This is a genomic window from Campylobacter concisus, from assembly GCF_002092855.1.
In the GTDB taxonomy this organism is placed as follows: domain Bacteria; phylum Campylobacterota; class Campylobacteria; order Campylobacterales; family Campylobacteraceae; genus Campylobacter_A; species Campylobacter_A concisus_AI.
Genome location: NZ_LVLC01000001.1, coordinates 633,641 through 691,311, shown reverse-complemented (window position 1 = coordinate 691,311; position 57,671 = coordinate 633,641). Strand labels below are relative to the sequence as shown.

At 38.0% G+C, this 57,671-nt stretch carries 57 protein-coding genes and 1 tRNA gene (2 of these 58 running past the window's edge); 50 read left to right on the top strand and 8 right to left on the bottom strand.

Annotated elements, in window-relative coordinates:
• The 21 genes from A3223_RS03520 to A3223_RS03420 all read left to right on the top strand — a co-directional run.
• Positions 1-2,936, top strand: partial view of a retention module-containing protein gene (locus tag A3223_RS03520; protein ID WP_084108955.1) — the 3' portion only. Its footprint begins 2,092 nt before the window's first position; only the last 2,936 of its 5,028 coding nucleotides appear in the window; its start codon lies off the left edge, out of view; the stop codon is at positions 2,934-2,936.
• Positions 2,937-3,036: 100 nt separating this feature from the next.
• Positions 3,037-3,630, top strand: a complete 594-nt coding sequence (locus tag A3223_RS03515; RefSeq protein WP_054196173.1) for a LemA family protein — start codon at positions 3,037-3,039, stop codon at positions 3,628-3,630.
• A complete protein-coding gene (locus tag A3223_RS03510) occupies positions 3,630-4,484 on the top strand; it encodes a TPM domain-containing protein (RefSeq protein WP_180378689.1) in 855 nt (284 codons plus the stop codon). The genes A3223_RS03515 and A3223_RS03510 overlap by 1 nt, the downstream gene beginning before the upstream one ends.
• A gap of 65 nt (positions 4,485-4,549) precedes the next feature.
• Positions 4,550-5,230 (top strand): ABC transporter substrate-binding protein, encoded by a 681-nt coding sequence (locus tag A3223_RS03505; protein WP_084108950.1) that lies wholly within the window; start codon positions 4,550-4,552, stop codon positions 5,228-5,230.
• Complete coding sequence (locus tag A3223_RS03500) at positions 5,211-5,732, top strand: 4'-phosphopantetheinyl transferase family protein (RefSeq protein WP_084108947.1); 522 nt, start codon at positions 5,211-5,213, stop codon at positions 5,730-5,732. The genes A3223_RS03505 and A3223_RS03500 overlap by 20 nt, the downstream gene beginning before the upstream one ends.
• 23 nt (positions 5,733-5,755) lie before the next feature.
• Positions 5,756-6,133 carry a hypothetical protein gene (locus A3223_RS03495; protein ID WP_084108944.1) on the top strand — a complete coding sequence of 126 codons (378 nt, stop codon included), beginning with the start codon at positions 5,756-5,758 and terminating at the stop codon, positions 6,131-6,133.
• Positions 6,117-7,286 (top strand): beta-ketoacyl synthase N-terminal-like domain-containing protein, encoded by a 1,170-nt coding sequence (locus tag A3223_RS03490; RefSeq protein ID WP_257639236.1) that lies wholly within the window; start codon positions 6,117-6,119, stop codon positions 7,284-7,286. The genes A3223_RS03495 and A3223_RS03490 overlap by 17 nt, the downstream gene beginning before the upstream one ends.
• Positions 7,283-7,726, top strand: a complete 444-nt coding sequence (locus A3223_RS03485; RefSeq protein WP_084108941.1) for an ApeP family dehydratase — start codon at positions 7,283-7,285, stop codon at positions 7,724-7,726. The genes A3223_RS03490 and A3223_RS03485 overlap by 4 nt, the downstream gene beginning before the upstream one ends.
• The gene (gene fabG / locus A3223_RS03480; protein WP_084108938.1) at positions 7,719-8,438 is read left to right on the top strand and encodes a 3-oxoacyl-ACP reductase FabG; all 720 of its coding nucleotides are present in this window, start codon (positions 7,719-7,721) and stop codon (positions 8,436-8,438) included. Before A3223_RS03485 ends, fabG begins: the two co-directional genes overlap by 8 nt.
• A complete protein-coding gene (locus A3223_RS03475) occupies positions 8,438-9,691 on the top strand; it encodes a beta-ketoacyl-ACP synthase (RefSeq protein WP_084109281.1) in 1,254 nt (417 codons plus the stop codon). The genes fabG and A3223_RS03475 overlap by 1 nt, the downstream gene beginning before the upstream one ends.
• An 11-nt stretch (positions 9,692-9,702) precedes the next feature.
• A complete protein-coding gene (locus A3223_RS03470) occupies positions 9,703-10,119 on the top strand; it encodes a hypothetical protein (RefSeq protein WP_021090821.1) in 417 nt (138 codons plus the stop codon).
• Positions 10,119-10,787 carry a beta-ketoacyl synthase chain length factor gene (locus A3223_RS03465; RefSeq protein WP_084108935.1) on the top strand — a complete coding sequence of 223 codons (669 nt, stop codon included), beginning with the start codon at positions 10,119-10,121 and terminating at the stop codon, positions 10,785-10,787. The genes A3223_RS03470 and A3223_RS03465 overlap by 1 nt, the downstream gene beginning before the upstream one ends.
• Positions 10,714-11,523, top strand: a complete 810-nt coding sequence (locus A3223_RS03460; protein WP_257639235.1) for a lysophospholipid acyltransferase family protein — start codon at positions 10,714-10,716, stop codon at positions 11,521-11,523. The genes A3223_RS03465 and A3223_RS03460 overlap by 74 nt, the downstream gene beginning before the upstream one ends.
• Entirely contained in the window at positions 11,507-11,764 is a 258-nt protein-coding gene (locus A3223_RS03455) for a phosphopantetheine-binding protein (protein WP_084108930.1), read from the top strand. The genes A3223_RS03460 and A3223_RS03455 overlap by 17 nt, the downstream gene beginning before the upstream one ends.
• Before the next feature lie 2 nt (positions 11,765-11,766).
• Entirely contained in the window at positions 11,767-12,012 is a 246-nt protein-coding gene (locus A3223_RS03450; protein ID WP_021090641.1) for an acyl carrier protein, read from the top strand.
• On the top strand, positions 12,002-12,547 hold the full coding sequence (locus A3223_RS03445; RefSeq protein ID WP_084108927.1) for a hypothetical protein: 546 nt from the start codon (positions 12,002-12,004) through the stop codon (positions 12,545-12,547). Before A3223_RS03450 ends, A3223_RS03445 begins: the two co-directional genes overlap by 11 nt.
• Entirely contained in the window at positions 12,537-14,093 is a 1,557-nt protein-coding gene (locus A3223_RS03440; RefSeq protein ID WP_084108924.1) for an AMP-binding protein, read from the top strand. Before A3223_RS03445 ends, A3223_RS03440 begins: the two co-directional genes overlap by 11 nt.
• Positions 14,090-15,700 carry a glycosyltransferase family 2 protein gene (locus A3223_RS03435; RefSeq protein WP_084108921.1) on the top strand — a complete coding sequence of 537 codons (1,611 nt, stop codon included), beginning with the start codon at positions 14,090-14,092 and terminating at the stop codon, positions 15,698-15,700. Before A3223_RS03440 ends, A3223_RS03435 begins: the two co-directional genes overlap by 4 nt.
• A gap of 2 nt (positions 15,701-15,702) precedes the next feature.
• Positions 15,703-16,125, top strand: a complete 423-nt coding sequence (locus A3223_RS03430; protein ID WP_257639234.1) for an acyl-CoA thioesterase — start codon at positions 15,703-15,705, stop codon at positions 16,123-16,125.
• On the top strand, positions 16,122-16,640 hold the full coding sequence (locus tag A3223_RS03425) for a LolA family protein (RefSeq protein WP_084108915.1): 519 nt from the start codon (positions 16,122-16,124) through the stop codon (positions 16,638-16,640). The genes A3223_RS03430 and A3223_RS03425 overlap by 4 nt, the downstream gene beginning before the upstream one ends.
• On the top strand, positions 16,637-18,865 hold the full coding sequence (locus A3223_RS03420; RefSeq protein ID WP_084108912.1) for a hypothetical protein: 2,229 nt from the start codon (positions 16,637-16,639) through the stop codon (positions 18,863-18,865). Before A3223_RS03425 ends, A3223_RS03420 begins: the two co-directional genes overlap by 4 nt.
• Positions 18,866-18,915: 50 nt before the next feature.
• Here the strand turns inward: A3223_RS03420 and A3223_RS03415 are convergent, their stop codons facing one another.
• A complete protein-coding gene (locus A3223_RS03415) occupies positions 18,916-20,166 on the bottom strand; it encodes a pectate lyase family protein (protein ID WP_084108909.1) in 1,251 nt (416 codons plus the stop codon).
• 122 nt (positions 20,167-20,288) lie between these two features.
• Complete coding sequence (locus tag A3223_RS03410) at positions 20,289-21,386, bottom strand: CinA family protein (protein ID WP_084108906.1); 1,098 nt, start codon at positions 21,384-21,386, stop codon at positions 20,289-20,291.
• Between the two features lie 95 nt (positions 21,387-21,481).
• Between A3223_RS03410 and ileS the strand changes: the two genes are divergently transcribed.
• From ileS to A3223_RS03340, 14 genes are all read left to right on the top strand, one after another.
• Complete coding sequence (gene ileS / locus A3223_RS03405; protein WP_084108903.1) at positions 21,482-24,238, top strand: isoleucine--tRNA ligase; 2,757 nt, start codon at positions 21,482-21,484, stop codon at positions 24,236-24,238.
• A gap of 99 nt (positions 24,239-24,337) precedes the next feature.
• Entirely contained in the window at positions 24,338-25,696 is a 1,359-nt protein-coding gene (gene gatA / locus A3223_RS03400; RefSeq protein ID WP_084108900.1) for an Asp-tRNA(Asn)/Glu-tRNA(Gln) amidotransferase subunit GatA, read from the top strand.
• 4 nt (positions 25,697-25,700) lie between these two features.
• Positions 25,701-27,149: an IMP dehydrogenase gene (gene guaB, locus A3223_RS03395; protein WP_084108897.1), complete on the top strand. Its 1,449-nt coding sequence runs from the start codon at positions 25,701-25,703 to the stop codon at positions 27,147-27,149.
• Positions 27,149-28,255 (top strand): homoserine O-acetyltransferase MetX, encoded by a 1,107-nt coding sequence (gene metX, locus A3223_RS03390; protein ID WP_084108894.1) that lies wholly within the window; start codon positions 27,149-27,151, stop codon positions 28,253-28,255. Before guaB ends, metX begins: the two co-directional genes overlap by 1 nt.
• A gap of 3 nt (positions 28,256-28,258) precedes the next feature.
• A complete protein-coding gene (xseB, locus tag A3223_RS03385) occupies positions 28,259-28,450 on the top strand; it encodes an exodeoxyribonuclease VII small subunit (protein WP_004317712.1) in 192 nt (63 codons plus the stop codon).
• Complete coding sequence (locus A3223_RS03380; protein ID WP_084109280.1) at positions 28,443-29,237, top strand: carbon-nitrogen hydrolase family protein; 795 nt, start codon at positions 28,443-28,445, stop codon at positions 29,235-29,237. Before xseB ends, A3223_RS03380 begins: the two co-directional genes overlap by 8 nt.
• A 74-nt stretch (positions 29,238-29,311) precedes the next feature.
• Positions 29,312-29,665 carry an MmcQ/YjbR family DNA-binding protein gene (locus A3223_RS03375; RefSeq protein ID WP_084108891.1) on the top strand — a complete coding sequence of 118 codons (354 nt, stop codon included), beginning with the start codon at positions 29,312-29,314 and terminating at the stop codon, positions 29,663-29,665.
• Positions 29,666-29,750: 85 nt separating this feature from the next.
• Positions 29,751-31,058, top strand: coding sequence for a UDP-N-acetylmuramate--L-alanine ligase (murC, locus tag A3223_RS03370; protein WP_084109279.1), 1,308 nt, complete (start codon positions 29,751-29,753; stop codon positions 31,056-31,058).
• The gene (locus A3223_RS03365; RefSeq protein ID WP_084108888.1) at positions 31,058-31,375 is read left to right on the top strand and encodes a hypothetical protein; all 318 of its coding nucleotides are present in this window, start codon (positions 31,058-31,060) and stop codon (positions 31,373-31,375) included. The genes murC and A3223_RS03365 overlap by 1 nt, the downstream gene beginning before the upstream one ends.
• Entirely contained in the window at positions 31,369-31,713 is a 345-nt protein-coding gene (locus tag A3223_RS03360) for a hypothetical protein (RefSeq protein ID WP_084108885.1), read from the top strand. Before A3223_RS03365 ends, A3223_RS03360 begins: the two co-directional genes overlap by 7 nt.
• On the top strand, positions 31,710-33,914 hold the full coding sequence (locus tag A3223_RS03355; protein WP_084108882.1) for an endonuclease MutS2: 2,205 nt from the start codon (positions 31,710-31,712) through the stop codon (positions 33,912-33,914). Before A3223_RS03360 ends, A3223_RS03355 begins: the two co-directional genes overlap by 4 nt.
• A 249-nt stretch (positions 33,915-34,163) precedes the next feature.
• Complete coding sequence (locus tag A3223_RS03350; protein WP_257639233.1) at positions 34,164-35,903, top strand: EAL domain-containing protein; 1,740 nt, start codon at positions 34,164-34,166, stop codon at positions 35,901-35,903.
• 8 nt (positions 35,904-35,911) lie between these two features.
• On the top strand, positions 35,912-37,000 hold the full coding sequence (gene dapE / locus A3223_RS03345; protein ID WP_084108876.1) for a succinyl-diaminopimelate desuccinylase: 1,089 nt from the start codon (positions 35,912-35,914) through the stop codon (positions 36,998-37,000).
• 379 nt (positions 37,001-37,379) lie between these two features.
• Complete coding sequence (locus A3223_RS03340) at positions 37,380-37,778, top strand: ribosomal maturation YjgA family protein (protein ID WP_084109278.1); 399 nt, start codon at positions 37,380-37,382, stop codon at positions 37,776-37,778.
• A 75-nt stretch (positions 37,779-37,853) separates the two neighbouring features.
• Here the strand turns inward: A3223_RS03340 and polA are convergent, their stop codons facing one another.
• Positions 37,854-40,490, bottom strand: coding sequence for a DNA polymerase I (gene polA / locus A3223_RS03335; protein WP_084108873.1), 2,637 nt, complete (start codon positions 40,488-40,490; stop codon positions 37,854-37,856).
• A gap of 119 nt (positions 40,491-40,609) precedes the next feature.
• Between polA and A3223_RS03330 the strand changes: the two genes are divergently transcribed.
• The 7 genes from A3223_RS03330 (at position 40,610) to A3223_RS03300 (ending at position 46,533) form a co-directional block, all read left to right on the top strand.
• Positions 40,610-41,647: a glycosyltransferase family 4 protein gene (locus A3223_RS03330; RefSeq protein ID WP_084108871.1), complete on the top strand. Its 1,038-nt coding sequence runs from the start codon at positions 40,610-40,612 to the stop codon at positions 41,645-41,647.
• Positions 41,648-41,649: 2 nt separating this feature from the next.
• A complete protein-coding gene (gene waaF, locus A3223_RS03325; RefSeq protein WP_084108869.1) occupies positions 41,650-42,594 on the top strand; it encodes a lipopolysaccharide heptosyltransferase II in 945 nt (314 codons plus the stop codon).
• A gap of 135 nt (positions 42,595-42,729) precedes the next feature.
• Positions 42,730-43,158, top strand: a complete 429-nt coding sequence (gene exbB / locus A3223_RS03320) for a TonB-system energizer ExbB (RefSeq protein WP_084041708.1) — start codon at positions 42,730-42,732, stop codon at positions 43,156-43,158.
• A complete protein-coding gene (exbD, locus tag A3223_RS03315; RefSeq protein ID WP_084108866.1) occupies positions 43,145-43,528 on the top strand; it encodes a TonB system transport protein ExbD in 384 nt (127 codons plus the stop codon). The genes exbB and exbD overlap by 14 nt, the downstream gene beginning before the upstream one ends.
• Positions 43,503-44,279 carry an energy transducer TonB gene (locus tag A3223_RS03310; RefSeq protein WP_084108863.1) on the top strand — a complete coding sequence of 259 codons (777 nt, stop codon included), beginning with the start codon at positions 43,503-43,505 and terminating at the stop codon, positions 44,277-44,279. The genes exbD and A3223_RS03310 overlap by 26 nt, the downstream gene beginning before the upstream one ends.
• Before the next feature lie 162 nt (positions 44,280-44,441).
• Positions 44,442-44,517: transfer RNA gene (locus A3223_RS03305), tRNA-Phe, on the top strand.
• Between the two features lie 348 nt (positions 44,518-44,865).
• The gene (locus A3223_RS03300) at positions 44,866-46,533 is read left to right on the top strand and encodes an anaerobic C4-dicarboxylate transporter (RefSeq protein ID WP_084108861.1); all 1,668 of its coding nucleotides are present in this window, start codon (positions 44,866-44,868) and stop codon (positions 46,531-46,533) included.
• A 51-nt stretch (positions 46,534-46,584) separates the two neighbouring features.
• On the opposite strand, the gene flhB is transcribed toward A3223_RS03300, so the two are convergent.
• Positions 46,585-47,658: a flagellar biosynthesis protein FlhB gene (gene flhB, locus A3223_RS03295; RefSeq protein WP_084108858.1), complete on the bottom strand. Its 1,074-nt coding sequence runs from the start codon at positions 47,656-47,658 to the stop codon at positions 46,585-46,587.
• Between the two features lie 263 nt (positions 47,659-47,921).
• Between flhB and A3223_RS03290 the strand changes: the two genes are divergently transcribed.
• From A3223_RS03290 to rpmA, 3 genes are all read left to right on the top strand, one after another.
• The gene (locus A3223_RS03290; RefSeq protein ID WP_084108855.1) at positions 47,922-48,956 is read left to right on the top strand and encodes a cytochrome-c peroxidase; all 1,035 of its coding nucleotides are present in this window, start codon (positions 47,922-47,924) and stop codon (positions 48,954-48,956) included.
• A gap of 151 nt (positions 48,957-49,107) precedes the next feature.
• A complete protein-coding gene (rplU, locus tag A3223_RS03285) occupies positions 49,108-49,422 on the top strand; it encodes a 50S ribosomal protein L21 (RefSeq protein ID WP_021090648.1) in 315 nt (104 codons plus the stop codon).
• Positions 49,423-49,433: 11 nt separating this feature from the next.
• Complete coding sequence (rpmA, locus tag A3223_RS03280) at positions 49,434-49,691, top strand: 50S ribosomal protein L27 (protein WP_002942569.1); 258 nt, start codon at positions 49,434-49,436, stop codon at positions 49,689-49,691.
• Positions 49,692-49,736: 45 nt separating this feature from the next.
• On the opposite strand, the gene A3223_RS03275 is transcribed toward rpmA, so the two are convergent.
• The 4 genes from A3223_RS03275 to A3223_RS03260 are packed head-to-tail and all read right to left on the bottom strand — an operon-like array spanning position 49,737 to position 54,301.
• Complete coding sequence (locus A3223_RS03275) at positions 49,737-50,843, bottom strand: glycosyltransferase (RefSeq protein WP_084108853.1); 1,107 nt, start codon at positions 50,841-50,843, stop codon at positions 49,737-49,739.
• Positions 50,840-52,114, bottom strand: coding sequence for an O-antigen ligase family protein (locus A3223_RS03270; RefSeq protein ID WP_084108850.1), 1,275 nt, complete (start codon positions 52,112-52,114; stop codon positions 50,840-50,842). The genes A3223_RS03275 and A3223_RS03270 overlap by 4 nt, the downstream gene beginning before the upstream one ends.
• The gene (locus A3223_RS03265) at positions 52,098-53,222 is read right to left on the bottom strand and encodes a glycosyltransferase (RefSeq protein ID WP_084108848.1); all 1,125 of its coding nucleotides are present in this window, start codon (positions 53,220-53,222) and stop codon (positions 52,098-52,100) included. The genes A3223_RS03270 and A3223_RS03265 overlap by 17 nt, the downstream gene beginning before the upstream one ends.
• On the bottom strand, positions 53,219-54,301 hold the full coding sequence (locus tag A3223_RS03260) for a glycosyltransferase family 4 protein (RefSeq protein ID WP_084108846.1): 1,083 nt from the start codon (positions 54,299-54,301) through the stop codon (positions 53,219-53,221). The genes A3223_RS03265 and A3223_RS03260 overlap by 4 nt, the downstream gene beginning before the upstream one ends.
• 152 nt (positions 54,302-54,453) lie before the next feature.
• Between A3223_RS03260 and obgE the strand changes: the two genes are divergently transcribed.
• The 5 genes in view from obgE to A3223_RS03235 are tightly spaced (at most 46 nt apart) and all read left to right on the top strand, a layout consistent with a single transcriptional unit that may run on beyond the window.
• On the top strand, positions 54,454-55,512 hold the full coding sequence (gene obgE / locus A3223_RS03255; RefSeq protein WP_084108843.1) for a GTPase ObgE: 1,059 nt from the start codon (positions 54,454-54,456) through the stop codon (positions 55,510-55,512).
• A 46-nt stretch (positions 55,513-55,558) separates the two neighbouring features.
• On the top strand, positions 55,559-55,894 hold the full coding sequence (locus tag A3223_RS03250) for a GDP-mannose dehydrogenase (protein WP_084108840.1): 336 nt from the start codon (positions 55,559-55,561) through the stop codon (positions 55,892-55,894).
• A gap of 16 nt (positions 55,895-55,910) precedes the next feature.
• The gene (gene fmt, locus A3223_RS03245) at positions 55,911-56,816 is read left to right on the top strand and encodes a methionyl-tRNA formyltransferase (RefSeq protein WP_084108837.1); all 906 of its coding nucleotides are present in this window, start codon (positions 55,911-55,913) and stop codon (positions 56,814-56,816) included.
• Between the two features lie 16 nt (positions 56,817-56,832).
• Positions 56,833-57,621 carry a bifunctional hydroxymethylpyrimidine kinase/phosphomethylpyrimidine kinase gene (gene thiD, locus A3223_RS03240; RefSeq protein WP_084108834.1) on the top strand — a complete coding sequence of 263 codons (789 nt, stop codon included), beginning with the start codon at positions 56,833-56,835 and terminating at the stop codon, positions 57,619-57,621.
• A 1-nt stretch (position 57,622) separates the two neighbouring features.
• Positions 57,623-57,671, top strand: partial view of a biotin--[acetyl-CoA-carboxylase] ligase gene (locus tag A3223_RS03235; protein WP_084108831.1) — the 5' end (the start) only. The gene runs 587 nt beyond the window's last position; 49 of the gene's 636 nt are visible here — the first part of the coding sequence; it begins with the start codon at positions 57,623-57,625; the stop codon falls past the right edge of the window.

The following is a 57,671-nucleotide window of genomic DNA, read 5'->3' as shown; positions in this document are numbered from 1 at the left end:
TAACTATAAAAGAGCCAAATGAAGCTACTGCTAGAGAAATAAAATATACTATTGGAAAAGATAATAATGGTAAGTTTTATGTAGAAGATAGTGGCGGCAAAAAAATAGATACAGAAACAGATGGTAGAAGCTTTAAAATTTCTGGCATTAAAACAGCGACTGGTCTAGAAACTAAAGTAACAGCTGAGATAAAAGATAAAGATGATATTCAGCATACAGAAGATACAAGCACGGTTACTATCTCAAATATAAACGATATGGCAGTATATTTCAAAGAGGATGCTGACCGTAACGTATCTTTAATGAGAGCAGAGAGCAAGGACTCAGATGGTGACCTACATAAAACGACAGTAGTAGTAAAAGTGCCAAATAACGTTATAACTGGTGATATGGTAACTGTAAAAATAGATAACGGCACTTCACCTAAAACTTATAAGGTTACAGGTAGAGACCCAAGCGGTAAAATCATGCTAGAAGATACTTCTACTCATACTTCTATAACTGCAAGTGATAAAAATGAGATAGAAATTCCTGGCGTAGAGATCATTGCTGGTAAGACCATCAATGTAACTACTGAGACCACCGATGCAAGTGGCGGCAAGAAAGCCGAAGCTCAAAATCATAATACTCTTGAAAAGCTTCATGAAGATATGGAGATAACTTTTGAAAAAGATACCGATAATGATGGCATTTTGGGTAGTGCAGAGGCAACTGGAGCGACTACTATAGCAACTATCAAGCTTCCTTCAAATTTTGTTTTAGGTGATAAATTAATAGTAGAGTCACATAACGAAGACACACCAAATAATAAAACAACTAAGACATACGAGATAGTAAAAGATAATAACGGCAAATTAATAGCCAAAAATGGTAGTGAAGAGCTTGATATTACAGATGATGCTGATAGCAATAAAGTGGTCAAATATACACTTGGTTTAACAGAAGATCATAAGACTATCATTAATGCCAAGGTTACTGATAATACCAGTGCTGATAAGGTTGAGACAAATAGCGATATTACGCTTGATGCTCAAGGTAGCGGTTCTGGAACAGGCTTTAGGCTATTTATTGATGAGGATAAAGATAGAAACGGAGTTCTAAGTAGAGATGAAGCTATGAAGGATGGAAATTTAAATACCACTTCGGCAACACTTCAAATCCCAACCACTGTAAATAGCGGTGATATTATAAAAGTTAAGGTGAATGGTGGAGCAGAACAAGAATATACTGTTGTTTCAAATGTCAGCAATCGTATTACTCTAAAATTTCCAGATAGTCACACTGAATTACTTCCAACAGATAATAAGCTAAAAATTTCTGATGTTCATATAGATAAAGATCATCCAGCAGTGGTTGAAGCTACTATAAAAGGAGTAACAAAAATAGCTAAAGCTACATTGGAGTCAGTAGATACTAAAAATTTAAAGATTGAATTTGTTGAAGATAATGCAAGTAGAGACAATGTAATAGACAGAGATGAAGCTATTTTGGACAATGATATAAAAAAGACAATTATAAGCGTTCAGGTGCCACATAATGTCACAAATGGCGATAAGATAGCAGTAACTATAAAAGAGCCTCAAACTAATGGTACAACAGGGTCTAGAACCATAACTTATACGGTTTCAAAAACTGCTAATGGTAAAATTTCATTAACAGATGATAGTGATACTACTCATACTCCACATGAACTAGAAAATAACACTATAAAAATTCCTGGCGTTGCTATGCTTCCAGGTCGCGAAACTAGTGCAGTAGCTACTATAACAAATGGTGCTGAGACTACAACTAGCAGCGAAGCAAAAGCTAAACTTGCACCTTTAAGTGAAGCGGGATTAAGTGTAAGCATAGTTGCTGATAAAAATGATAATGGCATTATCTCAAGAGATGAGTCAGGTAGTAAAATTTCAAAGGTTCATGTTTCTATCCCAGGAAGTGTTGTAGCTGGTGATAAGATAGATGTCAAGATAACAAATCCTGATGGATCTACTGCGACTAATCATTACGAAGTTATGAAAAAAGATGTAAATGGAAAAATTACACTAAAAAATTTAGATGATGGTTCTCAACAAACGCTTGATAGAGATAAGCCACTTGATCTCAATGCTACTATCGCAGTTGATAAAGAAACAAAAGCTGAAGTTACTCTAACTGACACATTTGGTGAGAGCAAAACAGTAAGCGATACGGCACATGCTGAAATCGATGCTATAAGAGGCATCATGTTTAATAAAGATATAAAAACCTCAGAAAGTGGCGAAAAGTCTACTACAGTTAAAGCTTATCTTAATGAAGATGCTAGAGAAGGGGATACGGTAGAGTTTAAATACACTGATCCAGACAACCACCATGCACTAACCAAGACTGCAACACATACTTTATCAGCTGCAGATATAACAAAAGGCACATTTGATCAAGAGCTTGATATCAATGCAAGATCAGCCTATGAACTAAATGTTAAAGCCTCACTTAAAACTTCAGATGGCCTAGAGTCTAAATCTTATGAGCCTTATAAACCACTTCATATAGGCGTTGAAAACTATACGGTTAAATATGATGCAACAAAAGATATGAAAGGTGGTGAAGGCAATGATACTTTGGTGTTTGATAAGCAAATAGTTGATCTTAGAGGCATTGCTAATCTTAATTCAAAAGTGGAAAGCTTTGAAAATCTTGAGCTTAAAGGAGAAACAAAGATCAAATTTAATGCACAAAATATCCTTGATATCACTGATAATCATGACACGGTGCTTAAGATAAAAGGTGGTGATGTTGATGCTAATGGCAATAAAATCACAAAAGTTGATCTAGATCACAAATGGGATCGTGACTCTAACTACGACGCTAGTGGCTTTAAGGGCTACTCAAGTAAAGATCAAGTAGATGGACATACTATCCATATACAAATAGAAGACAAGATCCAAACCGATCTTTAATCCCCAAAATGAGTGCGTAAATTCGCACTCATTCCAAACTCAAACTCACATTATTTTTTAAGTCTTGTTTTACTAATATTTGCTCCTTAAAGGAGAAAATATGAAAAATTTAATAGCCGTTATTATAGTTATCGCTGCACTTGCTTTTGGTGCTTTTAAGTATATAAATTCATTTGTTGCACTTGATGAAAATGTAAATGCAAAGTGGTCACAGGTGTTAAATCAATATAAAAGAAGAGCCGAGCTTGTGCCAAATTTAGTTGAAACTGTAAAAGGCTACGCAGCTCATGAGCAAAAAATTTTTGAAGATGTGGCAAATGCTAGAAGCAAGAGCATGCAAGTAAGCGTTGATGCAAGTGGTCTTAGTGATGAAGCTAAGATGAAAGAATTTATGACAGCACAAAGCTCATTTGGCTTGGCGCTTGGCAGGCTTATGGCAGTTAGTGAGAACTACCCAGAGCTAAAAGCAAATCAAAATTTCTTATCTCTTCAGAGTCAGCTTGAAGGTACGCAAAACCGCATAAGCGTAGCAATGCATGATTATATCGAAGCTGTAAAAGAGTATAACGTAGCCCTTAGAAGCTTTCCAAATAAATTTATAGCAAGTGCTTTTTATCCTGAGCTAAAGCCAAAACAAAATCTTGAAATAAGTAACGAAGAGAAGATAAATCCAAAAGTTTCATTTGAGAAATGATGAAGAAAATTTTTGCTCTTTTATTTTTTACATTTTGCTTTTGTTTTGCCATAAATTTTAATGAGCAGATAAATGATGAGGCTCAAATTTTCTCTAAAAATGAGAAGGCTGAGCTTTTAAACTTAGTGCAAAATTACGAGCAAAATAGTACGACGCAAATTGCTATCGTGACGCTTAAATCACTAGAAAATAAAAGCATAGAAGATATCTCTCTTGAGATAGCTAGAGGCTACAAGCTTGGACAAAAACAAAGCAGCAACGGAGTGCTTTTAATAATCGCTCCAAACGAGAGAAAAATACGTATAGAAGTTGGTTATGGGCTTGAAGGCGTACTAACCGACGCTATATCAAGCCAGATCATAAATGATGTGATAGTGCCTAAATTTAAGCAAGGCGATATGGGCGGTGGCGTGATAGAGGGCATAAGAGCCATCATAAAGGTAGCTAGTGGCGAAGAATTTGAAAGCGTGAGTGAAGATGAAGAGATACCTTTTGGAATAGTTGCCTTTTTTGCTGGCATGATCTCGTGTTTTATCTCTGGCTTTTTAGGTAAATTTTTTATGCGAGTTGGCTTTAGTGCGTGTTTTGCAGGGCTGATATCTACGGTATTTGAGCAATTTTTTGGCGTGCAAAATTACTTCATTGTCTTTGCCATTGTGTTTGTAATATTTTTTATTATTTTAAAAAATGCCTTTAAAAAAAATACTCAAAGCAAAAATACATATAGTGGCTTCAGACGAGATAGATCAGACTCAAATGGTAGTGGCAGTGGCCATTCAAGCAGTTCAAGAGGTGGTGGCTTTAGTGGCGGCGGAGGCGGTTTTGGCGGAGGTGGGGCAAGTGGCAGTTGGTAAATTCTTATCAAAGATTAGTTTGAAAAACTCAAATCCTTTAAAATATAAAAAACTTAGGAGCAAAGATGCTAGCTGGCGAGCTACTTAAAAGCCATTTTGCTAAATTTGATCTAGTGGCAGTGCTTAGTAAATTTTTAGAGCAAAGTCATTTTGATAAAGAAAAATTTGGCCTACTTAAACAAAATAACTTTAAAATTCTAGATAAAAATATAAAGCAAGAGATAGTTGGGACTGCTGGTTTTAAAGAGTTTTTTGATGAGAAATTTAGGGGCTTTTTATGCGAGCTTATGCAAAGTAGAGTTTTAATTGTTTCTGGCAAAGAGTATAAATTTAGCGAGCTTGAAATTTATACTTGTTTTGACGCAAATACTTATAAACGGCAGTGTGAGGCAGGAGAGATTTACTTTCATAACTTTGGTTTTGACATATCTTTTAAAAGTGATCTATCACTTTATGGTGGCGTTTTAGTAAGAAGCCTAAAGCCCTTAAACGGGCAAAATTTTATCTTTGGGCCAAGAAAATGTGCCTTGCATATCTTAAATAGCAAAATGAGCAATTTAAACTTTGATCTAAAAGAGGCTGATTTTAGAAAAGATGGGATTACTTTTACGCCACGTATTAGATCATTTGGCGATGAAAACCAGCAAAAAAATGATTGTCTTAGAGCATTTACTGCCGAGTTTGAAAAAGCATTAGAGTTTGATGAAAATTATAAAAAGAGATTAAATGCCTATAAAAAGGGGTGAAATTCATCTTTCTATCAGCTTTTGCGGTGAGAAATTTAGCCCAAAAATGCTAGATAAAAAAGATCGTAGAAAGCTTAAAAAATACCCAAATTTAATAAAACAAAACTCATTTAAAATATCTCGCTACTTAAAATTTAAAGCAAAGATGCGAGGCAAAATCTGTCTTTCTCATAAAGAAAATATCGCAGTTTTAGTCATTTCAAAAGAAAAGATCGGAGTCGATGTAGAAGAGCTAAAGCAGAGAAATTTTGACGCTATAGCTAGCTTTTGCTTTACAAAAGAAGAGAGCAAAATTTTGGCAAATGCAAGAGATAAAACGCAAAAATTTTATGAAATTTATACTGCAAAAGAGGCAATTTTAAAGCTTAAAAATTTATCGTTTAGCGATCTTGGTACTACCAACTACGATGAAATGGCAAAAAGATACTTAATTATTAATAATTCATTTATTATTTGCCTTGCATTTAAGCAATGCAAAGATATAATTATTAAACTTTTGTAATTTTTAACATTAAAAGGTAAAGATTGCTTATAAAAAAAATAGTCATAATCCTTGCTATTTCGCTTTTTGCTCTTGGATGTGCAAAGAAATTTGATACGCCACAGATGGTAGATTTTGACTTGAAAACATTTAAGGTAAGCTCATCAAAAGGTCTACTTTTGCTTTACGTGCAAAATAGCAAGAATGAGTATAAATTTAGCCTTGTAAATGCACTTGGCGCGCCAGAAGCTAGGCGACTTTTAAAAGATGGCAGCTTTAAAAATTTAGGTTTTTTGCCGCCAAATAGTGCCTATAATGAACTTTTTATAAAAGTACTAGAGATGATAAAAGATGAAAAAAGCGAGCAAAAATTTATGATAGATGATCAATATTATGAGGTAGAAAGTGTTGATCTACGTTAGCAAACCAGCCATTATCAGTGCCGCAGGGAGCAGCTGTGATGAGAATTTAAGCTCGCTTTTAAGCGGAAAGAGGTTTCTGAGCCTTAGCAGTGAGTTTCATCCTGAGAATAAATTTTTAGTTGCGAAATTTGATAAAGCACTGCCAGAGTTTGCCAAGAAGACAAAAGAACACTTTAAAACAAGAACCAATGCCTTGCTTTTAAACACGCTTCTTGAGCTTGATGATGAGATCAAGAGGGCTATCAAAAAATTTGGCAAAAGCCGTGTAGGTGTTATTTTAGGCACTACAACGAGTGGAATTGAAGAAAATTTTTGGACTTTTAAAGAGTATATAAAAACTGAAATTTTTGATAAAAGCAAGTTTGGTATAGATAGAAACTGTCTTGCAAATGTGACCGAATTTGTGACCGAATTTTATGGATTAGAAGGTCCAAGTTTTTGTGTTTCAACTGCCTGTACTTCTGGTGTTAAGGCGATTATTGAGGCACAAAGACTAATAAAAAGCGATATTTGCGATGCGGTTATATGCGGCGGCGTCGATAGTTTAAACACATTAACCATAAATGGCTTTAACTCACTTAGCATTTTAAGTCAAAAACCAAGCCAGCCATTTTCTAAAAACAGAGAGGGCATAAACATAGGCGAGGGGGCTGGGCTGTTTTTGCTTAGCCGTGATCAAATTTCAGACGTTATCGTCGCTGGTTCAGCCTCAAACTGCGACGCTTTTCATATGACTCAACCTGATTTTAGTGCCAAAATGGCAATTTGTTGTATAGAAGAAGCTTTAAAAAAAGCTGACATGAGAGGCGTAGACTATGTAAATTTGCATGGTACCGGCACGCAAGCAAATGACAAAATGGAGGTAAAAGCTGTAAATTTAACGCTTGGCTTTGCATATGCTAGCTCGTTAAAGCCACAGATCGGACACACGCTAGGAGCTGCTGGAGCAATAGAAAGCGCCATTTGCTCCATGCTTTGCATGGAGGAAAATAGCACCTTGCCACCACACGTTTATGACGGAGCATATGACGAGAGTTTGGAAGCTATAAATTTAGTAAAAAGCGGCACGAAATTTGACGTAAAAACGGCGATGTCGCTATCTTTTGCCTTTGGCGGAGATAACGCCGCGATAATTTTTAAAAGAGTGAGATGATGATAAGTGATTATTTGCCGCACAGTAGCGCCATAACTCTGATCGATGAAATTTTAGAATTTACCCCTTGCGAGAGCATAAAAGTAAGAAGTGTGATAAATGAGCAAACTCCATTTTTGGAAGATGGGAAATTTTACATGCAAAAAGCGATTGAGATGATGGCTCAAAGCCTTGGTGTTTATGACTCAAAGATGCGTGAGTTAAGGGGCGAAAAGGCGATATTTGGCTTTTTGCTTGGCAGTAGGAAATTTGAAATTTTTAGGCCGTATTTTAAAGTAGGTGATGAGATAGTGATCGTCTCAAAGTGCTCGATCCAAGATGAGAGTGGATTTGGCGTTTATGACAGCGAGCTTTTTGTAAATGGAGAGCTTGGCGCAAGGACGGTTTTAAACGTGATGAGCCCTGATGAAGAATTTGTAAAAAAGGCACTTAGTGAGTAAGAGAGTATTGATAACTGGATCAAGTAGAGGCATAGGAGCTAGCATAGCTAGGCACCTTGCTAACAAGTACGAAGTGGTGCTTCACGCAAGAAGTAAGAGCGATGAGCTTTTAAAGATGGCTAGTGAACTTGGGGCTAAATTTTTGACATTTGACGTGGCTGATACTGCTGCTGCTAAAGAGGCCATAGAGGCTGACATGGAGGCAAATGGCGTTTATTACGGTGTTATTTTAAACGCTGGCATAACAAGAGATAACACCTTTGTGGGGCTGAGTGACGAAGAGTGGTTTGACGTGATAGATGTAAATTTAAATGGCTTTTACAACGTGCTAAGACCAGCGCTAATGCCCATGATAAGGGCTAGAAAGCCAGCTAGAATAGTAACACTAAGCTCTGTTTCGGGGGTTATCGGCAATAGAGGTCAGGTGAACTACTCAGCTAGCAAGGCAGGCATCATAGGAGCTAGCAAAGCCCTTGCAGTAGAGCTTGCAAGTAGAGGCATAACAGTAAACTGCGTAGCGCCCGGGCTTATAAAGACAGATATGAGCGAGGAAATTTTAAATAGCGACTTTTTAGATGAGGTGCTAAAGGCCATACCTGCAAAAAGAGCTGGCGAGGCTAGCGAGGTGGCAGGGCTGGTTAAATTTCTACTAAGCGACGAGGCTAGCTACATCACAAGGCAGGTGATCGGCGTAAATGGAGGACTTTGCTAATGCGTGTATTTGTCACAGGCATCGGCACAGTCAGTGCTTTTGGCAACAGCTGGGAGGAGATGAGAGCTAAATTTCTTGAGGGTAAAAATGCCGTGAAATATATGAGCGAGTGGGATGGTTGTAAGGACCTAAACACGCGCCTAGCAGCACCTATCATAGACTACAAACACCCACAGGAGTGGGACAGAAAACAGCTAAGAAGCCTTGGCAAGGTCTCGTGTTATAGCGTACATGCGGCCGGACTTGCTTTAAAAGACGCTGGTTTGCTAAATGGAGAAGAGTTGCAAGCTGCAAATTTAGATCCAAGCGTGCAAGATGGCAGGATGGGCGTAGCAAGTGGCTCAAGCACTGGTAGCACGGACTCTATCCTTGATATGGCAAAGCTCGTTTTGGACATGGATAGCGATTTTAACGCAAATACCTACATAAAAATGATGCCTCACACCACAGCGGCAAATATCGCACTATTTTACTCGCTAAAAGGGCGTATCATTCCTACATCTTCTGCATGTACGAGTGGCTCGCATGCTATCGGCTATGCGTATGAGAGCATAAAAAATGGCAGCATAGATATGATGCTAGCAGGCGGTGCTGAGGAGCTTTGCGTGAGCGAGGCCTACGTCTTTGACAAACTCTACGCTACAAGTGTGAAAAACAGCACACCAAATTTGACCCCAACGCCGTTTGAAAAAGATAGAGATGGCTTGGTGCTTGGCGAGGGAGCTGGATTTTTAGTGCTTGAAAGTGAAGAGAGCGCTTTAAAAAGAGGGGCTAAAATTTATGCTGAGGTTGTTGGTTTTGGTTCAACATGTGATGGCACGCACATCACTAGGCCACAAAGTGCGACAATGAAAGCAGCAATGAGTCTAGCGCTTCGTGACGCAAATTTAGAGCCAAAAAGCATAGGATATGTAAATGCCCATGCGACTGCGACAAAACACGGCGATATAGCTGAAAGCATCGCTACAAATGAGATTTTTGGAGAGGATATCGCCATTAGCTCGCTTAAAAGTTATCTTGGTCACACGCTTGGAGCTTGCGGCGGACTGGAGGCGATAGCAACTATCATGATGATGAGAGAAGAGCTATTTTTCCCAACTATAAATTTAAACGTGATCGATCCTGAGTGTGCAAAGCTAAACTACTTAAAGGAGCCAACACCGATAAAGACGGACTTTGTGATGAGTAATAACTTTGCATTTGGTGGTGTAAATACATCTTTGATATTCAAAAGAGTTAATAACAAATTTTAAAAAGGATAAACATGAAAAAATTAGTTTCATTAGTTGCCATTTTGGCATTTGCTACAAGTCTTAATGCAAGAGATGATGTGAAATATCACTCACTTGATTTCCTAAATGGCCCAAAAGCTAAAAATTTCTTACTTCCAAATGTAAGTATCAGCTTTGGCACAGGCTATAGCGGTCAGGTAATTGTAAAAGACCTGACATCAAATAAAAAGACAAATGGTTTTAATAAAAGTGATGAAGAGGCATGCCAAATCGCACTTCTTTCGGCCTTAAAGACTTTCCAAGAAAGAGCATTAAAAGAAGGCGGCACTAAGGTTGTAAATTTAACTGGCTACTACAAAAAACAGCCATTTAACTCAAAAACTCAGTTTCAGTGCGGAAGCGGTGCTTTGATGTCTGGTGTTACTCTAAAAGGTGATATCGCGAAATAATGAAATTTCAAGTTGATTTTTTTGACGCGATAGCTTATGGCGATGTCGGCGAGGATCTGGCTAGATACAAAAAAGAATTTGATCTAGCAAAAATTCCACCAATTCAAAGAAGAAGGCTAAGTAGTGCTGCAAAGTGCGCTTTTAGCCTACTTAGTGGCTTTGATAAGCTTGATATGCCAGTTATTTTTAGCTCGTATGAAGGAGAGATAAATCGCTGCTTTGAGCTAGAGACTACACTGGCAAAAGCTGAGCCAGTTTCGCCTACTTCGTTTTCACTTTCTGTGCATAACGCTATCTCGTCGCTTCTTAGTATAGAAGCTAAAAATCACAATGAAATTCTTGCCATTTCATCATTTAGCCCAGTCGAAGATGCGCTGCAAGCGGCATTTTTAAGACTAAATGACGGATATGAAAAGGTGCTAATACTTGCCTATCACGAGTCGATAAAGCAGAGTTATTTTGATGAGAAAAAGCCGTCATTTATGCTCGCTCTTGTTGTCTCAAAGGCAAAAAATGAGAGGATTTTAACTCTAAAAAGAGCCAAAAAAGAAAAAGAAATTTGCGGGAATTTATTAAAAAGCTTTATTGTAAATTTTGATCCAAAAATATCTAAAAGCTGGCAAAGTTGTAGTTATCCTTCATCTTGGGATTTTAGCTATGAGCCTTAAAATTTTAAGAACTGGATCTTTCTTTTTCTTTTTTGCGATCATTTGCATAAGCGGAGATTTGCTACTTGTGCCAGTAGTACTTTTGGGGCTAAATAAATTTAAATTTGTACAAAATTTATGCCGTGATCTAGTTAGAATTTCTTGGGGATTTTTTATAAAAGTTGCTAAAAATTGTGGGCGTTTGGACTATAAATTTGAGCTTAGCGAGCTAAATGGCGGATCAAATTTGGTCATAGCAAATCACCCTTCGCTTCTTGATGTGGTCTTTTTGGTTTCAAAATTTAAAAGGATAAACTGTATCGTAAAGGGCGAGCTTGGCAAAAATATATTTTTATTTGCAGCTATTAGGGCTTGCAACTACATACCAAACACAAATAACGAGGAATTTTTACAAAAAAGCGTAGAGGTTTTAAAAGGTGGTGAAAATTTATTGATTTTCCCAGAGGGCACACGTACGAAAGATGAAATTATTTTTCATAAGGCAGCAGCTTACATAGGTGTAAAAGGCGCTAAAAATATTGTTTGCATCGGTATCAATATGCACCCAAGAAGCCTTAGAAAAAATGAACCATGGTACAAAATATCAGATGAAAAGATAAAATATCATTTTAAAGAGATAAAAATTTTTGATGTTGATATGTTTTTAAAGGATAGGCCAAGCCCCGTGAGGGCCAGGGCAATGCATGATGAGATAAGTAAAATTTATAAGGAGGAATTTGGTGAAAGAGCTAGTTAATGAGATAAAAGAGTTGATCATCACAAGCTTAAATTTAGAGGATATGAAGCCAAGCGATATTGATGAGAATGCGCCACTTTTTAATGATGGTCTTGGACTTGATAGCGTTGATGCCTTAGAGCTTGGGCTTGCGGTGCAGAAAAAATATGGCCTCGTGCTTGACTCAAAGAGCTCAAATCTAAAAGAGATATTTTTTAGTGTATCTTCTCTTGCAAAATACATTTACGAAAATAGGAAATAACTATGAGTGAAAAAGAAATTTTTGAAATTTTAAAGAAAGCCTTGATCGATCTTTTTGAGATAGATGAGAGCAAGATAAAGCCAGAAACTAGGATATATGAGGATTTGCAGATCGATAGCATCGACGCTATTGATATGATTGATTACATCAAACGTCAAACCGGACATAGGCTGATGCCAGAGGATTTTAAAAACGTAAAAACGCTTGATGATATTGTAAAAGCCGTAGCAAAGAAATTTGAAGCATAAAATAGTAAACCTAGCACTAGTTTTAGTAAGCATTGCTTATCCTTTAGTGCTATTTTTTTGGCAAGAAAACGCCACTTTGATATTTGGTGTTTTGTGTGTGCTTTGGGGGCTTAGAGCCTATTTTGAAAGTGGTAAGAAAAGACAGGTTTGCTTAGCGGCTGGGATATTTTTTGCCATTTGCGCTATTTTTAGAAGCGTAAATCTAGCACTTTTATATCCAAGTATCGTAAGCCTTGGCTTTTTGGCGATCTTTTTTTACAGCTTAAAGGGCGAGGCTGTTATAACAAAAATCGCTAGATTAAAAGAGAAAAATATAGATGAAAAGGTCGTTAGCTACACAAGAGGGCTAACAAAAATTTGGTGCTTATTTTTTGTATTTAATGCGGTTTTAGTATTTGTTTTATCGTGCTTTGAAAATAAATTTTATTGGAGCATTTACTGCTCCTTTATCTCTTATATTTTGATGGGATTTTTGTTTTTTGGAGAAATTTTATATCGTAAAGTTTTTATTTTAAAGAGGAAAAATGGAGTTTGAAAATAGTCTAAAAGAGTTTAAATTTGTTGATATTGATAAAAATTTATACTCACAAGTTGGTATTTTTGGGGCAAATTTAAAAGAGTATAGTGTGAGTGAGATAGAGATCTATCTAAGTGAAACTTTTGACTTTTGTGTAGCCTTTTTTGGATCACTTGCGATCGGCGTGAAGCCTATTTTGCTTGCAAAGCCTATTTTTAGTAGTGATAAATTTAATATCAATGATGAAAATTTCAAGAATTTTTTGACTCCAGCTAGAAATATGGAGCCAAAATTTAATCTAAATTCTACTTTTTTTCTTCAAACTTCAGGCTCGACTGGAAATAGCAAAAATATCCCAAAAAGACTTGGTGCGATGATAGAAGAAGGGCTATTTTTAAAAGAAGAACTTGGAGTTAATGAAAGCGATACATTTTTTTCAAGCGTTTCACATCAGCATATGTTTGGCCTTACTTTTAAGGTATTTTTGCCCATCATCTCTGGTGCAAAGGTTGTTAGTAGGGAGCTAAATTACCCAGAGGCGATCTTTGAGCTAGAGCTTGAAAATTTAAGTTTCATAACAAGCCCAGTTTTGCTTCAAACGCTAATTTCTAGCCCAAGAGCAGCTGAAATTTTAGGGCTAAAAAACATCATCTGTGCCGGCTCAGCCCTAAAGAGCGAGCTAAGAGCTAGCATAGCAAAACTAAGCAGTGCGTGCATCATCGACATCTATGGCAGTACCGAAACTGGTGTAGTGGCTAGAAATTTAGGTGATGAACTTTTGCTTTTTAGCAAGGTAAAGGCAGATCTTAGCGAGGACGAGGCATTAAACGTGAGTTCGCCATGGTGTGAGTTTTTCCAAACTAGCGACTGGGCACAGATAAATGGCAACAGACTCACGCTAAAGGGCAGGATCGATAGGATAGTCAAGCTAAATGACAAAAGGGTCAATCTAATAAGCATCGAAAATAAGATGCTTGAAAGTGGCCTTTTAAAAGATTGCTACTGTGATACGCATCCAAAATTTAAGCGCCTAGCCGCACTTTTAGAGCTTAGCGAAGAGGGTGTGAAGCTCTTTAGAGATAGCGGCAAAAAGGGCGTTGTAGCAAGGCTAAATGAGCTTTTAAGGCCTGAGTTTAAAAATAGTGTTAGGTATTTTAAAATCGTTAGCTCACTTTGTAAAAACGCACAAGGTAAATTTATAAAAGCAAATTTTAAAGAGCTTTTAGAAAAGATTGGGGAGCCTAGTTGGGATAAAAGTAGTGAAAATGGCATCTACAAATTTAAAACAAAGCTTAGCCCAGCACTTGGTATTTTTACCGAGCATTTTCCAAATTTACCGTTGCTACCTGGCTTTGTGCAGCTTGATTTTGTATTTAAATTTGCAAGAGAGCTTGGCGCAGAAATAGGCGATCAGTGCGTGGTAGAGAATCTGAAATTTTTAAAATTTGTAAGGCCAAATGACGAGCTTCGCATAGAAATTTCGCAAAAAGATGAGAAGGTTTATTTTGAGATATTTTGTAACGGTGCTAGAAGTGCTGCTGGTAGGATAAAGCTGGGCTTATGAAGACGCTCTTTCTCATACCATTTTACAACCATCCAGAGAAGATCAAAGCCCTTTGTGAGGCGCTTGCTAGCTATGATCTACCTATTTTAATAGTTGATGATGGCTCAAATGAGACTTCAAAAAAAGCTTTGCAAAATTTGAGCGAATTTGGTGTAGAAATTTTTACAAGAGCACAAAACGGCGGTAAGGGAGCTGCACTAAAAGATGGCTTTAGGCACGCTGTGCAAAATGGCTACACGCATGCATTTCAGATCGACGCTGACTTTCAGCACGACATAAGCGAAGTGACTGAGTTTTTAGAGCTTAGCAGAAAGTATCCATACGATATGATAATGGCTGATCCTATCTATGGCGAGGATGCGCCAAAGTCTAGATTTTATGGTAGAAAGATCACAAATTTTTGGGTTAAGGTAAACACCCTAAGCACCAACATAAAAGATGCGATGTGCGGCTTTAGAATTTATCCGCTAAAAGAGCTTGAGAGCGCGACCTTTCAAAGTAGCTCAAATAGGATGGAATTTGACATGGAGATCCTAGTAAATGCTGTGAGAGCAGGCATTAGACTAAAGTGGATACCATTAAAGGTAAGATATGAAAAAGGTGGAATTTCTCACTTTAAAATGCTAGAAGATAACGTATTAATAAGCCTTATGCATGCAAAATATTTTTTTAGTTTGGTTCCATTTTTGCTAGGTAAAGCCTTTAAAGGGCAAAAATACGTATGGTGGCAAAAAGGCGAAAGATCAAATGAATTTTTCTTAAGGGTGAGTTTATTTTTAACCAAGAATTTGCCTATTTTTCTTATAAAGCCTATCGTTATGATCGTCGTTTGTTTTTATTATATTTTTTCAAAAATAGAGAGAAAAAATATAAGAGAATTTTTACAAAATGTAGAGAAATTTAGTGGTAAAAAGCCGACTACTGGTGTTTTTAGAAATTTTTATGAATTTGGTATTGCTATTTGCGATAAATTTCGTATTTGGCAAAATGGTGTGCTCGAAAATGAACTAGATATTGACGAACTTATGTGGATAAAAGAAGAGTTTGAGGCATCAAAGCGTGGCAGGATTTTGCTAACAAGCCATCTAGGAAATGTAGAAATTTGCAAGACACTTTCGCTTAGATCGCCAAGTTTTCGTATGATCATCTTGGTTTATAGTAAGGGAAATGAAAATTTTTATAAAATTTTAGAGCAGATAAGTAAGGGGCAGATCAAACTAATAAGCGTAGAAAATCTCGATGCAGCAGCTATGCTTGATCTAAAAGAGGCGGTAGAAGGTGGCGTAAATATCGGCATAATGGGCGATAGAACTCCGGTAAATGGCGATAAATTTGTTGAGGTTAGCTTTCTTGGCAAGATGGCTAAATTTAACTATGGCCCATACTTACTAGCTGGCATTTTGGGTGTAAAAATGAGCACGCTTTGGTGCGTAAAAAATGGCGATAAATTCAGTATCGAGCTAAGTGACATCGCAGATGAGATAAAACTAGGTCGCGACCGCAAGGCAAGCGTCATGCCATACGTGCAAAGCTATGTAAGACAGCTTGAGGATCACGCTTGCAAGAACCCATCGCAGTGGTTTAACTTTTTTGACTTTTGGAGATAAATTTGAAAATTTCACACGTTAGCACATTTAAAGTGGCGTTTTTTGATGTTGATAGCATGGAAGTGATGTGGCATGGTAACTATGTCAAGTACCTAGAAATGGCGCGCTGCGAGCTACTTGACAAGCTAGGGTACAACTACATTGCTATGAAAAAAGATGGTTACGCCTTTCCTATCGTAAAGCTTGACGTAAAATACGTGCGCCCAGCCTTTTTTAACGACTTCATAAAGGTCACAACGACGCTTAGCGAGTGCGAAACATTTTTAAAATTTCACTATCTTATAGAAAATGAAAAGGGCGAAAAGCTAAGTGAGGCAAATACCGCGCAAGCTGTCATCGATATGAAGAGCTTACAAACTTGCTTTGAGATGCCTGAATCCTTAAAAAAAGCGATTGAAGCTTACACGAAAAAGGAAAATTTATGAAAAAAATAACTCTTTTTTTAGCCATTTTTATATCTTGCTTTGGCTATGAGCTAAGCGAGCTTAAAAATATAGTAAAAACAGATGGTGTAGGCGGAAATTTCACGCAGACAAAGAGCCTGGCTGGCTTTAACAAAAGCATAAAAAGCACAGGTGAGTTTAGGCTAGAAAAGGACGGTCTTTACTGGGATACGCTAGAGCCCGTCGTCTCAAAGGTTTTTATAAACAAAGATGGTATTTTTAAAAACGAAAATGGCAAGCTTGAAAAGACAACTGCAAATTTTGACGAAAAGCTATTCCTTGCTATCATCAGCCTAGATGAGAGCGAGCTTAGAAAAGAATTTGACATAAAAACAAGCGGCAGCCTAAAAGAGTGGGAAATAGAGCTAAGCCCTAAAAATTTACTCTTTAAACAAATTTTTAAAAGCATAAAGATAAGTGGCGACGATGTGGTAAAAAAGATCGAGCTTGACGAGGTAAGCGGAGATAAAACAATAAATGAGTTTAGTCTAAAATGAAAAAACTAGTCACGATCTTGGCTTTTATCTTTGTTTTTTTAGCCTCGCTTGGATATTCGCTTGCGAGCCTAAAAAACGTCCAAACCGACATCTTTTCACTGATAAATTTCAAAGACGCCAAAGAGGCAAAGGTGCTAAAAGAGGTGCAAGATGAGATGGCGTCAAATTTTTTAGTGTTAGTAAATTCCAAAGAGCTAGCCAAAAATGTGCAAAGCTTAGCTTTTAAAAGTTCCCTTTTTAAGAGCTTTGAGGCGAACATTGACGTAAATTTAAATGATATAAAAAACGACATCAACCGCTCAAAGATCGCGCTTTTAAGTAGGGCTGATCTAGAGCTTTTAAAAAGCGATAAAAACGCCTTTTTCAAAAAGCGCGCAGAGGAAATTTTTAACAGTTTTAGCTTTATGCTTTTAAATGTAAAAGATGATTTTTTCTCGCTAAGTAGTGGTTTTAGTGCAAAAAACGGCAATGTTAGCTTAAATTTAGCAGATCTAATGCTTGAGGTAAAGGACAGAGAGAGGAGCTTTTTCTTGCTAAAAGGCGAGCTAAAAAGTGGCGTGGGAGGTGAGGGGCTAATAAAATTTTATAACGAGTTAAATGCGCTAAAAGTTGGACAAAACGAGCTTTTTGTGCACTCAAGTGCCCTATATCAGGCATTTTCAAAGCAAAAAAATGAGAGCGAGAGCCTTTATATGAGCGTGGTCTCGCTTAGTTTGACCGCTATATTTTTGATGCTTGCTTTTAGAAATTTGCGAATTTTTTATGTGATATTTATCGCTGCATTTGGCTTTAGCTTGGCATTTGCAGGCACTTTACTCTGCCTTGGTGAGCTAAATATCCTTACTATTTTAATAAGCACAAGCCTCATTGGCCTTATGTTTGACTACGTTTTACACTGGCTTAGTAAAAACGAGGGCGAAGCGATCAGGACAGACAGCATAAAAAACATGCTAAAAATTTTTTTGTTAGGCCTATTTATAACGCTTAGTGGCTATCTGGCTTTTACTTTTTCTGATCTTAGGCTGCTTAAAGAGGTGGCGCTATTTTCGGCGTTTGCACTTGTTGCTGCGTTTTTGGCTAGCTACTTTTTCATACCTTTGGTCTTTGAAGGGGTGAAATTTTATAGATCAAAGCTCTTTGATAGGTTTTTAACTAAATTTTGCAAGCTCTCTGCCCTAGTTGCTAGGCATTTGGGGGTTAAATTTCTAGCTTTTTCGCTTATTTTGCTAGCTATTTTTATCGGGCTTGATCTTAAAAATTTATCAAAAAGTGAAAACGTAAAAGACTACTCAAATATGCCAAAGAGCCTGCTAGCGAACTCTTCTTATATCTTAAGCCTAACTGGCAACAACCAAAATACTATGATCGTGACAAGATCTGGTGGCGACATTTTGGGTGATGAAAAGAGCCTTTTAGATGAGCTAAAAAAGAGAAATTTGATAAAAGATGAGAGCTCGCTAAGTGATATGTTTTTAAGTAAAAGTGAGCAGGGTGAGCTAAAAGAGGTGTTTAAAAAGGTGCTTGATGATGAGCAAATTTATGCGGTTTATGAGAAATTTGGCTTTAACAAAGATGAGATAAGGGATGAAATTTTAAAAATTTTGGGCGAAAAAGAGCTTGGCGTGAGTGAAATTTTGGCTCTAAAATCAATGAAGGATTTTAAGAAATTTATGCTTGATGAAAATGCAAGTGTGGCTTACGCGAGTGGCTTTGTAAAAGGAGCGGCAAGTGATGATGTGCTAGAGCGCTACAACGCTTTTAGTCTAAATTTTGCTAGCTCGCTAAATGAGAGCCTAACTCAGGCAAAAGAGCTTGCTCTAAAGCTAAAAATAGCAGCACTTGTGATCGCATTTTTACTGCTATGGTTTTACTTTAGTGCGCTTATCTCGGCACTTGTGATGGGCACCATCGTCTTTGGCGTGCTTCTTACGCTCTTTATCTTTGCCGTTTTTGGCATAAATTTAAGCATCTTTGGTGTCTTTGGGCTTATACTTGCAAGTGCTGTGGGGATTGATTACATGATATTTGCGCTAAATGAGAGCCTTAGCGAAAAAGAGCGAATTTATGGGATATTTTGCGCATTTATCACGAGTTTTATCTCGTTTTTTACCCTCTCTTTTAGTCAGACCGCCGCTCTTAGCGTCTTTGGGCTAAGCGTTAGCCTTTGCGTGCTGATATATGGGCTATGTGCTAGCGTTTTGGCTTGTAAAAATATAAAAATTTAGCTTTGTTTTCACGCCCCAAGCGTTTTGGCTAGCTTGGGGCTTTGGTGATATTATTTTATGACGGCTAGTTTGCCTGTGCCAGCGTTTTGATTTACCTCTTTTTGGACATTTGAAGCTTCGAGGAGCTTAAATTTATATGGAGGCTCAAATGGTGGTTTGTCTAGCTTTTCGCAAACGCTGCCCTTTTTAGAAAGGTCTATGTTGCCGCTTTCAAAAATGGTGCCTTTGTTACATTTGTAGCTTATCTTGACGCCATTTGTAAAGTAGTTGTTTTGAGCGTATACTAGCGAGCCAAAGCGCACTCCAATGGCGTATTTTTGGTCATAAAAGCCATCTTTTGAGTCGTAAAAGTTGTTATAGACGTGCACCTTTGCATTGCGTGCCATAGGTAGGCGTTGCGCGCAGTTGTCAAAAATGTTATGAGCGACCGTTATAGTTCTCGTTTCGCTGCTGCCGTCCGAGTCTCTTGAGCCTATTAGCATCGTTTTGTCGTGGTTTTCAAAGATGTTGTGCGAGATCGTGATAGCCGCACTATCCCCCTTGATGTTGCATAGTCCGTCATAGGTTTGCCATTTAGTAAGCTCTCCGCCTGCTAAATGCACATGGCTAAGATCCACAGTGTCCTTAAAATGGCAGTGATCTATCCAGATGTTTTTGCTTGACTCTATGCTAACGCCGTCATATTGCGCATTAAAGCCGTCATTTTTTTGTATATCTGGAAATGGATCAAAAGCATCTTCGATCAATATGTTGCGGATCGCGATATTTTGGACATTTTTTAGCAAAAGTGAGCCACCTTTTATGCCTGAGTTTTCGCCTAGGCCGATTATTGTGGTATTGCTAGCTACCGGCACTAAGATGAGCTTTTTGTACTCGTTGGCTAAATTTTTGCGAAGCGCTGCTAGCTTTGGATCTTGCGAACCGTCTAAATTTGCATGGCATGAGGCGCCGTAAGCCTGCATAAATTTGGTATAAGAGCTAAACTCGCCACCGCTAATCTCGCTTATAAATTTATCCAGCCCATCGCTATTGCCATTTTGCGGGATCTTGCCTTCGCTAAGGTCTATGAGCCCATCCACATAGATGACGTAACCACCCATTTGAGCGTATTTTACGAGTTCTTGTCTATCTTTTACGACTACTTCTTTACTCTCTTTGCCGGCGTATCCGCCAAAATTTTGCTCTGCTCCAATGCTAGCGTAACCAAAAGGCAAGTCACTTGCTTTTATCTCGCCCACCTGTGCCTCAGCGCCAAATGCAAATAACGAAGAAACGGCTAGAAACAATATCTTTTTAAACATCTTTAGCCTCCTAAATTTGGCTTTTTATTTTTGATCTTCTGCTAGAAAATCGCTGCCGAATTTTATTTTGGCTCATTAAATTTAGCGTAAGACTTTTATAAATTTTTAGTAAAAGCGAAATTTTACGCGAAAAATATCTCACTTTTTAAGCGAAGTAGGCATAGATACGCACTTAGCACGCTTTGCTCTCTAACGTAGTTGCGCTCCCCTTTTAAAAGCAGTCTCTCAACCTCGATGTTGCCGTTTCTATCGCCAGCTGCGACATATACCGTGCCAACTGGCTTGCTAGCTGTGCCCCCACCTGGTCCTGCTATACCGCTAATAGCAAGTGCAAAGTCCGCATTTGTCGTGCTTAGCGTGCCTTTTACCATTGCTTTTACGCAAGGCTCGCTCACGGCTCCGTAAGTATCTAAAATCTCATCCTCAACGCCCAGCCACTCGTGTTTTATGTGGTTTGCATAAGTCACCAATGAGCCATCAAAGCTAGCCGAGATGCCGCCATATCTTGCAAATTTAGCCGCTACAAGCCCAGCCGTGCAAGACTCAGCAAATGAAATTTTAAGCCCATTTTGCATGAGCTTTTTTGCTACAAATTTGATCACATCTTTTTGCGGGATAAATTTTTGCGAAAATAGCGTTTTTACCCCTTGTAAAAAGCTCTCGATCTGGCCAAATTTATTGCTTTTTGCCCTTACTAGTATCAAATTTGGCAGGATCTGCGCAAGAGTGATATCGACCTCATAAGTTTTAGCAAGTGGTAGCATAAGGATCTTCGCGCTATCTGCGTCGATGTCTATTAGATGAAAGTAGCTAAAATCAGGCTCATAGTCGGTTAGAAACTCGCCTAGCTCTTCATTTGGATTAGCTTTTATAAGATTTATCTGGGCGTTATTTAGACTGGCTAAAAAGCTATTTTTAGAGTAGTCTAAGCTATCTTTAAGCGCAAGTGTCGTGCTATCTTTTAGCTCGAGCGAGCCCCCAGTTAGCGTCGCTACTATCTTTGCAGCGATGGCAAAATTTTCATCCGAGCCAAAAATGCTTACAAAGTCGTAATTTTTTGATAAATTTTCGATGATAAAAGGTAGCTCTTTGCTATTTTTTGGAGCAAAACTGACCACTCCAAGCTCGCCAAAATGATCCTCGTAGCTTTGAAAAATGTAGTTTAGAAATTCTCTATTTATCTCAAGATCTTCGCCTATTATCAAGATACTTTGTCTCATTTTTAAGCTCCTTTTTTTGCCTCATTATACTATTTTTCAGTGTGATTTAACCAGCACAGGTGTAAAATTAGCAAATTTTAAAATCAAGGTAAAAAATGGACTACAAAGAGACACTTTTACTCCCAGAGACAAATTTCCCGATGCGCGGAAATCTCCCACAAAATGAACCGCAAAGACTAAAATCATGGTACGAAGAGCGCAAGGTTTATGAAAAAATGAAGAAAAATCGCCAAAATGCGGTTAAAAACTTCAACATCCACGACGGCCCTCCGTATGCAAACGGCCACCTTCACATCGGCCACGCGTTAAATAAAATTTTAAAAGATATCATCACAAAAACGCACTATTTTTACGGCGAAAACGTCCGCTATGTGCCAGGCTGGGATTGCCATGGCTTGCCTATCGAGCAACAAGTTGAAGTAAAGCTTGGCGATAAGAAAAAAGATCTTAGCAAGGTCGAGATCAGGGAGCTTTGCAGGCAGCACGCAAGAGAATTTATAGATATTCAGCGAAATGAATTTAAAAGCCTTGGCATCATCGGCGACTTTGAAAATCCATACATGACGATGAAATTTGAGTTTGAGGCTGACATCTACAAAGCACTTTGCGAGATCGCTAAAAAGGGGCTTTTGGTAGAAAGAAGCAAACCAGTTTATTGGAGCTGGGCAGCTAGATCGGCGCTAGCTGAAGCTGAGGTTGAGTACGAGGAGAAAGAGGACTACTCTATTTACGTAGCATTTGAGCTTGACAGCGACGCGCTAGAAAAGCTTGGTGTAAAAGAGGCAAGCGCTGTTATTTGGACGACCACGCCTTGGACACTTCCAGCAAATCAAGCCATAAGCCTAAAACCAGATGAAATTTACGTACTAACAGCCGAAAATTTGATCTTTGCAAAGCCACTACTTGAAAGCGTTGTACAAAGCGGCCTAAGCAAGGGCGAGATCAAAAAAGAGTTTAAATCAAGCCTGCTTGAAAACACTCACGCGATAAATCCACTAAACGGCAGAAAGTCACGATTTTTACTAGGTGATCACGTCATGATGGACGGAGGTACTGGACTTGTTCATACAGCTCCAGGACACGGCGAAGACGACTACTACGTCTGTTTGAAGTATGGCTTTAGCGAAATTTTGATGCCAGTTGATGATGGTGGCTGCTACGATGAGAGCCTAAAACATCACGGACTATTTAGAAGCGACGTGGTAGACGAGTTTGTTGGCATGCACATCTTTAAAGCAAATGAGAAAATTTTAGAGCTACTTGGCAAAAGCTTGCTTAGCGTCTCTAAATTTAGACACTCTTATCCATTCTGCTGGAGAACGCATAAGCCTGTTATTTATAGAGCCACAAAGCAGTGGTTTATAGCTATGGATGAGGCAAAACTAGGCGGAAAAACGCTTAGACAAACAGCACGCGAGGAGCTTGAAAAGGTTAAATTTTATCCAAGCGTTGGTATAAAAAGAATAGGCTCAATGATAGAAAATCGCCCAGACTGGTGCATCTCACGTCAGCGTGACTGGGGCGTGCCGATCGCGTTTTTTAGAGATAAAGCGACAAAAGAAGTTATATTTGATAGTGAAATTTTAGACCACATCGTGGCTATCTTTAAAGAAAAAGGCGCTGATGCGTGGTGGGCGCTAAGCATAGACGAGCTTTTGCCAAAGGGCACAAAATACAAGGCTGAAAATTTAGAAAAAGTGATGGACATCCTTGATGTTTGGTTTGATAGCGGCTCGACATGGCATGCGGTCTTACAAAGTGACAACTACGACGCTGGCAAATACCCTGCAAGCATGTATCTAGAGGGCTCAGATCAGCACCGTGGCTGGTTTCAAAGCTCGCTTCTAGTAAGCACAGCTATAAATTCTCACGCACCTTACGAGAGTATCCTAACTCATGGCTTTACTGTCGATGCTAAGGGCGAGAAGATGAGCAAGAGTAAGGGTAACGTCATCGCTCCACAAGACGTGGCTAAGACTCACGGAGTGGAAATTTTACGCCTTTGGGTTGGTATGAGTGATTACTCAAGCGACCTAAAAATAAGCGAAGATATATTAAAACAAATAAGCGAGCAGTACCGCAAAATTCGCAACACTATCCGCTTTTTACTAGCAAACGTAAATGACCTTGAGAGCCTAAATACAGAGTTTAACATCCTTGATAAATGGATATTAGCTCGTGCTAAAAAGGTCTTTGATGAGGCGAGCTCTTGCTTTAGAAACTACGACTTTTCAAAGGGCTTTAACATCCTTTTAAATTTCTTATCAGCCGATCTTAGCGGTGTATATCTTGACGTTTGCAAAGATAGACTTTACTGCGACGCAAAAGACGCCCCAAGAAGAAGATCAGCCCAAAGCGCAATGGCGATCATAACAAAGGCACTTTTGCCACTCATTGCTCCAACGCTTACTTACACCGTCGATGAGGTGATGGACTACGCTCCAAAGATCATCAAAGGCGAGGCAAAAGACGCGTTTGATCTAGTTTATGAGCCAATCAAATTTGACCTTAGCTTTGAAGATGAGCTACTTTTTGCCAGCAGGGAGAAATTTAACGAGATCGTGGACGTTCTTAAAAAGGACAAAAAGATAAAATCAACTCTGGAGCTAAGCCTAGAGACAACTAACCACAACATCACAGGCTACGACGAGCGCGAAGTGGCCGATCTTTACATGGTAAGCTCGGTTAAAGCTTATGATGATAGCGAGCCATTAGCCGAGTTTGAGCTAGAGGGTGATAAATTTAAGATCATAGCAAGCAACCTTCACAAATGCCCAAGGTGCTGGAAATTTAACGCTAGCAAAGAAGATGCGCTATGCCCAAGATGTGAAGAGGTCATAAGTGCTAAGTGAGCCAGTAAGCGCAACTATCATAATAGCAACGATCGCTGCGGTGGTCGTTGTTAGCTTGTTTGGCATATTTTTGGTTAATAAATTTAAAGGATAAAAATAGTGGTAACTTTAAAAGAAACTTTGAAATTTTCAGCTGAAGAGATAAAAAATTTAAGAGCCGAGCTTGAGGCGAAGATCATAAAAGAAAAAGAGCTTGGTGCTTATGTCGAGCAGCTAGCAAATTTAGAGATCGCAAAACTAGGCGAGGGCGTGCCTATCGCTATAAAAGACAACATCCAAGTAAAAGGCTGGAGCGTCACGTGCGCTTCTAAAATTTTACAAGGCTACGTAGCACCATATAATGCAACCGTTATCGAGAAGCTACTTAGTAAAAATTTAGCTCCATTTGGCCGCACAAATATGGACGAATTTGCGATGGGAAGCACGACTGAGAGCTCATTTTACGGCAAAACACTAAACCCACTAAATCACGCTCACGTCCCAGGTGGCAGTAGCGGTGGCTCAGCAGCAGCAGTCGCAGCTGGCCTTGCAGTCGCAGCACTCGGAAGTGATACTGGTGGCTCGATCCGCCAGCCAGCGGCATTTTGTGGATGCGTAGGTTTTAAGCCAACTTACGGCAGAGTGAGTAGATACGGCCTTGGCGCATACTCAAGTAGCCTTGATCAGATAGGCCCGATCGCTCAAAACGTAGAAGACGCAGCCATTTTATATGACGCGATCGCTGGACACGATCCAAAAGATAGCACGAGCGCAGATGTGCCTTTTGAGAGCATTAGCGACAAGATAGATAGCGAGAAGAAGCTAAAAATTTGCGTCATTAAAAACTATGTTGAAAATGCAAGCGAACAGACAAAAGCTGCTTTAAATTTAGCGATCGAGAAGCTAAAATCACATGGACACAGCGTAACTTACACAAATTTTGAAGACTCGAAATACGATGTCGCAACCTACTACATAATAGCAACCGCAGAAGCAAGCGCAAATTTAAGCCGCTATGATGGCGTGAGATACGGCAGACGCGCAGATGCTAGAAATTTAAAAGAGCTATATGTAAATTCACGCTCAGAAGGCTTTGGTGAAGAGGTAAAAAGAAGAATTTTGCTTGGTACGTTTGTATTAAGTAGCGGATATTACGATGCTTACTACATCAAAGCGCAAAAAGCAAGAGCACATATAAAAGCTCAATACGAGAGAATTTTAGAAGAAAACGACCTTATATTTATGCCAGTAGCTCCGAGTACAGCCTATAAATTTGGGGCCCACAGTGATCCACTACAAGCATATCTAAGCGATATTTACACTATCAGCGTAAATTTAGCAGGCCTTCCAGCTATCTCTGTGCCAGTTGGCAAAGATGATCAAAATTTAAATGTGAGCGCCCAGCTCATCGCAAAAGCGTGGGACGAACAGACCTTGATAAATGGTGCTAAGAGCCTAGAAAATTTAATAAAAGGATAAAAATATGAAGATAGTAAAGAGAGCTTTAACATTTGAGGATGTGCTTCTTGTGCCACAGTACTCTGAAATTTTGCCAAAGCAAGTTGATGTGAAAACCAGGATCAGCAAAAACGTCACGCTAAATATCCCGATCGTCTCTGCTGCGATGGATACGGTGACTGAGCATAGAACTGCTATTATGATGGCAAGGCTTGGCGGTATCGGCGTAATACATAAAAATATGGATATAGAAAGCCAAGCAAAAGAGGTCAAACGCGTTAAAAAAAGCGAAAGTGGCGTCATCATCGATCCTATCTTTATAAATCCAGAAGCGACTGTGGCTGAAGCTCTAAGCCTTATGTCAGATCTTCATATTTCAGGCGTTCCAGTCATCGACAAAGACCGCAAACTAATAGGAATTTTAACAAACCGCGATTTGAGATTTGAGACAAATATGAGCACTTTGGTAAAAGACCGCATGACAAAAGCACCACTTATCACTGCGCCAAAGGGCTGCACGCTTGATGATGCGGAGAAAATTTTCTCTCAAAACAGGGTTGAGAAGCTACCTATCGTCGATAAAGACGGCAGACTTGACGGACTTATCACCATAAAAGATCTAAAAAAACGTAAAGAGTATCCAAACGCAAACAAAGATAGCTACGGCAGACTTCGCGTGGCTGCGGCTATTGGCGTGGGTCAGATAGAGCGCGCTAAAGCGCTAGTTGATGCTGGCGTAGATGTCATCGTTATCGACTCAGCTCACGGCCACTCAAAGGGCATCATCGACACTTTAAAAGAGGTAAAAGCAAATTTTAATGTCGATGTCATAGCTGGTAATATCGCAAATCCAGCAGCCGTAAAAGACCTAGTAGAAGCAGGAGCGGACGGCATAAAGGTAGGTATCGGACCAGGTTCTATTTGTACCACAAGGATCGTTGCTGGCGTTGGCGTGCCTCAAATTTCAGCTATCGATGACTGCGCAAGCGAAGCAGCGAAATATGGCATCCCAGTTATCGCAGACGGCGGACTAAAATACTCAGGCGACGTGGCAAAAGCTCTTGCAGCAGGCGCAGCTTGCGTTATGGCTGGTAGCTTGCTAGCAGGTTGCGAGGAGAGCCCAGGCGAGCTTATAACATTCCAAGGTCGCCAGTATAAAGTATATCGCGGTATGGGCTCAATAGGCGCTATGACAAAGGGTAGCTCGGACCGCTACTTTCAAGAGGGCACCGCTCAAGACAAGCTTGTACCTGAAGGCATCGAAGGCCGTGTGCCATTTGCTGGTAGCATAAAAGATGTGATCCATCAGCTAATAGGCGGCCTAAGAAGCGCTATGGGCTATGTCGGCGCAAAAGATATCCCAACTCTTCAAGAAAGAGCTGAATTTGTCGAGATAACAAGCGCAGGACTAAAAGAGAGCCACGTCCACGATGTAGTTATCACTCACGAGGCACCAAACTACAAAGTTAATTAGTGTTAGACCTGCAGACTAGAACTATTAAATTTAACGAGCCACTCTATCTTGAGAGTGGCCGTATACTATCAAATTTTAAGCTTATTTATGAGACTTATGGCACGTTAAATGCCGATAAAAGCAACGTTATTATCATCTGCCACGCCCTAACTGGCTCGCACCACGCAGCTGGCACCTACACAGGCGATGAGAAAGCTGGCTGGTGGGACGGGCTAATAGGCAGCAAAAAGGCGGTCGATACGGATAAATTTTACGTTATTTGCGTAAATATCTTAGGCTCGTGCTTTGGCTCGACCTCGCCGCTAAGTGTTGATAGAAGTAGCGGCAAAGAGTATAGGCTAAATTTCCCAGTCCTTGCCATAAGTGACGTGGTAAAGGCGCAGATGAGGCTATTTAACGAGCTTGGTATCACAAGAGCAAGAGCTGTGATCGGCGGTAGTCTTGGCGGTATGCAAGCACTTTGCTACGCTATCGAGTTTCCAGAATTTGCGCAGGATATCATAATGCTTGCAAGTACCTATCAGACGAAGCCCTGGGCGATAGCTTTTAACAAAATCGCCATCGAAGCCATTTTAAACGATGAAAATTTCAAAAACGGCGAATACGACGTGGAATTTATAAGAAAAAATGGGCTAAAGGGTATGGCTTACGGCAGGATGGCAGGGCACATCAGCTTTTTAAGCCCTGATAGCATGGATGAGAAATTTGGACGAAACTACGTAGAAACTGACGGTCTTTATGAGCTTTCTGGGCGCTTTCAGGTGGATCGCTACATGGAGTACAACGGCTACAACTTCCCAAAGAGATTTGATCCGCTAAGCTACCTATACATCGTAAAAATGATGAATATTTTTGACTGTACTAGGCACTATGATAATTTAAAAGACGCCCTTGTGCCGATCAAAGCAAACTTGCATTTAATCGCTTTCAAAGGCGATCTGCTCTTTCCGCCGTGTTGCATGAGAGAGATTTATGATACGCTTTGTGAGATGGGGCGAGGAGAGAATACAAATTTCGTAGAGATAGATAGCAACTATGGCCACGATGCATTTTTGGTCGAGATAGAAAAATTTGATGGATATATAAAAAATATATTAAAAGGATAGAGAATGGAGCAAAAAGAGCAAAGCTTTGAAGAAAAATTAGCTCTAGCAGATAAAATTTTAAACGATCTAAACAAAGATGATGTGAGCTTAGAAAATAGCATAAAGCTGCACGAACAGGGCAAAAAGCTACTAAATGAGGCAAGAGAAATTTTAGAAAACGCAAAACTTAGCATAAAGCAGGTGGATGATGAGTAGAATTTGTGCTCTTCAGCTACCAACGCAGCCTTTAAGTGAGGCAAGGCTTGATTATTATCTAAAAATTTGTGCGGACGAAAACGCAAGACTTGTTGTGCTTGGTGAATATGTGCTAAATAGCTTTTTTAAAGAGCTCATTAGCATGCCAAAAAGCCTTATAAAAGAGCAAAGTGAGCGCAAAAAAGAGGCTCTTTTTGCAATGGCAAAAAAGTATGATCTAAATATCGTTGCACCCATTGTAAATCTAAAAGGCAAGGAAATTTTTAAAAGTCTAGCTAAATTTACCCCAACACAAGTCAAATTATATGATCAGCAAATTCTCATGCCTTACGCTCACTGGAATGAGGCGAAATTCTTTAATAACACAAGCGATGAGCTAAATTTGCCTATCTTTACCTACGATAAATTTAAGGTCGGCGTCATGTTTGGCTATGAGGCGCACTTTGATGTGTGCTGGGCGTATATGAGCGCTAAAAAGGTTGATATCGTACTCGTGCCAACGGCTTGTACATTTTTCTCGCAGGCGCGCTGGGAGGAGCTTTTAAAGGTTAGAGCCTTTACAAACAACGTCTATGTGCTGCGCGTAAACCGCGTAGGAAGCCATAAAAGTGAGGATGCGCAGTGGAGCTTTTACGGCGATTCGATGCTTATTAATCCGTTTGGTGAAGTTAAAAATAGACTCGGCAAGAACGAAGAGATGATGATCGATGAGCTTAGCAAAAAGGAGCTTAGCGAGGCTAGAAGCACTTGGGGTTTTATGCAGATAGAGGCGAAATTTAAAAGATAAAATAAGGCCGTAACTGGATGAGAAAGTGAGCTTAGCAAGAATGAGCGCTCTTTAAAGGAATTTTGGAGTGAAATTTGAAACGAAGCGAGATTGAAAAATATATAAAAGAGAAATTTGACATTTTAGGGGAGCAACTTTTTCCAAAGTATCCAAATTTTAGTGCCTTTCGTCACAAGAAAAACAAAAAGTGGTTTGCGCTACTTATGCAGTTAAGCGCTAGCAAGCTAGGTCTTAAAAGTGACGAGATGATTGAGGTTTTAAATTTAAAATGTAGTCCAGATCTAGCCATGGTGCTAGTTGATGAGAGGCAAATTTTTAAAGCATATCACATGAATAAAAAGCACTGGATAAGCGTAAATTTAAACTCAAAAATCTCACAAAAAACAGTTTTTGACCTGATAGACGAGAGCTTTAGCTTAAGCAAATAAAAGCCATTTTCAGGCTTAAATTTAGTAGTTTTTGTTAAAATCACGAAAAACTTAAGGATAAAATTTGCAAGAGCTAAACAATGAGATCAAAAAAGTCCATTTCATAGGCATCGGCGGCATCGGTATCTCAGCCATCGCTAGATTTTTACACGAAAAAGGCCACAAGATAAGTGGTAGTGACATCAAAGAGAGCAAGACGACTCTTGAGCTTCAAAATGAAGGCATCGAGGTCATCACACCGCACTGTAAAGAGGCGATAAAAGACCAAGACTTTGTGGTCTACTCAGCCGCGATAAAAGAGGATAACATCGAGCTAGTGGAGGCCAGAAACAAGGGCATAAAGTGCTTTTCAAGAAAAGAAATTTTGCCTTATGTGCTTGAGGATAAGTGTGTTTTTGCAGTAGCTGGCGCGCACGGCAAGAGTACGACTTCAGCAATGCTAGCAAGCCTAATCGAGGGCTCAGTCATCATCGGCGCCATCTCAAAGCAGTTTGGCTCAAATATGCGCTACGCTAAAAGCGATAACGTCGTATTTGAGGCGGATGAGAGCGACTCAAGCTTTCTAAACTCAAACCCATATCTAGCTATCGTCACAAACGCAGAGCCAGAGCACATGGAGCACTACGACTACGATCTAGCTAAATTTTACGCAGCCTACAAGGGCTTTTTGGAGCGCGCAAAGGTTAGAGTGATAAACGCTGAGGACGAGTTTTTAAGCACGCTTAAGCTTGACGCGATCAGGCTTTACCCAAGCAGTGATATCACTGAGCTTACGATGGTGGTAAGAGACTATCAGCCATACACTAGCTTTAACCTTAAAAATTTAGGCAAATTTGAAGCCTTTGGCATGGGCGAGCACATCGCTATAGACGCATCTTTGGCTATTCTAGCTGCGATGCACGAGACGCCGCTTAAAGATATAAGAGAAAATTTATTAAATTTTAAAGGCATCAAAAAGCGTTTTGATATCCTTAGCGCAAACAAAAATTTCGTCCTAATAGACGACTACGCGCACCATCCAACCGAGATAAAAGCAACGCTAAAATCAGTCTTTGAATACGCCAAAATTTTAGGCATAAACAGCGTCACAGCGATATTTCAGCCACACCGCTACACAAGACTTAGCACAAATTTACCTGGCTTTAAAGAGTGCTTTAAGGGTGTTGATGAGCTTGTCATCTTGCCAGTTTATGCAGCTGGAGAAAATCCGATCGAAGTTGATATGAAGAGCGAATTTAGCGAGTATAACCCGATCTTTACAGACAAGGTCGAGAGGGTTGAAGAGGGGATAGAATTTACAGATGAATTTGGCGTGAAAAACCGCCTAAGTGATGGCATCGTAGTTGGCTTTGGAGCGGGCGATATCAGCGTACAGCTAAGGGGCGGATATTAATGGATCTAAGTAACTTTAAGCCTCAAGATGAAAATGAAATTTTAAAAGAGATAAAAGAAAAAGAGCTTAGTGAAGACGAAATTTCAAGCCTTATAAATTTAGGCAAAAAAGATATCTTGATCGCGCTTGCAAGGTCGCAAAAGCTAAATAGCGCTCAGATAAAAGAGATGCTGTCAAATGCCCCCTATCTTGCCGTTTGCTTGCTGGTTGAAAAGCAAGATATCAGTGAGGTTAAGGCTGAAATTTTAGACAAGATCGAGCCTCATACTGAGCTTTACAAAGAGCTCATCGCAAAGTATAAAGGCGTAAAATGGTAAGAAATTTGATCCTAATTGCTGGCTTGATCGTACTTTTTGGAGCGATCTGGGCGATAAAAGATGAAAAGATCAGCAAAGGCATAAAAGCTCTCGTTAGCGTGGTGCTTGTAGCGATCCTTATTTGCGTCTATTTTTATGAAGAGAATTTATCAAAAAACGAGGATGCTATCTCAAAGCTAGTTAGCGATTTTAAGCAGGGCAAAATACTAAAATGTGGCGAATACAACGTGAGCGCTGAGAAATTTAACTACGAATTTGGCACGGCGTCATTTTTGGCTAAAAGAGAATTTAGCGACCTCTCAGGCGTGATAGTGCCGATAAAAAGTTGTGAGCAATGACTGAAGAGATATTTTTAAAGCTCGATTTGGGCGAGTATTTAGAGAAATTTAACTCCTTTTTGGCAAGGCAAAAACCGCTATTTTTACAAGGCGACAGCAAAATCCACTTTGAAAACATTAGTGAGCTTTCAAAGTATGATTTCAAGGCGCCTGACGAGATAAAAGAGCTTGATGATGCGCTTATGAGACTTAGCAAGCAAGCAGTGCTTCACATCAGTGAAATTTACGAGTTTGCAAAGATCATTAAGTATTTTTCATATCTAAAAAAGCAAAAATTTGAAGGCAGACTTGGCGAGTGGATCGCTAAAGTTGAAATCCCCGAAGCGATGAGCCATATGGCAAACAGCTTTGATGAAAACGGCGAGTTTAGCGACAGCGTGGATGAGAGATTTCACGCGATAAAGCAAGCATTTAACGAGAAAAAGCGCCAGATAGATGCCGAGCTTAAAAAGCTCATCTACTCAAAGCACATCACGCCCTATCTAGTCGATACCCAGACGCACTACATCAACTCGCAAGAGGCACTTTTGGTGCGTGGCGGCTTTAATCACGCCCTAAAAGGCACCGTGATCGCTAGAAGCTCAGGCGGCTACTTCTACGTCGCACCTGTAAGCACCGAGCGCCTAAAAAAGGAGCAAAGCGAGCTGCTTGACAGAAAAGAGGAGATCATTTTTGAGCACTGCAAGAAATTTAGCTTGCAGATGAGCAAGAGCCTGCTTTTTTTGAAATTTATAAATAACGCATTTGATCAGTTTGACGCATATCAGGCGCGTGTAAATTTGGCTAGATCACGTGACTATGAGTTTGTTTTGCCAAACAGCTCGCATGTTATCAAGCTTGAGAAATTTGCCCATCCAGCGCTTAAAAACCCAAAGAGCGTGAGTGTGGATTTTGGTAAAAAAGTGCTTCTCATTACCGGCGTAAATGCTGGCGGTAAGTCGATGCTTTTAAAATCTATCATCTCAGCCACGCTGCTTGCAAAATATTTACTACCTATGCGTATCGATGCAAATCGCTCAAGCATCGGCTCTTTTAAAGAATTTGACGCGATCATAGAAGATCCGCAAAGTGTGAAAAACGATATCTCGACCTTTGCTGGCAGGATGGTGCACTTTGCAAGGCTTTTTACTAAAAAATCGATCATCATAGGCATCGACGAGATCGAGCTTGGTACCGACTTTGAGGAGGCTGCGAGCTTGTATGGTGTCATGATAGAGCGCCTTATCACTCAAGATATCAAAATGATCATCACGACCCACCACAAGCGCCTTGCGATGTTGCTAGCTAAAAATAAAGAGGTTGAGCTAGTGGCGGCACTTTACGACGAGGCGGCTCAAAGGCCTAAATTTGAGTTTTTAAAAGGCACGATCGGCAAGTCTTACGCCTTTGAAACGGCGGCAAGATACGGCATATCTCAAAATTTAGTGGCGCAGGCAAAGAAAATTTACGGCGAAGATAAAGAGAATTTAAACGAGATCATCACAAAGACGCTAAATTTACAAACCAAGCTTGATGAGGGGATAAAAGAGGTTGCGGCAAAAGAGGAGCGGCTGGAGCGCTTGCTTGAAGAGCAAAAAGAGCTAAAAGAGAAAAATGAGATCAAGCTAAATGCGACTATTTCGCGCCTTGAAAAAGAGTATTATGAAGCGATAAATGCGGCAAAAGCTGTTATAAATTTCAAAGAGATAAAAGACAAGCAAAGGGCGCTAAACGTGGCAAATGAGAAAAAAGCTGCCATCGTTAAGCCTAAAAAAACTGAGCGCGAGAGCCTAAAAGTAGGCGATAGAGTGAAATATGAAAATATAAAAGGCACGGTTTTAAGCATCTCTAAAAATGACGCGATGATCGAGTCAAATGGTATAAATTTACGTGTGCCACTAGAGCTTTTAAGAAAAAATGGCAACGAAGTGGAGCTACCTAAAAAAGGTGGCGTTAGCCTAAATGTAGATAAGCCAAAAACGGCCTCGCTCTCGCTTGATCTGCATGGCATGAGAGCTGATGAGGCGATAGCAAAACTGGATAAATTTATCTCAGATAGTCTTGTTATGGGATTTGACGAGGTTAGCATATTTCACGGCATCGGCACTGGCAAGCTCGCCTTTGCTGTTAGAAATTTCTTAAAAGAGCATCCAAGTGTGAAAGAGTTTTTTGATGCACCGGCAAATCAGGGTGGATATGGAGCTAAAATAGTCAGGCTTTAACTTCTTCCTAAAAGTTAAAATTTATTTTAAGGTTGATATAATCAGGGCAATTACACAAAACAAGGGAAGTAACTTTTGAGTAACAAGGACGAGCAAACGGGTAAAAATCTAAACATCACTAAAACGATTATAGGTTTAGTGTTTGTTTTGGGAAGTATTTTTTTAGTCGAAAACCTGGCAGTTTTTTATTTTAAATTTAATAATGCTTCTGCTGAAAATGGTTTTAATCTTCGAAAGAAAGTTGATTATTTGACATATCAATATGTTGATTATTTCAAAAATGTCAGCAAATATGATGTCGCAAATTTCCAATCTTACATTAACGATAGTGCTATGGGTGATGTCCTTTTATTAAAGGATGATAATAAAAATGGATACAAGGTCGTAGCGTCTTCAGATAAAAGAATAATAAATCAAGAATTTAACGACAAAAGCTGTGGAAACATCTTTGCTCATAATTTCCAAAAAGATTATTTTTGGGCAAAAATTTTGCCAGAAAACGCTGCTCAAGTTTGTATGTTTGTACCGGTTGGAGAGTATATATTAGGCTTTAAAGGAAAGGTCGATCAGCGTATTACTGGCACGCATGATGAGTACTTTTTTGAGTGGCTTTTAAACAATATGGCTTTAACATTTATCTTAAGCTTCGTTGGCGCAATAGTTGCTTTGTCTACTTGTATATGGTACGCGGTTAAATATATAAAAGAAAAAAATAACTATAATGAATTAAAAACAGATGCTAAAAAACAGATAGAAGAGCTTGGAGAAAAGCTTTATATCGATCCAATGACTGGACTTTTAAATAAAACAGCATTGGTGCGTGATATTAATAGCTATGAAAATCCTAAAGTAGTGCTTATAGATATTGACGATTTTGGCAAGATGAATGACTTTTACGGTAAATTTGCATGTGATCAGATTTTGGTAAAGATGGCTGATTTGATCAGTGAATTTGCTAAAGATGAGAATATGAAGGCTTACTGTATAGAAGCAGATAGGTTTGCTCTGGTAGAAGATAGCGATAGCTTTATCGATAGATATGAAGATATGGTTGAAGATTTGATAGAAATTTTTAAAGGTCGTATGCTAAGTATAGTCGATGAAGATGGTAGGGAGATAGAAGATATCGAGATACATAGTACAATAGGCTTTGCTCTTGATAGTGACCAAACGCTAAGAAAAGCAACAATAGCATTAAAAACAGCAAAAGAGCAAGATAAAGACTATGTTTGCTATTTCAAAGGGCTAAATCAAAAAGAGGAATACGCAACTCAAATAGAACGCTCTAAACTGATACAATACGCCACTATAAACAACAATATAGTTCCTTATTTTCAGCCGATAGTTAATGACCAAAAGGTACCTGTAAAATACGAATGTTTGATAAGACTTTTAGATAGAGGCGACGTTATATCACCAAATATCTTTTTAGATATCTCAAAGCGTATTAAGCGTTATGCTGATCTTGAGAAACAACTCATTGTAAAGTGTTTTAAACAGCTTGTAGAGGATAAGAATTTAGTACTTTCTATAAATTTAAGCAGTAGAGATATGATCGATGGTGATGTTAGCTCACTTGTTTTAAATTTATTAAATAAGCACAATGTTGCTGGTAGAGTAGTATTTGAGATCGTTGAAGATGAAGAGCTTAAAAATTTAGAGAGAGTTTCAAATTTTATCGAGCGTGTAAAAAGCATGGGCGCAAAGATCGCTATTGATGATTTTGGCTCAGGATATTCAAATTTTTCTTACATTATAAAGATCAAGCCTGACTACGTGAAGATCGATGGCTCTATTATAAAAGATATAGACATAAATAAAGATTCACACTCTATCGCAAGTGCGATCGTGGCATTTGCAAAAGACCTTGGTATAAAAACTATTGCTGAATATGTGCATTCAAAAGAGATATTTGAAATCTGTAAAGAGATCGGCATAGATGAGTTCCAGGGCTTTTATTTTGGTGCACCAGAGCGTGCTGGCTCATAAGGCACTTAGTGGTAGTTAGCTTTTTAAAAGAGCTTTTAAGCTTTCGCTCTATCACACCTAATGATGCTGGAAGCTTAGAATTTATTGCTAAATTTTTGCCTGATTTTGAGGCGAAATTTATAGAAAAAAATGGCACAAAAAATCTCATACTTTCTAAAATTTATGGTGATGGCGAGCATCTAGCTTTTGCTGGACACGTTGATGTCGTGCCTCCAGGTGAGGGCTGGGATAGCGAGCCATTTACTCCACTAGAAAAAGATGGCTACATCTACGCAAGAGGCGCACAGGATATGAAAAGTGGCGTGGCTGCTTTTGTTTGCGCTGCTAAAGATACGAAATTTGATGGTAAGCTAAGCCTCATATTAACAAGCGACGAAGAGGGCGATGGCACATATGGCACGCCTTTAGCACTTGAATATTTGCGCGAAATAAATGATTTGCCAAAATTTTGCGTAGTGGCTGAGCCAACTTGCGATAAAGAATTTGGCGATAGCATAAAAGTTGGCAGACGTGGCTCGATAAATGGCAAGATCGTGATAAAGGGCGTTCAAGGGCATGTGGCATATCCTGAAAAGTGTGTAAATCCGGTAAATTTGATAGCTCCACTTTTAAGTAAGATAGCTGATCATGATATGGACGGCGGAAGTGAGTTTTTTAGTCCAAGCAAGATTGTGGTAACTGATATTAGAGGCGGTATGCAAGTTTGTAATGTCACTCCAAGTGAGCTTAGCATAATGTTTAACGTTAGAAACTCAAATTTAACCGATGTAAATGATGTTGAGAGCTATCTTAGAGAGGTTTTAAAAGGGCTTGATTACGAGCTTAGTATAAAGCAAAGCTCAAAGAGATTTTTAACAAACAAAGATAGCAAAATCGTAAAAAATTTAATAGCTTCTGTCACAAAGATCACCGGAGTCACGCCGGTTCTAAATACAAAGGGCGGCTCGAGCGATGCAAGACACTTTGCTGAATTTGGCGTAGATGCGATAGAATTTGGCGTCATAAACGACCGTATACACGCTAAAAACGAGCGAGTTAGTGTTGGTGAAGTAAATAAACTTTATGAAATTTTTAAAGATTTGATAGAAAAATTTTAATCCATAAATTTCATTATTTTTAAACCAAAAAGTTATTAATTGTCTAAAAAATACTTTCAAAAGCCATTTTGATTGATATTTTTGTCAAAGAATTTTAAAATTAAGAAATTTCCTTTATTTGGCAATATTGCTATTATCTATTATAATTCATGAAATAGCTGGGTTTTGGTCATTTCAAGTAAAACCTAATGGAATGCTCTTTTTGACGAGCATATGGTAGAAGTTATAAATACATTTGTGGGCGAGAAATATATCCAGCACAATCCTGGCTTTGAAGATGGTATGGATATCATTTCTAATTTGTAAAAAAGTAAAATTTCAAATAAATAAAAAAATGCAAGTAAAACGAAAAATATACAAATCTTTTCAATACGAGAAAATGAGACATAGCTTGCGAGCTAGATTGTTCTTTTTGCTCGTAGCAGTGGTGATTTTAGCAATCGAAATTTATATCGCAGTTTTTGTCAAAGGTGGCTTCGTGCGACATTATTTGGGTGATGTGCTAGTTACGGTGATGCTTTACGCATTTGGACGAGCTATATTTAAAACTGCACCAAAAATTTTAGCATTTGAAATATTTATCTTCTCGCTATTTATAGAAATTTTACAATACTTTAAAGTACTTGAAATTTTAGATATTCATAATTTAATAATACGCATAGTCTTTGGCGGAACATTTGACGTTAGCGACATCGTATGTTACGCGTTGGGCTGTTTGCTGGCTTATTTGACTGATGTCATTTGCTTTCTGCAAAAGTATAAAAGTCCAAAGATATAGTGATAAACTACAACTTTGTTTTTAAGTATAAAGCAGGAGCTAATCATCTTAAAAGCTCCAGCAAAATTTATCTATCTATTTTAGCTCGCCCCAGTTTTTGGCAATATTTAGCGATGTTTTAAGCGGCACATTTAACGTGTAAATTTCCTCCATCGTCTTTTGTGTCGCCTTGCCAAATTCCTGCGCAAATTCGTCTTTTACTTCAAAGATCAGCTCGTCGTGGATCTGAAGCAACATACTCGCTTTTTCATCTAAATTTGCTCTAACTTTTACCATAGCCATCTTGACTAGATCTGCTGCGGAGCCTTGAAAGACCGTATTTACCGCCTCGCGCTCAAACATCGCTATTTGCATAGGTGTGGCACTTTTAAAGTCAAAGTAGCGCCTTCTGCCAAGTAGCGTCTGCACAAAGCCCTCGTTTTTAGCTGAAATTTTTATGCTCTCTAAAAACTCTTTGATCGTCGCAAATGCCTTGAAATAGCGCTCTATATACTCTTTTGCCTCGGCTCTTGTGATATTTACTTGATTTGCCAGCTTGCTTGAGCCCATGCCGTAAATGAGGCCAAAATTTATACTCTTTGCCACGGCTCTATTTTGCCCGTCGCTGCTACCAAATATACTAATAGCCGTCCTTGCGTGGATATCCTCGTCATTTTTAAACGCCTCAAGTAGCGCAGGATCACGGCTAAAGTGAGCTAGCAGCCTAAGCTCGATCTGGCTGTAGTCAAGCCCCACAAAGCTATAGCCCTCGCGCGCCTCAAAGCACTCTCTGACGTCCTTTGCGAGGCTACCACGAGCTGGGATATTTTGTAAATTTGGATTTTTACTTGAAAGCCTGCCAGTGCTTGTGCCAGTTTGCAAAAAGCTCGTGTAAATTCGTGAGCCCTCATCCTTTTTCGCAAGCGCTAAAAGTGGCTCGCAGTAGGTGCTTTGCAGTTTATATAGCTCCCTGTAGGCTAAAATTTTCTCAATCACTGGATGAGTGTCTATGAGCTCAGCTAGCACGCTCTCATCGGTGCTATATCCTGTTTTTGTCTTCTTTTTGGTTGGAAGCTTTAGATGCTCAAAAAGTATAACGCCAAGCTGTTTTACGGAGTTTATGTTGAAATTTTCGCCGCTTAGCTCGTAAATTTCACTTGTTAGTGCTTTTAGTTTGGTGTCGTTTTCAAGGATGAGCTTTTGCATTTTGGCTTCATTTATCTTGATGCCGTTTTGCTCCATGTCAAAGAGCGTGAGGATAAAAGGAAACTCGTGCGTATCGGCAAGGGCTAGTAAATTTTTATCAAGCGTGTTTAAAAAAGTTTTATAAAATTTAAGCGTTATCCAAGCGTCCTCGCTTGCGTATTTGGCGGCATTTTCTAGCGGCACATCGCCAAAAGTTTGCCCCTTTTTGACCATATCTTCAAATTTTATCGTGTCGTAGTCGTAGAGCCTCTTTGCCAGTGCGTCCATGCCGACACTTGAGTTTGGATCGCTAAGCCAAGCAAGGATCATTGTGTCTTTGAAATTTGCTGGAGGATTTAGACCTAGGTTATTTTTAACTATCTCAAAGTCGTACTTTAAATTTTGCCCGATCACGCAGCCTTTGTAAATTTGTGCTACCGCCCAAGTAGCAAATTTTAGGCTAATTTGCTGTGGCACACCAAGGTAGTTGTGAGCCACTGGCACGTAGTAGGCATCCTCGTCGTTAAAGCAAAAGCTAAATCCAACGATCTTTGCGCTCCTGCTATCAACGCCTGTGGTCTCGGTGTCAAAGGCGACGATGGTCTCTGGCGTGACGTCTGATAAGAGCTTTTCAATGCTAGCCTCATCAAGGAGTAAATTTGCTCTAAAGCCAAGCTTAAATTCAGCATTTTCCTCTTTTTGCAAGCTCTTAAGAAGCCTATTTAGATCGTACTCTTTTAAAATTTCTGAGATATTTATCAAAGGATTTTGCTCTGGAAATTTAGAGTGCTCAAGATCAAATGAGCTAACTGCGTCATCAAATAAAGTGGCTAGCTTTTTGCTCAAAAATGCTTCGTCTTTTGCGGCAGCAAGCATATTTTTAGTGCGCTCGTTTCTAAGAAGGGCTAAATTTTCATAAATTCCCTCTAAGCTGCCATACTCAGCCAAAAGCTTCTTAGCTCCTACTGCGCCGATACCTTTGACGCCTGGGATGTTGTCCGAGCTATCGCCTGCGATCGCTAGAAAGTCCCTTACTTGTGCCGGATAAACTCCATACTTTTCAAAGCAGCTTGCGCTATCGTGGTCGATCTTGCTTTGCGGGCTGTAGATGCTCACTTTGCCGTCTTCTATGAGTTGATAGAGGTCTTTATCGTGGGTGACTATTCGCACAAATATATCTTTGTCTTTACAAAATTTAACCGCACTTGCGATGATATCATCGGCCTCGTAGCCCTCGCGGCTAAGGCTGTAAAGCCCCATTTTTTCTATCATATCTATGCAAACCGGAAGCTGTTCTTTTAGCTGAGCTGGTGGCTCGCTCCTGTTTGCTTTGTAATCACCTAAAATTTCGTGGCGCAGGGTCTTGCCTTTGCTATCAAGTGCGAAGATGAGATAGTCGCTTTGGTATTCATCCTTGAGGCTTGCTATAAAATTTGCAAAGCCACTTATCATACCGCTTGGCTTGCACTCGCGGTTTTTAAGTCCGCTCATGGCGTAGTAGAGCCTAAAAAAGAAACCAAAAGTGTCAATAATCGTAAGTGTTTTCATTTTTATCCTTTGTGTAATTTTATGAAATTTAGGCAAAAAATAGGCTGATTTATAAAAATTTTTGATATTATGGCGGACATTACAAATAAAAAATCACAAAAATAAAAAGCTTTGAGGTCATGAAAAAAATAGTTTTTTTACGTATCAATCCAAATGCGGTCGGTGGTGCCGAACGCTATTTAAGAAGGCTTACTAAAGCCCTAAAAGACGTAGGTATAGATACATCTATACGCTCATATCTAGGAGAGGCTAGGATCTCGTCATGGAAAAAGGCTTTGAGATTTAACGCACAGGTAAAACGCCAGAAACAAAGCGATGAAGTATATTTTAGCTTGGAGCGAGTGAGCTGCGCAGATATTTATAGAGCAGGGGACGGCGTGCATAAAATTTATCGTGCCACAAAGCCATTTTGGTGGGTTAATCCTCTAAATTTTGTCTATCCATATCTAGAAAAACGTTGCTTTAAAAATTCTAAAAAGATAATCGCAAATTCAAACTACATAAAAGAGCAAATCATCTCAGCTTACGGTGTCGATGAGTCAAAGATCGTTACCATTTACAACGGTATAAATTTGCCACAAAAGGTAGAAAAAGGAGAAGCAAAGCTTAGCGTATGCGAAGAATTTGGACTCGATTACAATTTGCCAATTGTGCTTTTTGTCGGAAATGGCTTTAAAAGAAAAGGAGCAAAGGACTTTTTGCTTCTTGTCTCAAAGCTAAAAACGCCAGTAAATGCGCTAATAGTAGGCAAAGATAAAAATTTAAATTCATATAAGAAGCTAGCAAAAAAGCTAAAAATAAAGGCATTTTTTACAGGTGAGCAAAAAATGACTGCAAAATTTTATGAAGCAAGCGATATTTTTATATTTCCAACACACTATGAGCCATTTTCAAATGTCGTTCTAGAGGCGCTTAGCTTTAAAAATATTGTCTTTACAACGGCTCAAAATGGGGCAGCTGAAATTTTAGAAAATCGTTTTATCATGCGTGAACCAAATGATGAAAGTATACTGGAGCTAGTAGAGCAGGTGCTTAATGATAATGACATGATGAGAGAGCTGCAAGAGAAGGCATTTGCGCTTTCACAAAAATTTAGTATAGAAGAAAATGCAAGCAAAACTCTTGAAATCATAAACGAAGTGCTAAATTTGGAGTAAAAGTGAGAGTGTTTATAGAGCTTCCGACTTGGCTTGGAGATGCTGTGATGGCGAGTGCAGCGATAGAAAATTTAAGTAAAAATGCTAAAAATATTGTATTTTTTGGCTCTTATGTGGCCTGTGAGCTTTACAAATCACATCCAAAGTGCGAAAAAGTAGTCATTGACGATAGTAAAAAGCAAAACTCAAGATATTTAAGTCTTATAAAAACGGCTAGCAAGCTTGGAAAATTTGATATCGCTATTAGTTTTAGAAGCTCATTTGCTAGTAAATTTTTACTATTTTTTCTAAAAGCAACGCAAAAATTTTGCTTTAAAAAGAGTAGCGAGAGCTTGCATCAGGTGCAAAAATATCTAAATTTCATAAAGCAAAGCCTAAATTTAAAAGAAATTTCAAACGAACTAAAAATTTATTATGAAGCTAAAAAAAGCGAGCAAAAACTCCTCGTGCTAAATCCAGGTGCTAGCTATGGAAGTGCTAAAAGGTGGTATCCGCACTATTTTGCAGAGGTTGCTCTGCACTTTAAAGATAAATTTGATGTAAAGATCACTGGCTCGAAAGCCGAGCTTGAAATTTGCAATGAAATCGAGCAAATGCTCTTACAAAATGGCATGAAATGTGAAAATTTAGCCGGAAAAACGAGCATAAAAGAGCTTTGCGAGGTCATAGGTTCTATAAAAAATGGTATCTTTTTGACAAACGATAGTGGTCCTATGCATATCGCAGCTGCTTATAAAGTGCCACTTGTGGCTCTTTTTGGACCGACTAAATTTAAAGAGACTAACCCATGGCAAGATGAAAGTGCGAAGATAGTGCATTTAAATTTAGAGTGTATGCCATGCATGAAGCGAGTGTGTCCTATAAAAACACATACCTGTATGAAGGAGCTTACGCCAAAAATAGTTATCACTGAAATAGAGCTGCTAAGAAAAAAATTAAATTTTTGAAATTCTAAACATAATTAAATATATACATAAAAAATTAAAAATTTTAGTTTTTATTTGATTACATTTTTACTAAATATTTGACATTGGTTATCAATATAGCTATAATCACGCAAAAATTTTTACTAAGAAGGTATTATGGAGCTAATTAAACATCACATTGATCATGTAATTATTGCGATTTTAGGCATTATGAGTTTTTTTGTACTTTGGTATACGATTGAGCGTATCATTTTTTATTCACGCGTTGATATAAAAGGCTATAAAAGTATTGAAGCGCTTGAAGAAGCACTAACCAAAAATTTAACCACACTTTACATTATCTACTCAAATGCACCATATATAGGACTTCTTGGTACAGTTGCTGGAATTATGATCACATTTTATGATATGGGTATGGCAGGCGGAATCGATACTAAAAGCATAATGGTCGGCCTCTCTCTTGCATTAAAAGCAACTGCTTTTGGACTACTTGTGGCAATACCAACTTTGATGATTTACAATGGTTTTGTCAGAAAAGTAGATGTGATGCTAAATAGATACAAGGCTGAAAATGCGTCTAAATAAAAAAGATGGGTTAAATATTGTCCCATTTATTGATATTATGCTTGTTTTGCTCGCCATCGTGCTTAGTATTTCGACTTTTATCGCTCAAGGCAAGATATCTATTGATCTTCCAAGTGCAAACAGTGCTGAGCAAAGCAAAGAGGACGATAAAAAGGTAAGTGTAGTAATTGATAAGGATAATAAATTTTTTATAGATGATGTAGAAATTTCTGAGAACGAACTTAAAGATAAGTTAAATGCGGTTGATATAAAGACATTGATCGAACTAAAAAGCGATAAAAATTCGAAATTTGATAGCTTCGTCAAAGTAATTGATATATTAAAAGAGAAGGGCCACGAAAATTTTGCAATCCAAACAATCTCTGAATAAAATTTCAAATTACAGCGGCTTAGCTGTTTCGCTTATAGTGCATGGAGCAGCAGTATATTTTTTGCTTTCACATGATTTTGATGAGATAAAAATAGGTGAGCAAAAACCGATAAAAATAGCTCTTAATTCATTTACTCCAGTGCCACAAGTCTCAGCACCTCAAATAGCGGAGCAAATGCTTATCCCAGAGCCAACTCCACCAGCTCCACCACCACCGCCAGAGCCACCAAAACCTGAGCCAAAGCCAGAACCAAAACCTGAACCTAAAAAGGTGGAGAAACCAAAGCGTGAAATAAAAAAGGTAGAGCCTAAAAAAGAGAAAAAAATAGAGCCTAAGCCTGAACCGGTAATTGCTCAGCCAGTGCAGCCTATTGTACCGCCAGCTAGTGTAAATACAAATTTGCCAGCCAATAACAAGTCTATCGCTGCAGCTCCAGTTCAAAATGTAACACCTGAGCTAAATTTATCAAATTCACAAGGCGATGAAGATTTTACGAAAGTTATAATCGCAGTTAAGAGGCATAAAAGTTACCCAAATAATGCTAGACGTATGAAACATCAAGGAGTTGTAGAAGTTAGGTTTTTACTCAAGCAAGACGGCAGCATAGATGAACTTAAAGTTAGTAAAAGCTCTGGTTTTGAGTCGCTTGATAATGGTGCTTTAGAAAATATCCAAAGAGCAAGTTCTGAGTTTCCAAAGCCTAAACAAGATCGTTATCTGCGCTTTCCTATTTCATATACACTAAAATAAATTACGAGCTTATTTAAGCTTGTAATTTATTATCTGTTTTGTAGAATTTCTTTTATATTTCAAGTCAAAATAGAAAAACATAACTTATTTTATTTAAAAAAGTGTGTATTTTAAACTTGCTTTAAATATTAAACATGTATAATCTGACTTTCTTTAACGAGTGGTTGGATAGCTCAGTCGGTAGAGCAGCAGACTGAAAATCTGCGTGTCGGCAGTTCGATTCTGCCTCTAACCACCATTAACCTTTCCTTAAACATCAATCATTTTTCTCTTGGTTCTATTAAATTTCGTATTTACAAGGCTTTTATACTATTTTTCTAGGTTATTTATAAAATTTAAATAAATTTTTATTATTAATAAATTTAAAATATAACAATGCTATTTTCATTTTATATATTCTAAGACAAACAAAATCTTCAAGATCAAATAAAAATTTTGTAAAAGACAATCTTGTAAAAATTTATCCTAAATAAGCCTTATTAATCAAAATGTTATATTTGTATCAAATCATCCTTAAAATATAAGTTTAATCTAAATCCATAAGAGATATAATCTTGATTAAATTTATATTAACTTAGGAGGTTTCATGGATTTTCTCATGAATTTAAGTGAAGGCATGCAGTTTGTTATCCAGCTTCTCATCGTCCTTATCTGTTTGTTCTACGGAGCTAAAAAAGGCGGTATCGCGCTTGGTATGCTAGGCGGTATCGGTCTTATAGTCCTCGTTTTTGGATTTAATATCGAGCCTGGTAAGCCTGCTATCGATGTTATGCTAACTATCCTCGCTGTTGTTGTGGCAAGTGCTACGCTTCAAGCTAGTGGTGGTCTTGATGTTATGCTTCAAATAGCAGAAACTATACTTAGAAAAAATCCAAAGTATGTAAGTATCTTGGCTCCATTTGTAACATGTACGCTTACTATTTTATGCGGTACTGGACACGTTGTTTATACCGTGCTTCCTATCGTTTATGATATCGCTATCAAAAATGGTATCCGCCCAGAGCGACCAATGGCAGCAAGCTCAATAGCTTCACAAATGGGTATCATCGCTAGCCCAGTTTCAGTTGCTGTTGTAACTCTTACAAGCTTTCTTATTAATGCTAAAACTCACCTAGCTGGCTTTGATGGATATTTAGATCTTTTAAAGATTACAATTCCATCAACATTTTGCGGTGTTTTGGCGGTAGGAATTTTTAGCTGGTTTAGAGGCAAAGATCTTGATAAAGACGAAGTATTTCAAACAAAGCTTCAAGATCCTGAGTTTAAAAAATATGTTTATGGCGATAGTGCGACACTTTTAGGTAAAAAGCTTCCTGGCTATCAATGGGCTGCGATGTGGATATTTTTAGGCTCTATCCTTGTAGTTGCGCTTCTTGGATATTTTAAAGATCTTCGCCCAAGCTGGACTACTTACAAAGACGCAACAGTCGTTCAAGTAATAGCCAACCTTCCAACTGAGCAAAAAGTCTTAAAAACCTTAAAAATAAAAGATGCTAGCATCCAAACAGAGGCGGCTGAGCTAAAAGTAGCAAACGATAAGCTAAATGCTAATCAAAAAGCTCAATCAGTCAAAATCATCGGCAAAGATGCAAATCAAACTCTTACTCGTACGGCTGATGGCGCAGTAACATATATAAATGAAAAAGGCGCAAAAGAAGAATTTCAAGGTGCTTACATCAATATAAGCAACAAACAAGCATCTTCAAAAAGCCTAAGCATGGTTCATGTTATCCAAATTTTCATGCTTTTAACTGGTGCTATCATCTTAATCTTTACACCAACAGATGCTAGCAAGATCGGTAAAAACGAGATATTTAGATCAGGTATGATTGCTCTTGTTGCAGTTTTTGGTATCTCTTGGATGGCTGAGACTATGTTTGCAGTACACACTCCGATGATGAAGGAGGCGCTAGGAAGCATCGTAAAAGAGCACCCTTGGACTTATGCGGTTATGCTTTTGATTATCTCAAAATTTGTAAATTCTCAAGCTGCAGCCTTGGTTGCTTTTGTGCCATTAGCATTAAATATCGATGTTAATCCTGCTATCATTCTAGCCTTTGCACCAGCTTGCTACGGATACTACATCCTGCCAACATATCCAAGCGACCTTGCGGCTATCCAGTTTGATAGAAGCGGTACGACACATATTGGTAAATTTGTTATCAATCACAGCTTTATCATTCCGGGACTTATTGGTGTTATATCCTCTTGTATATTTGGCTATATTTTTGCAACCGCTTTTGGATATCTATAATAGATAATTTCTCTTGCTGCTAGTAATTTCTAGTGGCAAGAGCAGAATTTATCAAAGCTTATCTTTAAATTTTTGTTTATTGCTCATATAAACGAAGCTTAGCACTTCGGCTACGGCCCTAAAAAGATGTGCTGGTATCGTATCATCGACTTCACAAATTTTATAAAGCTCTCTTGCGAGTGGTGGATTTTCATAAATTTGCACACCATTTTCAACGGCTATTTTTTTGATTTGTAGTGCTAAAAAATCAACACCTTTTGCAAGTATTATCGGTGCTTCGTCACGACTTTTATCATATCTTATCGCCACGGCGTAGTGAGTAGGGTTTGTGATGACTACGTCAGCTTGTGGGATATTTTGCATCATTCGACGCTTGGCTGCACGCATTTGGGCTTGACGAATTCTGCCTTTTACCTGCGGATCTCCTTCCATTTGCTTATACTCATCTTTTATCTCTTGCTTGCTCATACGAAGGTCTTTAAAATATTGAAAGCGCACGATAAGAAGGTCAATAAGTCCGATCACGAAAAGTATAAAAAGCATGACACTAACAAGAATAATAAGCTTTTCTTTTAGCCAAGCAAGCTGATCAAACATAGAAAAAAAGAGCGTGTGCGGTAGCTCCTTTATAAACTGCAAGAAAAAATAAAATCCAACACCAAAGACGATGCTAACTTTTAGCACGATTTTAATACTGTCTATCACTTTTTTCATCGAGAATAAATTTTTTAGCCCTTTTAGCGGATTTATCTTGCCAAAATTTGGCATTATGGGTTTTGTGGTAAAGATAAATCCAAACTGCATTACATTTGCGATGACACCAGCGATCGCTACGCAGATACAAACTGGAAGTATCATAAGAAGCGACCTTGCAAAGGTATTTATGACGATTAGTTTCACTGTCGGTAAGGTAAGTGGCTGACCGATAAATTTTGAGTAATAGATATAAAGTGAGATGATCTGTTCTTTCATAAAATTTAGCATTGCAAGTAATACGCCAATAGCAATAACTAGGGTCACGAACCCAGCTAGGTCCTGACTTTTGGGGACATTACCATCCTTTTTGGCATCTTCTATCTTTTTGGGGGTCGCTTCTTCGGTTTTTTCTTGATCTTCGTCTGCCATTATTATCCTGAGTTTGGTTAAATTTTGGCGATTATATCTAAAGCGAGGTTAAATTGAAGTATTTCTTATGTAGTCAAGCTATAGTAAATCTTATACAAAGTAGACTAATAATTAATACTATTCAATAAAAATAAATAAGATATATCTTATCTTGAATAACTAAAACTACTTAAAAATAATTTCTAATAAATAATAAAATTTATTTATATTTAACTATAAAACATTATAATTATGATCTAACTCTATTTTTAAAGGAGCATTTAATGAAAATTAAGTCAGTTTTGTTGGGTTTGGTTGCGTTAGCGACGGCGCTAAACGCTCAAAATTTGATCCAAGACGCGCTAGATGCGGGTCTAGTCGCTATCCCTAGCGATCCAAAGGCGCTAACCAAAGCGATAAACGAAGCTTCTCCGGATACTGAGAAATATCCAACCACTATGGCTGCTTACGAGCTTGGTAAGAGGCTTTATTTTGATCCGAGATTATCAAAATCCGGCATTATCAGCTGCAACACCTGTCACAACTTGGGCTTAGGCGGAGCGGACGGCGTACCTGCATCTACAGGTCACAAATGGACCCCAAACCCTCATCACGTAAATGCTCCGACGGTTTACAACTCCGTATTTAACTCGGTGCAGTTTTGGGATGGACGCGCCGCTCACCTAGCCGCTCAGGCTGCCGGCCCGATGACTGCTATGCCGGAGATGGCTTCTACTCCGGAGCTTGTCGAGCAAAGGCTAAAATCGATCCCAGCGTATGTGAGCGAGTTTAAGGCCGCGTTTAATAGCGACGTGAGCTTTGAGTTGGTAACGACGGCCATAGGTATCTTTGAAAGAACGCTCGTAACTCCGTCTAGATTCGATAAATTTTTAGAAGGCGACGAGACTGCGCTAAACGGCGCTGAGAAAAAAGGACTAAAAACCTTCATCGACAAGGGTTGCGCTACATGCCATAACGGCATAAACTTGGGCGGTACTTTACAGCCGTTTGAGGTTGCGGGCAAATATGAATTTGCAAATTTGGGCGACTTTAAAGGCGATGCAAACGGTCTAGTAAAAGCTCCTACGTTACGCAACATCGAGCTAACGGCTCCGTATTTTCACAACGGTGCAGTTTGGTCGCTAAAAGATGCCGTCAAAATGATGGGTAGCGTACAGCTAGGTATCGAGATAAATGACAAAGAAGCCGCCGATATCGTGACGTTTTTAAATTCGCTAACAGGCAAAATGCCTAAAGTCGAATATCCGTCCTTCCCTGCATCTACCGAAAAGACCCCAAAACCGGAGCTTGACTACTAAGCTAAACAAAAAGGCGGATAAATTTCCGCCCCATTCAACTTAAATTTATAAATTTTTGGGTATCATCCGTTCCTTACAACCAACAAAGCTCCCCAAGTCTTTTGAAATCCAAAAGCGCTTTTTGGTCTTACCAAATTTAGAAAGGTAGAGTATGTCAAAATACGCTATATTTAAGCATGGCGGTAAGCAATATCGTGTTAGCGAGGGCGAGTACCTTAAGCTAGATCACTTTAGTGCTGAAGCTAAATCAACCGTTGAGATTACAGAAGTTTTAGCTGTAAATGACGGCGAAGTAAAGGTAGGTGCGCCATTTGTAAAGGGTGCAAAAGTTGTTCTTGAGGTCGTTAATGAAGGCAAAGACAAAAAAGTAGTTATCTACAAAAAACGCAGACGTAAAGACTCAAAACTAAAACGCGGCTTTAGAAGACAATTTACACGTGTAAAAGTCGTAAGTATCGCAGCTTAAGGAGATAAGATATGGCACACAAAAAAGGTCAGGGTTCAACCCAAAATAACCGTGATAGTATAGGACGCCGATTAGGTGTTAAGAAATTTGGTGGTGAGTTCGTTCGTGCTGGAAATATAATCATCCGCCAAAGAGGAACAGCAACTCACGCTGGAAATAACGTAGGTCTTGGTAAAGACCACACAATTTTTGCATTAGTCGATGGCTTTGTAAAATTTGAAAGACTTGATAAAAACAGAAAAAAAGTATCTGTTTATCCAGCTGCATAATCCTTGGGGCGAAAGCCCCTTTTTCTTTTAAATCCACTCAAAAATTTAATTTATCTTTTCTAATTCTTTGATTATTTTTCTAGCTCTATTTTTCCAAGTATTTTCACTTATGCTTTCATAAGCATTTTTTGAAATTTTATTTAGCTCATCATTACTTAACGTCTTTATATAGTTAAATTTTTCTTCTAGACTTTTTTTATCTCCTGCTTCGTACAAAAAACCATTTTTGCCATCTTTTACTATCTCGGCAACTGGTGGAAAATTTGGAGCTAAGACAACGTTTGAGTTTGCCATATACTCAAAAAGCTTTAGCGGAGTGCTATAAAGAGAATAAGCACTTTTTACACTAGGTATTATCAAAATTGTATTGTTTTTAATGAGACTTTTTACAACTTCTTTTTGAGGTAACATCCCTTTAAAACATACCAGACATTCGATCTTTCTTTCTTTAAGAGTATTTTTTAAATTTATAAAACTATTTCCACTATTTTTACCATAAAGATCGAGCCTTATTTTAGTTTTTGAAACAAAATCCAGCATCAAATCAAGGCCTTTCCATAACAAGAATGAGCCATAATAGTTTATACTTGAAAAATCAAAATCTTTCTTCTTAAAATCATAATCTTGTTTGCAGCCATTATAAACAACTGCCGAATTTGTTATTTGTAAGTCAAAAAATTTTCTAAGTTCATTTAATGTGCTGATATTGTGCGAAAAGATAAAATCAGCATCTTTTAGTATCTCTTTTTCCATATTATAAAGTGCTTTGTTACCCAAGGTAAAACACTCATGCGCTTCAAATACAACCTTTTGATTGGATATTTTATTTTCTAGTAAAAATTTAGCTATCTTTAAATGTCTCGTATAAAATATTGCGTCTTTATTTGAATAGTTATTTATTATCTTTTTTAGAAAAAAATTAAAAATTTTATTACTTTTTAAAAATAGAATCCTTTTTCTTACAAACAATATGTCATTAGCTTTTAGCTTTAAAGCGAATTTCTCATTTACATCATTTAAATTTAAAGGAGACTGCGGTAAGACCAGTTTAGCATCGCACATATTACTAAGCTCAAAAAATGTATTTAGTATTGCTATCTCTCTTGCATTACCTTGCGGAATTTGTTCTGGATATATGTAAAATAGTTTCATAAATCACTCCTTGTATTTGTACAAAACACTATAAAAAGACCAAGCATTACATAAAGATGAGTAAAGTATATGGTCTCAAATAGTCCCCTAAATATATAAGTGCAAAGTATGCTTCCAAATATTGCTATATAAAATTTGTTGTTTGATAAATACCTTTTAAAAGAGACAAAAAGCATATAAAAAACAAGCGCAACAAAAAAAGCAGTACCTACTACACCGTAATGATAATACTGACCAATAAATACTGGCTCGTCATGATGTGGGTACTTGGTTCCGTCAGCACCTATACCAGTTGGGCCAAGGTCGTCATTGTTAATATTTTTATCATTTAAAAATTTAGTATATTGCTTACCACCAAAACCTATGCCTATATAAGCCCTATCAGAGCTAAAAAGAAGCGGTAATCTTTTTGTTAAAATATCTACTCTACCAGAAGTATAAAATCCTTGCGCAACTTTTAACTGCAAAAGCGTGGAGTTATAGTAGACGCAAGCAGAGGCAGCAAGTAAAATTAAGCAAATTATTATAAATTTTTTATTAAAAAGATCAATTTTTTCTTTCTTAGATGTTAAAATCAACATTGCTACTAAGCTCAAAGCAAGTGCAAGCCATGAGCCTCTTGCTCCTGTAAGCAAAATAAAAATTAAGCTAATAATGATATTAAAAATAGTAATAAAAAATTTATAAAAATTATTTTTTATAAAAAATAGTGATATCAAAGAAAAAATGAATAAATTATCAAAAAAACTTGAATAAAATCTATCGATAGGTTGAATCAATTGATTTTTTGTATTTCTTAAATTTAAAAGCGTTCCTTCTTCTATTCCTTTTACAAAAAAATGCAAATTATCTAAGCTTAAAGCTATAACCATGGCAAAAAACAACCATTTTGAATTTTTATAACTACCATCATGCCAAAGGAGAATAATAAAAATAAATACAAAAGCTCGTTTAAATTCACTAAATGCTGAAAGAAATGCATTCTGGGTAGTGTCATAAGGAAAAATTGATATTCCAAAAACATATAAATTTAGTAAAATAAAAAGCAGCAATATAGTTTTATTGTTTTTTATATTATTTTTTATATTTTCTAATGTATTTTTAGTATTAATAATAAAAAGAATCATAGTTGAAAATAGAGCCAAATATATACCTAAATTCTTCACAGCAGTAATATGTTCGTTATATTGACCTATCAAAAAAAGAGATAAGAAAAATAAGATAGCTCTTTTTAAAAATATTATTAATTTTGGCTTATTTTGAATTATCATTTAAAACTTCTTTATAAATTTTTTGTACATCATCAGTAATTTTATCCCAGGAAAAATTCTCTTCGCACATTTTTCTAGCATTTGTAATAATTTTTAATTTGTCCGAATCCTTTAAATTTAAAATATACTCCTTTATATTTTTAGCAAAATTCTCAAACTCAAAAAGCTTACAATTTTCACCATCCAGCATATACTCTTTACTACCACCACCTGCTTTTGCTATAACAAAACTCTCACAGCTCATGGCTTCTATGCCGACCATGCAAAACGATTCTTTATCATTTAAAGGGATGATTGTAAAATCAAAGTCATTATATGCGGCGTGAACTTTATCTGGTGAGATATTGTCAAGAAATTCTATATTGTTTAGGTTGTATTCTTTTATCTTTTTAACAAGACTTTTGTAGTATTCATAATTATCTTTTCTTTTAATTATTTCACCTATTATTTTAAAATTGTACTCAGATAAATTTTTAAATTCTCTTGCTAGTTCAATCATGTATTCAACATTTTTTTGACTAACTATTCTTCCCACAAAACCAATAATAATTTTTTTATCTTTTTTAAAATTTATTTTTTTAAATTTATCTATATCTACACCATTTTTTATAACTTTATAAATTTTTGCATTTGGTAGACCTTCAAAATTCTTCATAAGAAAATCACTACAAGTTATAACGGCATCAAGCTTATCAAAATTTTTATTTTTAAAATCATAAAAATTATGCAGGTGAAGGATCACTTTTATATCTTTATTCCAAGTTTTTATCTTTTTTGCTAACTTCTCTACACTATTATGATAGTTTTGAAAATGCACAATATCAGGATTTATTTTTTTTATCTCATTGAAAACTCTATCATTATAAGAGTAGACGTCCCATCCTAATATTTTTTGAAAAATTCTTTTATAAATTTTTGAAAGGCGAATCCTATGATGATAAACACCATCCCTATATTCTTTTAAAGGTAAAAACTCATCATCTATGCAAATAGTGTGAGGTTCATAAAACCAGAGCCTCTTTGCTACTTCATTTGTCCAAGTCTGAACAGCAGCACCCTTGAGTGGGGGTATGGCATAAAAATTACTTACATAAGCTACTTTTTTCATAATTCAACCAGTTCCTGTGCAAATTTTGACCACTCGTACATGTCTTTTATGCTCTCTCTTGGTCTTAAATTTTCTATATTTTCTAGCGTTAAATTTATCTTTTCTATCATGTCGCTTTCATCAGAAATTTTAAATTTATACCCATTTACTCCATCTTTTATTATTTCTTTCATGCCACCATTTATGCTAACTACACAAGGTTTATTGGCAGACAAGGCTTCAATTACGGTTATGCCAAAAGCCTCATGACCAATGCTTGGCTGTAGATAGATGTCGCAGGCGTTATAATACTGATTTAACTCATCATGCCTGATAGCACCGATAAAAATAACCTTTTGGCTTACATTAAGTTTGGTTGCTAGCTCTCTTAGACTTTGTAAATTTTCACCATCGCCAACAAGCATAAATTTAGCGTTTTTGATCTTATCTATATTTTTCACCATCATGCCAAAGCCTTTCCAGCCAACTACTCTACCAACGCTTCCTATCAAAATTTCATCACTCTTTACGTCAAATTTTTCTCTTATTTTTTCTTTTAGTGATGCATCTGGATAAAACTTCTCTTTATCTACACCGTTATAAACCACTTTTATCTCTCTGTCATATCTTTTTCGTAAAATGTCTGCATTTGCGTCACTCACACTAATGATCTTATCAATAAATTTAACAAAAAAGCGATCAAAAAAATAAAAATCCTCTCCACCACTTACAAATATAGTCTTTAAATTTTTATCATGTTTTTTAAGTAGGTATGCTACAAAAAAATCAAATGGTTTATGAATAACTAAAACATCAAATTTTTGAGACTTCAAAAATTTTCTAGCATTAAAATAAAAACTAACTCTCTCAATAAATTTCCTAAATCTATTACCTAGTTTTAAAACCTTCTCTCTTGGACAAAAGTTAAACATTTTTAGATCAATATTACTTTCTTTTAAAAAGGCTGGCACAAATTTACCTCGCCCAGTACAAATAGTGACTTTATGGTCTTTCATAAGCTCTTTAGCCACAGAATAATAAAAAGTTTCAACACCACCTATTTTTAATGCAGTTGTTACATTGTAAAGTAGAATTTGCAAGATTTTATTCCTTGAATTAGTTTTTGGGCTAATTCTATCATAAAAGCAGCTTTCACATTGATGAGATTTAATAAAAAACAAATTTTAATTATTTAAAAGATATAATCCAGCCCAAATTTAAAAATAAAAAATAGATAAATTTAAGGTAAAAAATGTTTATAGATAGTGCAAGATTGACTCTAAGTTCGGGGCATGGTGGAGCTGGAGCTGTGAGTTTTCGTCGCGAAAAACATGTCATTTTGGGTGGTCCTGATGGCGGAGATGGCGGAGATGGCGGAGATGTTTATTTTGTTTGTGACAACAACACCCATACTTTAGCAAACTATAAGGGTAAAAGAGCCATGAAAGCTGGTAATGGTGAAGCTGGCATGGGTAAGCGAATGACTGGCAAAAAGGGCGAAAATTTAGAACTCATAGTCCCTCCTGGCACAGCTGTTTATGATGCCCAGACAAATGAGCTGCTCTGTGATATAGTTAGCGAGGGTCAAAAGACGCTATTTTTAAAGGGTGGTAAAGGTGGACTTGGAAATTTTCACTTTAAAAGCTCTATCAACCAAGCTCCAGAATACGCACAAAAAGGTATGCCTGAAGAGAGCATTGAAGTAAGGCTTGAACTAAAGCTGATCGCTGACGTGGGCCTTGTTGGCTTTCCAAATGTTGGTAAATCAACGCTTATTTCAACAGTATCAAATGCCAAACCACAGATCGCAAACTACGAATTTACGACGCTTACACCAAAGCTTGGCCTTGTTGAGGTCGATGAGTTTAGTGGCTTTGTCATGGCTGACATCCCTGGTATCATCGAAGGGGCGAGCGATGGACGCGGTTTGGGCGTTAAATTTCTAAAGCATATCGAGCGAAATAAAATTTTACTTTTTATGATAGACGGAGCAAACTATAGAAGTATGAGCGAGCAGTTTAGTGTGCTAAAAGAGGAGGTCGCTAAATTTTCAAGCGTACTTGCAAGTAGGGACTATGCTATCGCTATCACCAGAGTCGATGCGGCGGAAAATTTAGATGAAAAAATAAGAGAATTTATGAAAAGTATAAATTTAGAGCCAAATCAAGTTGGTAAATTTGTCTATAAGCAAGACCTATACAGTTTTGACACGAAAAAACCATACTTTGTTTTGCCAATCTCGTCAGCGACAAATGAGAACATAGATGAGCTTAAATTCGCACTTCTTGAGCTACTTAAAAATGAGCTTTGAGTTGTAACTTTTTGGCGCTTTGGGCATAGATCTTTAAGAGTATAAAATGAAGAAAATTTTTTGCATTATGCTATTTTGTCTTGGTGCATATAGCTGTGATCCAGCGGATCCGGCGTATATGTTTTTGGATTACAATGACATAGATCGTGACGGCATGCTAAATTTAGATGAGTGGACGTCCTGCAAAGTGCCATCAGGACTAAAAATAGCACCAGATCTATACACTAGTGAGGAATTTAAGAGACTGGATCTTGATCGTAGTGGCAAAGTTAGCATTAATGAGCTAGGAAGTTTGATATTTCAAAAGATTGACTGGCGTGAAGATCCATGCGTCTTTTGGCCGCCAAGCAGTCAAAAAGCAGATCAAAATAAAAGTCGTTGAAATTTAAAGGAAAGTGATGAATGTAGTTTTTATGGGGACGCCTGACTATGCCGTTAGGATACTTAGGCACCTAAAAGAGGCTGGCTTTAATATAAAAGCGGTCTTTACCCAGCCTGATAAGCCAGTTGGCAGAAAGCAAATTTTAACCCCAAGCGAGGTGAAAATTTATGCGCAAAACGAGCTAGTAGGCGTACCTGTCCTTACTCCAAATACACTAAAAGATGAGGCAGTTATTGCCGAGCTAAAGGCATTTGAACCCAAATTTATCGTGGTGGCAGCTTATGGCAAGATTTTACCCCAAAGCGTTTTGGACGTGGCAATTTGTATAAATTTGCACGCTTCGATCTTGCCTAAATACCGTGGCGCAAGCCCCATTCAAAGCGCGATCCTAGCAGGCGAGAAGCAAACTGGCGTCACAGCTATGCTAATGGATGCTGGGCTTGATACTGGCGATATGCTAGACTTCATCTACACGCCTTGCGAGAGCAAGATGTCAAGCGAGCTTTTTAGTGAGCTAGGCGAGCTTGGCGGTGAGCTAATCGTAAAAGTACTTAAAAATTTTGAAAATTTAAAGCCACAAAAGCAAGACGATGCGCAGGCCACGCACTGCAAAAAAATAAGTAAAAGCGACGGGCTTTTTGGCTTTGATGAAGGGGCGGGTCAAATTTATAATAAATTTCGTGCGCTTACACCTTGGCCGGGGCTTTATTTGGCAAGTGGGCTAAAAATTTTATCTCTTGGGCTAAGCGAAAAAAGTGGTAAAAGTGGAGAAATTTTAAGCATAGAAAAAGATCACGTTGTGGTTGCTTGCAAGGGTGGGGCGGTCAAAATTTACGAGCTTCAAGAGCCAAGTAAAAAGTCAACAAACGCAAAAGCATATATAAATGGTAAGCGTCTTAGTGTTGGCGATGAATTAAAATAAATTTAAAGGAGCGGTTATGAAAAATGCGCTAAGCATAGCAGGTGTTGATCCAAGTGGTGGAGCTGGAGTTTTGGCTGATATAAAGGTCTTTATAGCACACGGCGTATATGCGATGGGAGCGATCACAGCGGTCACTGCTCAAAATACAAAGGGCATATTTGGCATGCAACTAGTTGATGCTAAGCTCATCGAGGATCAGATAAGAGCGATATTTGATGATATAAGAGTTGATGTGATAAAAATAGGCGTTGTCCCAAGCGTGGATATCATAAAATGCGTCGCAAAAACGCTAAAAGAGATCAAAAATTTACCGCCACTCGTGCTTGATCCTGTTATGAGCTGTAAAAATGGCGACATCTGGCTAGAGGGTGCTGCAAAAGATGCGATCGTGGAGGAGCTATTTCCACTTGCGAGCGTGATCACGCCAAATATCTTTGAAGCACGCGAAATTTTAAAGCGTGAGCTAAAGGGCGAGAGCGAGCTAAAAGAGGCTTGCAAGGATCTATTAAAATTTGGCACAAAAAGCGTCTATCTAAAGTGTGGCGAGATAGAAGGCAAGTCGCTTGATATATTTTATGATGGCAGTGAATATGAAATTTTTAGCGATGAGCGTATAAAAACGACCGCAACTCACGGCTCAGGCTGCTCGCTATCAAGTGCGATCGCTTCAAATTTAGCAAATGGCCAAAGCCTAAAAGAGAGCGTGAAAAAAGCCCATGACTATATCTTTAACGCTATCAAAAACGCGGTCATCATCGGCGGTGGACAAAATCCGGTAAATCACTTCTATAAATTTAAGGTGTGATTTGAAAGTAGAGTTTTTTCAAAGTCTGCCTTCGACACAGGAATTTTTGA

Coding starts and splice junctions, on each gene's coding strand:
- A3223_RS03515 (WP_054196173.1), top strand. CDS start 3,037: ATGAAAAATTTAATAGCCGTTATTATAGTTATCGCTGCACTTGCTTTT.
- A3223_RS03510 (WP_180378689.1), top strand. CDS start 3,630: ATGAAGAAAATTTTTGCTCTTTTATTTTTTACATTTTGCTTTTGTTTT.
- A3223_RS03505 (WP_084108950.1), top strand. CDS start 4,550: ATGCTAGCTGGCGAGCTACTTAAAAGCCATTTTGCTAAATTTGATCTA.
- A3223_RS03500 (WP_084108947.1), top strand. CDS start 5,211: ATGCCTATAAAAAGGGGTGAAATTCATCTTTCTATCAGCTTTTGCGGT.
- A3223_RS03485 (WP_084108941.1), top strand. CDS start 7,283: ATGATGATAAGTGATTATTTGCCGCACAGTAGCGCCATAACTCTGATC.
- A3223_RS03475 (WP_084109281.1), top strand. CDS start 8,438: ATGCGTGTATTTGTCACAGGCATCGGCACAGTCAGTGCTTTTGGCAAC.
- A3223_RS03470 (WP_021090821.1), top strand. CDS start 9,703: ATGAAAAAATTAGTTTCATTAGTTGCCATTTTGGCATTTGCTACAAGT.
- A3223_RS03465 (WP_084108935.1), top strand. CDS start 10,119: ATGAAATTTCAAGTTGATTTTTTTGACGCGATAGCTTATGGCGATGTC.
- A3223_RS03450 (WP_021090641.1), top strand. CDS start 11,767: ATGAGTGAAAAAGAAATTTTTGAAATTTTAAAGAAAGCCTTGATCGAT.
- A3223_RS03440 (WP_084108924.1), top strand. CDS start 12,537: ATGGAGTTTGAAAATAGTCTAAAAGAGTTTAAATTTGTTGATATTGAT.
- A3223_RS03435 (WP_084108921.1), top strand. CDS start 14,090: ATGAAGACGCTCTTTCTCATACCATTTTACAACCATCCAGAGAAGATC.
- A3223_RS03425 (WP_084108915.1), top strand. CDS start 16,122: ATGAAAAAAATAACTCTTTTTTTAGCCATTTTTATATCTTGCTTTGGC.
- A3223_RS03420 (WP_084108912.1), top strand. CDS start 16,637: ATGAAAAAACTAGTCACGATCTTGGCTTTTATCTTTGTTTTTTTAGCC.
- A3223_RS03415 (WP_084108909.1), bottom strand. CDS start 20,166: ATGTTTAAAAAGATATTGTTTCTAGCCGTTTCTTCGTTATTTGCATTT.
- A3223_RS03410 (WP_084108906.1), bottom strand. CDS start 21,386: ATGAGACAAAGTATCTTGATAATAGGCGAAGATCTTGAGATAAATAGA.
- ileS (WP_084108903.1), top strand. CDS start 21,482: ATGGACTACAAAGAGACACTTTTACTCCCAGAGACAAATTTCCCGATG.
- guaB (WP_084108897.1), top strand. CDS start 25,701: ATGAAGATAGTAAAGAGAGCTTTAACATTTGAGGATGTGCTTCTTGTG.
- xseB (WP_004317712.1), top strand. CDS start 28,259: ATGGAGCAAAAAGAGCAAAGCTTTGAAGAAAAATTAGCTCTAGCAGAT.
- A3223_RS03380 (WP_084109280.1), top strand. CDS start 28,443: ATGAGTAGAATTTGTGCTCTTCAGCTACCAACGCAGCCTTTAAGTGAG.
- A3223_RS03365 (WP_084108888.1), top strand. CDS start 31,058: ATGGATCTAAGTAACTTTAAGCCTCAAGATGAAAATGAAATTTTAAAA.
- A3223_RS03360 (WP_084108885.1), top strand. CDS start 31,369: ATGGTAAGAAATTTGATCCTAATTGCTGGCTTGATCGTACTTTTTGGA.
- A3223_RS03355 (WP_084108882.1), top strand. CDS start 31,710: ATGACTGAAGAGATATTTTTAAAGCTCGATTTGGGCGAGTATTTAGAG.
- A3223_RS03340 (WP_084109278.1), top strand. CDS start 37,380: ATGAGACATAGCTTGCGAGCTAGATTGTTCTTTTTGCTCGTAGCAGTG.
- polA (WP_084108873.1), bottom strand. CDS start 40,490: ATGAAAACACTTACGATTATTGACACTTTTGGTTTCTTTTTTAGGCTC.
- A3223_RS03330 (WP_084108871.1), top strand. CDS start 40,610: ATGAAAAAAATAGTTTTTTTACGTATCAATCCAAATGCGGTCGGTGGT.
- exbB (WP_084041708.1), top strand. CDS start 42,730: ATGGAGCTAATTAAACATCACATTGATCATGTAATTATTGCGATTTTA.
- exbD (WP_084108866.1), top strand. CDS start 43,145: ATGCGTCTAAATAAAAAAGATGGGTTAAATATTGTCCCATTTATTGAT.
- A3223_RS03300 (WP_084108861.1), top strand. CDS start 44,866: ATGGATTTTCTCATGAATTTAAGTGAAGGCATGCAGTTTGTTATCCAG.
- flhB (WP_084108858.1), bottom strand. CDS start 47,658: ATGGCAGACGAAGATCAAGAAAAAACCGAAGAAGCGACCCCCAAAAAG.
- A3223_RS03290 (WP_084108855.1), top strand. CDS start 47,922: ATGAAAATTAAGTCAGTTTTGTTGGGTTTGGTTGCGTTAGCGACGGCG.
- rplU (WP_021090648.1), top strand. CDS start 49,108: ATGTCAAAATACGCTATATTTAAGCATGGCGGTAAGCAATATCGTGTT.
- rpmA (WP_002942569.1), top strand. CDS start 49,434: ATGGCACACAAAAAAGGTCAGGGTTCAACCCAAAATAACCGTGATAGT.
- A3223_RS03275 (WP_084108853.1), bottom strand. CDS start 50,843: ATGAAACTATTTTACATATATCCAGAACAAATTCCGCAAGGTAATGCA.
- A3223_RS03270 (WP_084108850.1), bottom strand. CDS start 52,114: ATGATAATTCAAAATAAGCCAAAATTAATAATATTTTTAAAAAGAGCT.
- A3223_RS03265 (WP_084108848.1), bottom strand. CDS start 53,222: ATGAAAAAAGTAGCTTATGTAAGTAATTTTTATGCCATACCCCCACTC.
- obgE (WP_084108843.1), top strand. CDS start 54,454: ATGTTTATAGATAGTGCAAGATTGACTCTAAGTTCGGGGCATGGTGGA.
- A3223_RS03250 (WP_084108840.1), top strand. CDS start 55,559: ATGAAGAAAATTTTTTGCATTATGCTATTTTGTCTTGGTGCATATAGC.
- fmt (WP_084108837.1), top strand. CDS start 55,911: ATGAATGTAGTTTTTATGGGGACGCCTGACTATGCCGTTAGGATACTT.
- thiD (WP_084108834.1), top strand. CDS start 56,833: ATGAAAAATGCGCTAAGCATAGCAGGTGTTGATCCAAGTGGTGGAGCT.